The organism is Rhizobium sp. B230/85, assembly GCF_019355735.1.
GTDB classification, from domain to species: Bacteria; Pseudomonadota; Alphaproteobacteria; order Rhizobiales; family Rhizobiaceae; genus Rhizobium; species Rhizobium rhododendri.
This window is the reverse complement of record NZ_CP072157.1, coordinates 980,413-1,037,375: the sequence shown is the minus strand read 5'-3', so window position 1 is coordinate 1,037,375 and position 56,963 is coordinate 980,413. Positions and strand designations below refer to the sequence as shown.

Below are 56,963 nucleotides of genomic sequence, written 5' to 3'. Positions count from 1 at the left end.
GGTCGCCAGCAGGCGACGATAGCCGTTCTCAAGGCCGCTCAGCCCCCGCTCGATGAACGCCGATATTCGCCCCGGTTCCTTCTCGTGTTTCAGGAGCCTGGAGCACATCATCGGCGTCAGCGTCAGGGCGACGAAGCCCGACACGATCACCGCGCTTGCAAGCGTCAGCGAGAATTCGAGGAACAGCTTGCCCGTTCTGCCGGTGGCAAAGGCCACGGGCGCATAGACGGCGGCGAGCGTCAGCGTCATGGCGATCACCGCAAAGCCGATTTCCCGCGTTCCCTTGATGGCCGCCGGTATCGGCGCCATGCCGTCCTCGATGTGGCGGAAAATGTTCTCGAGCACGACGATGGCATCATCGACCACCAGACCGATGGCGAGAACGATGGCGAGCAAGGTCAGGGTGTTCACGCTGAAACCGAGCGCATACATGATCGCGAAGGTGGCGATCAGCGAAATCGGGATGGTAACGATCGGAATGATGGAGGCCCGCCACGAGCGCAGAAAGACGACGATGACGATCAGCACGAGGACGATGGCCTCGACGATTGTCGCGTAGACGGCCCCCAGCGCCCTGTCGATGAATACCGAGTTGTCGTTGCCGACAGCACCCGTCATGCCTTCCGGCAGATTGGCGTTGATGTCTGGTAGGATGGCATTGATGCCGGCGGAGACATCGAGCGGATTGGCGACCGCCTGCTTGATAATGCCGACCACGATGGCGTTTTCGCCGTTGAAGCGACCGGCGCGACGCTCGTCGGCAGCGCCGAGCTCAACCCGGGCAACCTCGCTCAGGCGCACCAGCACGCCATTGCCACGCTTGACGATGATGTTTTCGAACTCGCTGACCGTGCCGATCGCCGACTTGGAAAGGACCGTAAACTCGCGGTCGTTGCTCTCCAGTCGGCCGGCGGGGATCTCGACGTTCTGAGCCCGCAGCGAATCCTCGATTTCCTGCACCGTGAGGTTCAGGGCAGCAAGCCTCTGGCGATCGATCCAGATCCGCATGGCGTATCGCCGCTCGCCGTATATCTGCACGTCGGCAACGCCGGTCACATTCTTGAAGCGGTCGACGACATTGCGATCGACATAATCGGTGAGTTCGAGGGGGCTCATCCGGTCGTTGCGAAAGACAACGAAGACCACCGGCTGGGCATCGGCCTCGACCTTGGAAATAACCGGCTCGGTGATTTCGTCCGGCAGACGCTGACGCACCCGGCTTACCCGGTCGCGCACATCGCTTGCGGCCACGTCCGGCTGGATCTCCAGGCGGAAGCGGACGGTGATGCGGCTCGATTCCGAGCGGCTGGTCGATTCCAGCACGTCGATGCCTTCAATGCCGGCGATCGATCCTTCGAGAATCTGGGTGACCTGGCTTTCAATGATGCTGGCGGAAGCACCCGGATAGGTCGTGACGACGGAAACCACGGGCTCGTCGATACTGGGATACTCGCGCACCGCCAGTCGGTCATAGGAGACGATACCGACCAGCAGCATCAGCAGGCTGAGGACGGTCGCAAACACCGGCCGGCGGATGCACAGTTCCGAAAAACCCATCAGCCTCTCCTCATATCGCCGGCTCGGCTGCCGCGCTTTCAACGATATCGACGACAGATCCGTTTCGCAGGCGATTGTGTCCGGCGGTCACCACCGTCATGTCGCCGGAGATTCCTTCGAGTTCGGCCATGCCGGCCTTGCGCGCTCCAAGGCTCACCTTGGTTTCCTGGGCCTTGCCGTCGACCACGGTCCAAACAAACCGCTCCTGGCCGCGCGCCACGATCGCAGCCTCCGGCACGGTGACAACCTGGCGCTCCTTTAGACCCTTGACGACGACGCGGGCAAAAAGGCCCGGCCGCAACACAAGATCGGCGTTCGGAAGCGTGGCCCGGATACTGATCGCCCGCCCGTTGACGTCGAGCATCGGATCGATCGCATAGATCGTGCCCGTGAATTGCCGGCCGGGGATGGCATCGACGACAACCTCGATATTCTGTCCGACGCGGACCTTCTGCAGGTTTGCCTCAGGGATTTTGAAGTCGACCTTGAGCACGTCGATCTTTTCGAGATTGACCAGCGTCGTACCGGCACCGACATAGCTGCCGGTCGAGATGCGGCGAAGGCCGACCGTACCGGTAAAGGGTGCCAGGATATCGAGCTTGGCAAGCTGGGCGCGCTGGGAATTCAACAACGCCTCGGCCGTGCTCCGCTCGGCAAGCGCGACGTCGAGTTCGCGGCCGGTGCCGCTTCCCGTTCCGGCGAGACGTTTCGCACGATCGTAGCTGGTTGTCGCAAGGTCGAGGCGAACCCTCATTTCCTCTTCGGCTGCTCTGGCCAGTGTATCGTCAAGCCGGACGAGGACCTCGCCAGCCTTGACCGGCCTGCCTTCCTCGAATTTGATTTCGACGATGCGCCCTGCAATTTCGGGGGCAAGCTGGACGGACTCGTCGGATTGCAGCGTGCCAATCGCGTTGATGTCGCTGGTCGACAGGACCTGTTTGGCCTTCGCCACTTCCACGGCTACAGGCCCTGCCGCGCGGGCAACGGGTTTGTTTTCGGATCGTTGGATAAAAGCCAGACCGGGTGGTGCATCAATCCACCGCCAGTTTATCGCCGCCACACCGACTGCGGCGACGGCGACAACCCCCAATGCTGCTGCTGCAAACTTGTTCATGACATGCCCCACCAATCTCTGTCGCGCCAGGAGACCCCGTCTAGCCTTACGTCTCGATCGGTCGAACGGATGTTTTCCAGCCGATGCCGGTTTGGGACGGCGGATAGTCGGCAGAGACCATCGGTCCGTCATGAGACCGGCCTGCAGGGTGCGGTGGGAAAAGAGACATGTCCCTCGGTCCTAGTCCGGCATCGTCTGTCGGGAGGGTCCGACATCACAGACGCGCCGGAAGCGACTGCCAGAGGGGCCCGGACCATGGGTTGATCCTCATATGAGGCAGTGCTCACCAAGCTTCAAGGGCGTGGCATTGCGTTCTTGCACCTCTTTTTACGACCGATGGCGCGCGCGCCCTCGCATGCCGGCGCACACTCAGTCGATCCACCTTGGGGGGACGCCAGCATCAGACTGCCGCGACGTCTCGGTCTCGGCGGTCCCCGTCCCCGGTGCAGGCAGCCTTGGTCAGGGCTCCTCCAGCACAATCAGGAGGTCTCCGGCCTTCACCGTACGCCCCGGAGCGGCCCGGAGTTCACGCACCCGCCCAGCCACGTGGGACGTGACGTTGATCTCCATCTTCATCGACTCGATGATAGCAACGGTATCGCCCGCCGACACATGGGAACCGGGCTCTACCAGCAGTTTCCAGATATTGCCGGGTACACTGCTGGCAACGCCGAAGCAGCCCTCGGGCACATCTCCATCGAAGCTCTCTCTGCCGCCATCGTCTGTCACGAAGCTGTCGAGACCTTCGGCTTTCCAGCGCTGCCTCTCGGTCTCGAATGCCGCCTGCTGCCGGTGCTTGAATGCTTCGATGGACTGGGCGTTCTTGCTCAGTTCGAGCGCGTAGTCGGCATAGGAGAATTCGGTCTCCTCAATGCGGATCGGGTAGCCGCCGTGAGGGAAGGCGGCTCTCGCCTCGGCCAGTTCCTCGTGGCTGACGGGGAAGAAGCGGATCTGGTCGAAGAAGTTCAGAAGCCATGGCTTGCCCGTGTCAAAGACAGGCGTCTGCCGCCAGGTATTCCAGACCTGTATCGTGCGGCCGAAGAGCTGGTAGCCGCCCGGCCCCTCCATGCCGTAGATGCACATGTAGGCGCCGCCGATGCCGACGGCATTTTCCGGCGTCCAGGTGCGCGCCGGATTGTACTTTGTGGTCACGAGGCGGTGCCTTGGATCGACCGGCGTTGCCACCGGCGCGCCGAGATAGACATCGCCCAGCCCCAGTACGAGATAGCTGGCATCGAAGACGATGTCCTTGACCGCCTGCTCGTCCGCCAGCCCATTTATCCGGCGAATGAACTCGATGTTGGAGGGGCACCAGGGCGCATCCGGCCGCACGAGCTCCTGATATTTGCGCATCGCCAGCTCGGCGTCCGGGTCATTCCACGAAAGTGGCAGATGGACGATCCGGCTTGGAACCGTGACCTGTTCGGCCGGAAGAAGCCCGGCTTCGAGATTCGCCAGCAGGCCCAGCAATCGTCGACGCGTCAGCGTCGAGCCGTCATAATGGATCTGCAGGGATCGAATGCCCGGCGTGAGATCGATCAGGCCGGGAAGGCGCGCGTCCCTGACGGCGTTCATCAACAGATGGACGCGCAGGCGAAGCGCGATGTCCAGCTCCATGGGCCCGTATTCGACAAGGAGATTGTCGTCCCCCTGCCGGCGATAGACGACCGTCACCGGCGCTTTGTCGAACGTACCGACGATGGCCGATCCCCTTTCGGTCGCGCCGGCCAGCGCGGCCGGTGCGGTCAGGGGATCGTCAGGACGCACCACCGGATGGAAACGGATGGTGTCGCCCGGCTTGAACTGGCCCATCTTCCATTGTTCGTCGCGCGCGATCACGGCGGGGCATACGAAGCCGCCGAGGCTTGGTCCATCCGGACCAAGGATGATCGGCATGTCGCCGGTAAAGTCTATGGCGCCGATAGCATAGGCGTTGTCATGCAGGTTGGAGGGATGCAACCCTGCCTGTCCGCCATCGGTCCGTGCCCATTTTGGCGTGGGGCCGAGGAGCCGGACCCCCGTTCTGGCGCTGTTGAAATGCACCTCGTAGGGCAGGGAAAAGAGCGCGTCGATATCGCCCGGCTGGAAGAAATCCGGCGCCCCGTGCGGGCCGTAGACCACCCCGACATTCCAGGCGTTCGTCAGCTCCGCCGGCGCCTCCGCACGCTTGGGCGCCTGCGTCTTTTCATGGCGGGCGAGATGCAGGACATGCCCGGTCTTCAGCGCGCCGGTCGCATTGCCACCGAACTGGCCGAGCGTGAAGGTTGCGCGCGAGCCAAGCACTGTGGGCGCCGCAAAGCCTCCGGCGACGGCCAGGTAGGCGCGCTGACCGGGGCCGCTGATGTTGCCGACGGTCAGGACGGCGCCTGCAGGAATGACGACCCGCTCACCATGCGGCAAGGGCGTGCCGTCGCAGCTCATGGCCATTTCTGCACCGGCCAGGGCTATCGACGTCTGCGTAAAAAAGCGCAATGTCGGTCCCGAGACCGTCAACTCCAGCGCGGCCGTGTCGTCATGGTTGCCGACAAGCCGGTTTGCATGCCGGAACGAGCGCTCGTCCATCGGTCCGCTCGGCGGCACCCCGACATGCCAGAGGCCAAGGCGGCCCGGCAATTCTTGAATACTGGACTGGGCGCCGGGCACCAGCACCTCGATGATATCGGGGATGAAGGCGAAGTCACGCAATGCGGTTGTCGCGACATTGCCGCTGGCCAGCAATTCGGAGGCGGCGATTTTTCGCAGATAGTCGAGATTGGTCTCGATGCCCCAAATCGCGGTTTCCGAAAGCGCGGCCTTGAGCTTTTCGATGGCCGTCTCCCTGTCATCGGCGGCAATGATGAGTTTTGCCAGCATTGGGTCGTAGAAGGGGGTGACGTCCGTTCCGGTTTCGATCCAGCTGTCAACGCGCGCATTGGCGGGGAATGCCACCTCGGTCAAAAGGCCGGCGCTCGGGCGGAAATCCGCATGCGGCATTTCGGCGTAGATCCGCACCTCGATGGCCGCCCCCTTCGGGCGCAGATCCATCGCCTTTGACAGAACATCTTCGCCGGCTGCCTGCCGGATCATCCATTCGACGAGGTCGATGCCGAAGACGGCTTCGGTCACGGGATGTTCCACCTGCAGGCGGGTGTTCACCTCGAGAAAATAGAATTCCTGGCGGCGTGGATCGTAGATGAACTCCACGGTGCCGGCGGAAGAATAGGAAATGGAAGCACCGAGGTCGACAGCGGCCTTGTGGAGGCGCGCGCGGACATCTGCGGAAATGCCGGGGGCAGGGGTCTCCTCGACGACCTTCTGGTTTCGCCGCTGCAAAGAGCAATCGCGCTCACCGAGAGCGACGACGTTCCCCTTGCCGTCGCCGAAGATCTGCACCTCGATATGTCGAGCGTTGGCAACGAAGCGTTCGATATAGACGCGGGCATCGCCAAAGCTGGCATTGGCGGTACGACGCACCCCTTCGAAGGCTGCCTTCAGTGCGGCCTCGTCGTGGCAGAGCTGCATGCCGATACCGCCGCCACCCGCCGTGCTTTTCAGCATGACGGGATAGCCGATCTCGGCTGCCTTGGCGCATGCCTCTTGCAGGCTTTCCAGCAATCCGCTGCCGGGCAGCAGCGGGACCCCGCTTGCCTGCGCGAGCGCTCTTGCCGTGTGTTTCAGGCCAAAAGCCGACAGGTGCTCCGGCCTCGGCCCGATAAACGCGATGCCTTCTGCTGCCAAGCGCTCGGCAAAGCCGATATTCTCCGAGAGAAAGCCGTAGCCCGGGTGGACAGCCTCAGCACCGGTCTGCCTGCAGGCCGCAATGACGGCGTCGATGTTGAGGTGGCTGTCCGTGGCCACGGCCGGCCCGAGCCTGACGGCTTCGTCGGCGACACGCGCGGCCAGGGAGAACCTGTCCGCATCGGAATAAACGGCGACGGATGCTATTCCCATTTGCTTGAGTGTCCGGATGATCCGGACGGCGATTTCGCCCCTGTTGGCGATCAGGACTTTCTTGAACATGCGTCAGACCTCGGGATCCCAGACGAGGACACGGATGGGCGTCGGGTCGAAGCCGTTGCAGGGATTGTTGACCTGAGGGCAGTTTGAGATGACGCAAAGGACGTCCATCTCGGCCACTAGCTCGACATAATCCCCTGGCGCCGAAATGCCGTCGACGATGGTCATCTTGCCATCGGGCGATATCGGCACGTTCATGAAGAAGTTGATGTTCGGGACGATGTCGCGCTTGTCCATGCCATGCTTCGTCACCTCCAGAATAAAGTTGTCGCGGCAGGCGTGGAGGTATTTGGTGCCGTGACCGAAGCGGACCGTATTGCTTTCGCAGGAACACGCACCGGCGGACGTATCGTGACGACCACAGCTGTCAGCCGTCATCGTCAGCATCACGTTGCCTTCGCTGGAAACGATCCGGGTTCCGACGCTGACATAGGCGGCACCCTGGGTGCGCATCGTATCCTGGTTGGAATAGCGCTCAGAAAAATCATCGGCACGATAGAACAGGGTGTCGATGGCCTGCTGCCCGTAGCTGTCCTCGATGCGAATTGTCTGTCCCTTGCGCACGATGCCCGACCAGGGTGCCTCGGCGGGGATGCGATGATCGGCGACGGCGTTGTCGATCGTGCGGGCGATGGAGGTCTGGATAAAGTCTGTCATGGTCGCGCTCCCTCAAGCCTGCATCATGGCGTTGTTCTCGAAGCCACGGATGGCCTCGGCAGTTGCCGTTCTTGCCAGATCCTCACCGGTCGGTGCGGGGGCGCGAAACCGGGTGATGGTCACGGGTGTGGGCGCATAGGTGGGGTTTGGGTCGAGCGGATGGGGGCAGTTGGAAAAGCCGACGAGAAGGTCCATTTCCGCCCGCAACTCGGCATAGTCGCCGCTGTTTGGAAGCTTCTTCTGCCAATGGACCCCCCCGTCCTCGTCGAGCCTGACCGGTGCGAACAGGTTCAGCATGCCGGGAATGTCGCGGCGCTGGAGGCCGAGCTTGCCAGCCAGCAGAACGAGGTTGTCTCTGGTGTTGCGTGTCTTGACGCCCGAATATTTCATCGCATTCGAGGCGGCGTTCGAGCCGCCCATCAGGCAATCATGGGTACCGGCGCTATCTTCGGTGATCGAAAACATCACACGGCCCATGTCGGAAAACAGCACGCGGCCTTTGCTAAGCGCCGTCGTCCACTGGATTTTGGCTGTGTCGACAAGGTTCAGGCGCTCGCTGGTGTCGGCAGCATTCCAGGCAACGAGGGCGACTGTCGACGTGCCCTCCTTCTGGTCGATCCTCAGCCCCTCACCACGCTTGAGCAACGTGGACCAGTACCATCCGCCCGGAATGACCTCCTGATGGATGATCGTGTTAGCGGGAATTTCCGGGGCCGGCACCGGGCTTGGCGCCGGCAGGGTCTTTGGCGCAAAGTCGAGGCCGCGGCGCTGGTGCTCTTCGTAGCGCGCCCGGTCTGCTGCTATCTCGTCAGTCGTGCGATGGATGTGCATGGCTATTTCTCCTCTGTCTCACGGATTGCCAGGTCGTCCTGGCGAGGGCCCAGAGAGGGAACCGGGCCGTCCCGGTCAGGGCTGGACGCTATCGATGATCCGGCGCGCCGCGGCGGCCAGATCGAGATGTCGTTGGTGATCGTCGCGCCGTAGCGGATTTTCTCCTCCGGCCGATCGCGCGGCCGCTCGAAGGCAATGACTCGCGTGGCGAGCGTGAAGGCCTCCCGCATGTCGTGGGTCACCATGACGACGGTCATCTGCGTCTCATGCCAGAGGCGCTTCATCAGCGTGTGGATTTCCGCGCGGATGCCGGGATCGAGCGCGCCGAAGGGCTCGTCGAGAAGCAGCACCTTCGGTGTCATGATCAGCGCCTGCGCAAGGGCGAGGCGTTGCTGCATGCCGCCGGACAGCTGGGCTGGATATTTGGTTTCCGATGTGGAAAGCCCGACTTCCGCGATCAGCGCCCGTGCCTCCTCTATCGCCCGCCGGCGCGAGGCGCCCCTGAGCTTTGCCGTGAGCGGCGAGGCGGTCATTTCCTTGCCGAGGAGCACGTTTCCGAGCACGGTTAGATGCGGGAAGACCGAATAGCGCTGGAAGACGACGCCGCGATCGCGTCCGGGTTCAGACGGCAGCGGCGTTCCATCCAGCAAGATGCGTCCGCGCGTCGGCTGCTCCTGTCCGAGCAGCATGCGCAGGAACGTGCTCTTGCCGCAGCCGGACGGGCCGACAAGGGCCACGAAGGCGCGCGGCTCGACCGTCAGCGAGACGTTCTCCAGGACGATCTGATCGCCGTATTCTTTCCAGACGTTTTCGATGACCAGTGCGCTCATCCCTGTTTCTCCAGTGCGGACCAGGGAAAGACGGCGATGCGGATCTGATCGAGCAGGACATTGGCGATGACGGCCAAAAGCGTGATCCACACGACATAGGGAAAGATCACGTCCATCGAGAGATAACGGCGCACCAGAAATATCCGGTAGCCGAGCCCGGCATCGGACGAAATCGCCTCGGCAGCGATGAGGAACAGCCAGGCCGGGCCGAGCTGCAGCCTGATGCTGATGATCAGGCGTGGCAGGATCTGCGGCAGCACGACGCGCAGGGCGATCTGCCAGGACGAGCCCCCGAGCGTCTCCGCCTTGACGATCTGCTCGCGGGGCAGCTCGAGCGCATGGAGGGCGAGGTCACGGATCATCGTCGGCGCGATCCCGATCACGATGAGGGCAATCTTCGACGTTTCGCCAAGCCCCAGCACAATAAATAGGATCGGAAGCAGCGCCAATGGCGGCACCATGGAGATGACGGCGACGAAGGGCGAAAGCAATGCGCGGAGATAAGGCAGCATGCCGATCGCCATGCCGATTGCCAGCGCAATCGCCGTCGCAATCCCCAGGCCGGCCAGAAGACGCTCAAGGCTTGCGGCGGTATCGCCCCAGAAGAGATAGTCGCCGGTGCGCGTATCCGGCAGAAAGGCGATCCGGTTTATCGCATCGGCAAATTGCGTAAGGCCGGGCAAGAGCTTGTCATTGGCATTCTCGGCGAGCCGCGCAACCGACCCTACGGTATAGGCGACCGCAAGCAGGGCGAATGGCAGCAGTGTCAATGCCAGCCGGGCACCCGGGCTGGGCTTGGTGTTGATCCATCGCAAGGCGTTGGCTCCGCGTTTCGAGTGGACGGGAGCGGCACGGGCGCGCCGCTCCTGCATGGCGGTCAGAGCGCGCCGTCGGCCGCGGCCTTCATGTAGGTTTCGGTGAAGCGGAGCTTGACGTTGCCCTTGTCGCCGAGCACCTTGCCGTCCGGCATTTCAATGCCGATAACATCGGCGGATGCCGCACCGCTGCCCAGCAGGCCCTTGGTGAAGAGGAAGTTGCGGACGAGATCCATGGTCTTCGGCAGGGTGGCCGAAGCCGTAAAGGTCACCGCGTCGGAAGGCTTGGAAAAGAGCTTGGTGGCGGAAAGTTGCGATTCGAAGCCCTTGAGATCGGTGCCGGACGCTGTTCCCATCGCGAGACGGGCTGCCTTTCCTTCGTCGCTTTCGGCCGTCATCAAGGCTGCCGTTTCGTACCAGATGCCAGCAAGAGCCTTGCCGAAATTCGGGTTTTCCTTCAGCACGGTGGAGTTGGCGACCATGAGATCCATGATCTCGCCCGGGATCTGCGAGCTGTCGAAAACCTTCTTGGCCGTCGGGTCTTCGAGAATGGTCGAGACCAGTGGGTTCCAGGTGACAACTGCCGAGACGTCGGCTGTCTTGTAGGCGGCAACCATATCGGCGTCGGAGGTGTTGACGACCTTGATGTCCGCTTCCGTCAGGTTGAGGCTCTGCAATGCGCGAGCCAGCAGATATTCGGAGACCGAGTACTGGACGAGATTGACGGGCTGCCCCTTGATGTCGGCGAGCTTGTCCTTGCTTTTGAGGATAACCGCGTCATTGCCGTTGGAGAAGTCGCCGACGATGACAGCCGTAGTGTCCACGCCGCCGGCGGCCGGGATCGACAGGCCGTCCATATTGGTGAGGGTGACCGCATCGAAGGCGCCTGCGGTGTACTGGTTCATCGATTCGACATAGTCGTTGAACTGCGTGACATCGATCTTGATGCGGTATTTGTCGGCCCATTTCTTGACAATGCCGTGATCTGCCGCATAGCCCCACGGCATCCAGCCGACATAGATCGACCAGGCGACCTTGAATTCTGTTTTCGGAGCGGCAGCCGCACCCTGTGCAAGGCCGATGGCCAGAGAGGCAGCCAAGGCCGCGACGGAAAATGCTTTCGAAATGCTCTGCATGACAATTCCCCTTTTGCTGTAACTCAAAAAGGGATTGGCACAGACTCACGCAGCCAATCCCTTGGCTAACGAGGTCTCCCGGGCTTTTCTCCCGCCGTGCACCCGGCGGGATTTCTCTCCCGACCGGTGGTAGCTCTCGGACCAGCACGCCATGATAGCGCCGGAACCCTAGCCACCAACTCTGAAATAAGACAAGCAAACCCCGTGCCAGTTTTTTGGGGTTGAAATCTCAGGGTTATTTGGATCAGCACTCAAAACTGCACACAGTATCGGTGGCAGATGACGATTATATGGGCAGGCGAGACGATCAGGCGTCAGCCGAGGGCATTGAAGGCTTGGAAGGATCGAACGATCAGAGAAGGGTCGATGCCGTCGACGATGAAGACAACGGCCGAATGACGGTCCTGCGAGGGCCAGGCCTGCATATGTGTTGGCGGATGCACGAGATACTGGACGCCGTGGATGGCGACGGGCCGGGGCTCGCCGGCGACATTGAGGATGCCTTTTACCCGGAGGATCCTGTCCCCATGGCGATTGAGCAGCATCGTCAGCCATATGCCGAAGGCGGTCCAATCGACTGCGGTCTCTGCCTTAAGAACGAAGGATTGGATCTTTCCCGTGTGGATCGAACCATCGCCGACCAGCGGCTCGTCGCAGCGGAACAGGCTCATCTCTCCGCTGGCATCATCGACCAGCAGACGTCGTAGATCGAGATCGTCACCAGCGCCGCGCAGGATCGTCGCATCCGGATTGAGCGCGCGGATGGCCGCAACCGCACTGTCTTCCTGTGACAGTGATGAAAGGTCGGTCTTGGTGAGCACGATACGGTCGGCAACCGACACTTGGCGCGCGAATTCCGCACGGCTGCGCTGCACAGTCGCGTTAACGGCATCGACCGTTGCGATGGTGGTCGCTGCCTTGAAGTGATGGCGCAGAACCGGGTCGGCCTTCAGAGTCGACAATACGGGAAAGGGATCGGCAAGGCCGGTGCTTTCGATGACGACGCGGTCGAAGGCGGGCACGAGACCCTCGTCTCGCTTGGCGTGGAGGTCGCGCAGTGCCTCGGCCAGTTCGCCGCGCACGGTGCAGCAGAGACAGCCCGATTGCAGCAGCACCATGGTCTCGTCGATCCGCTCGAGCAGGTGATGATCAAGGCCGATTTCGCCGAATTCGTTGATCAAAACGGCGGTGTTGGCCATGGCCGGATCCCCCAGCATACGGCGAAGCAGTGTGGTCTTGCCCGAGCCCAGAAAGCCGGTCAGGAGATTGACCGGTGTGAAGGCGGGGTAATCATCAGCCATTCGCCTCCGCCTCCAGCCTGTCGAGCAACGGTAGCGCCAGCGGATCGAGCGGCCTGCCCGCCAGCGTCTCGGCTGCCGGCCACAAATGGCCGAGATCCTCGATGATCTCGGTTTTGCCGGTCCGGGTGGACAGCAGAAACGATGTGCCCTGCCAGTCCGAGAGGGAAAGGCCGAAGGCCGCCAGCACGCGGTTGGCGATGCGCACGCGCGCCGCCCTTTCCCGCCGCCGATCGATGCGCTCGGTGTTGCGCGTGTAGACGCCGGGACGGGCAATGGCATCGGCCCAATGCTCGTTGCCCCCGAGAATGCCGCAAAGCGAGCACATCGATCTGTCCGCCTTCTAGGATTTGCGCGGAAAGCGGGCCGCGAAATCGTCGGCGATCTCGTTCATGGTGACGAATTTGACGCCGGGGTGCTTGCTCATATGGGCAAACAGGCGCTCCAGCATCATCAGCACCTGAGGGCGCCCGGCGACATCGGGGTGAATGGTGATCGGAAAGACCGCATAGTCCATCTCGCGGTAGACCCAGTCGAACTGGTCGCGCCACATTTGCTCGATGTCGTGCGGGTTGACGAAGCCGTGGCTGTTGGGCGACTTCTTGATGAACATCATCGGCGGCAGGTCGTCGAGATACCAGGAGGCGGGGATCTCGATGAGGTCGGTTTCCTGGCCGCGCTTCAATGGTACCATCCACTCCGACGGCTTCTTCGAGTAATCGATCTTCGTCCAGCTGTCGCCGACGCGGACGCGATAGGGTGTAAAGTCGTTGTGCATCAGGGAGTGGTCATACTTGATACCGCGCTCCAGCAGCAATTCGTTGGTGACGTTGGAGAATTCCCACCATGGTGCGACATAGCCGGTCGGTCGCTTGCCGGAGAGCTTGGTAACGAGATCGATGCAGTGGTCGAGCACCTCGACCTCCTGCTCGCGCGTCATGGCGATCGGATTTTCATGGGTGTAGCCGTGGATGCCGATCTCGTGGCCGGCATCCGCGACGGCCTTCATCTGCTCTGGAAAGGTTTCGATGGAATGGCCGGGAATGAACCAGGTCGTCTTGATGCCGAACCGGTCGAACAGCTTCACAAGCCGTGGGCTGCCAACTTCACCGGCGAAAAGCCCGCGCGAAATATCGTCCGGCGAATCCTCGCCCCCGTAGGAGCCGAGCCAGCCGGCGACCGCATCGACATCGATGCCGAAGCTGCAGAAAATTTCCTTTGCCATTTTATAACTCCTTGTCTTCAGACTTTTACGGCGCGAGGCCATCGGGAATTGCCAGTCGCTCAGATGTTCACTCCGGCGCGGCTCACAGGGAGGCAAGCCATTCGGAGAGTTCCGTCTCTGCGCGCTCCAGGGCACTGTAGTTCAACAATTTGCGCAACATTGCGACGGTCACCGCCCTGGCCCTCAGATTGAAGCGACCGTCCTCATGATCCTCGGCGGAATTTTGGTAAACCTCAAGCTTTTCGTAGAGTTGCTGCAGCCTGTTCTGGACGCTGCGCAGCGATAGGTTTCGCCGACGGGCGATCGTGCGGTCGGTCAGCCCCAAAGCTATGTCCACCAGGATCTCGTATTCCGTATCGCTGAACCCCTTTGCTTGGCCGAGGCTCTTCTGCTGCATGCCGCGAACCTCGCGGTCGATGACGCATTGCGCCTCGATGAAGATGCTGCGCAACGCCAGCCTCAGACGTTCGTCGGAGGCCGACTTGAGAACGTAGCCATAGGCGGCTCCATCCGGCACGATACGCGATACGCCGCGCACATAGGCCTCGTCGGAATAGTTCGACCAAAAGAGGATGCGCGTGTCCGGCCGCTCGTTCCAGATCGTTCGCGCGGCTTCGATGCCGTTGCGGTTGTTCATTTGCAGATCCATGACGACATGGGCGGATTTGTTTTCCCGCGCCAGCTTCTCGCCCTCCTTGCCGTTCTGCGCCTCCAGGATTGTTTCGCATTCCGGCAGGGAGGCGCCGATTGCCTCGTGGAGATAGGAGCGATGCAGGGGATCGTCCTCGACAATCAGAACTTTCATGCGTGCAGCCTCGATTTGCCGTCACGAGGGGACGGCTGTTCTGCGATGGGCAGGTGGATGGACACGACGGAGCCGCGGGCTTGGCGCCCGTCGCCGACGGAAAATCCAGCGGAAATCAGCTGCGCGCGCGTCTGCATATTGTCGATGCCGGCGCCACGGCGGCGGCCCGGCCTGTCGATACCGATGCCGTCATCGCGTACCTCGATGGAAATGCCGTCCGCCCGGCCCGTCAGCGTTACGGTGATGTGGTCGGCCTGCGCGTGACGCACAGCATTGTTGATGGCTTCCTGCACGATCCTGAACAGCGCTATGCTAACCGTCGGCTCCAGTCTGTCGATTACCCCGCCGGTGTTGTCGACGAGCTTTTGGGCTATTGACAACCCGCTATCCCGGATCGAACGATCCAGCTCGTTTTCGACTGCCTGCGCAAAACCGAACAGCTGCAGCACGGAGGGCTTGGCCTCCTCGATGATCTGGCGAAGGTCCTGCATGCAATGCTGCAGACTGCGGGCCAGCGGCTCCAGCGCCTCGCCGGAGATCTTCTGCTCGTGGGTCAACCTCTCCAGGCGCCGCGACAGTCGGGTCAGGTCCGCCAATGTCTGGTCGTGAAGATCCATGCCGATCCGCTGGCGCTCCAGTTCCAGCGCCTCGGTCAACTTGAGCGCGCCGAGCCGCAGGCCCTCTTCGCGGGCTCGCGCTTCCGCCTCGACGATCGCCCATTGCTGGGCCTGCTCGGCGGCGCGCAAGGCGAAGAAATAGGGCGACAGCAGGTCTGCGATCGACCGTGCATTGGCCACGTCGTCGAGGCCATAAAGTGCAACGGCGTGCGCCGAGCAGCTGAGCGCGCCGATCACGTCACCCTCGACCTTGAGCGGAACATGCAGGCGGCTGCGCAGGGCTTGGTCGAAGATTGGGCGCACGAAGGCACCGTCGAAGTTGAAGCGCGGATCGACGCAGGCATCGTCGGTCAGGAGGTAGCCGACCTCGCCCCAGAGAAGGCTGCGGATGGGGCTTCCCGACACCAGCGCCGGCGGGTTGTTGCCCCATGCGGTTTCAATGCCGGTCTCGTAGGCGGTGTGATACTTGCCGCCATGCATGATGATGCAGACGTCCAGATGATCGTGGGGAATGATATGGGAGATCTCCGCTGCCACCGCGCGAATGGCAGAGCGGAACTCCAGCTGTCCCGCCAGCACGCGGGAAATTCCGAGATAATGGTCGAGAAGCGCCGAGGGCGCCAACTTGAGCATGGTTCCTCCTCCAGCCGTTCCCTCCCAGGTCGCGGCTCAGTCCGTTCTGCCCAGTAAGCGCCAGGTGGTGGCACCCCGTCCTGCAGGATCCCGCAGCAATTACAGGAATTGCCGCAAATGCAATGCCGCATTGTTACTATACAACCCCGCCAATCTATAACATTCTGATGGGGTCGAGAGGAGGAACTCGACGTTTGACACAAACTATCCGCCCGGGAGGGGATTTCGGGTCAACAGGGAGAGAGACAATGAATTTCAGAAATCTGCTTCTGACGTCGGTAACGCTTGCCTGCGTGGCGCTGCCCGCAGCTGCCATGGCCGACACGTCCGCCAAGAAGATTGCGCTGTCCAACAATTACGCCGGAAACTCGTGGCGCCAGGCCATGCTGACCAGCTGGGAAAAGGTCACCGGCGAAGCCGTCAAGTCCGGCGTCGTCGCTGCCGCAGACCCATTCACCACGTCTGAAAACCAGGCGACCGAGCAGGCAGCCCAGATCCAGAACATGATCCTTCAGGGTTACAACGCCATCGTCATCGATGCGGCGTCGCCGACGGCGCTGAATGGCGCCATCAAGGAGGCCTGCGATGCCGGCATCGTCGTCGTCTCGTTCGACGGCATCGTGACCGAACCCTGTGCCTGGCGCATCGCCGTCGACTTCAAGGGCATGGGCGAAAGCCAGGTCGACTACCTCGCCAAGAAGATCCCCGCCGGTGGTAACCTGCTTGAGATCCGCGGCCTTGCCGGCGTCTCCGTCGACGATGAAATCTCCGCCGGTATCCATGCGGGCGTCGCCAAATTTCCGCAGTTCAAGATCGTCGGCTCGGTTCACGGCGACTGGGCGCAGGATGTTGCGCAGAAGGCCGTTGCCGGCATCCTGCCGAGCCTGCCGGAAGTGGCAGCCGTCGTGACACAGGGTGGCGACGGTTATGGCGCGGCCCAGGCCTTCGAGGCGGCAAAACGTCCCATCCCGACCATCGTCATGGGCAATCGCCAGGATGAACTCGTCTGGTGGAAGAAGCAGAAGGACGCCACCAAGTACGAAACCATGTCGGTGTCCATCGCTCCCGGCGTTTCGACGCTGGCCTTCTGGGTCGCGCAACAGATCCTCGACGGAAAGACCGTGAAGAAGGACCTGGTGGTGCCGTTCCTGACAATCAACCAGGACAATCTCGAGGCCAACCTTGCGACCACCCCCTCGGGGGGTGTCGCCAATGTCGAGTACTCGCTGGCCGATACGCAGAAAGTCATCGCCGACAGCAAGTAAAACCCATCCTCCCACCGCCTTGCGCCGCCCGATTGACCTCGGGCGGCCGGTCCTTCAGAGGGAGATCCAGTCATGGACGTGAAAACGCACGGCCCGGCCGTCGTTGAGGTGAGCGACGCCAAGGTGCATTTCGGCGCAGTCAAGGCGCTGGACGGCGTAACCATCCGTATTGCCGCCGGCGAATGCGTCGGCCTCGTCGGTCACAACGGCGCGGGGAAATCGACAATCGTCAACATCATCAACGGCGGGCTGACACTGCATTCCGGTAGCGTCAGTTGCGGTGGCGAGAAGATCGAGCGCTACGGTATCGCTGCCGCGCGAAGCCACGGCGTGCGATGCGTTTTCCAGGAATTGTCGCTTTGTCCCAACCTGACCGTCATCGAGAACACCCGCGTCATGCATCGCGGCTTGACCGGCTGGGGTTGGCGCAGGCGTGCCGCCGCCATCATCAGCCAGTCTCTGGATGCGATTTTCCCAGGCCATGGCATCAAGCCGGAAGCCACCATCGGCGACCTCTCGATTGCCGAACGGCAGATGGTCGAGATCGCCACGGCATTCTCCACTATCTCCACTCCGGTCAAGCTGGTGATCCTCGATGAGCCCACCTCGTCACTGGACGCAAGCCTTGCGGCGCAATTGCTCGCCTATGTGCGTGTCTTCGTGAAAAACGGCGGGTCGATCATCCTGATCTCCCATATCCTCGGTGAAATCCTGTCGGCAACCGACCGGGTCATCGTCATGAAGGACGGCAAGGTCGTCGCCGAGAAACCGTCCGCTGCATTCGATCATCACAGCCTGGTGGCCGTCATGGGCAGTGTCGTCAAGGCACGCGACGCCGCGCCGGCGCGCGCCCGGGCACACCAAGCCCCGCCTCTGCTGTCAGCTCCCCCACGCAAAGGCAAGGGATTGCCGTTCAGCGCGTTCCCGGGCGAACTCGTTGGACTGGCAGGGCTCGGGGGCCATGGACAGACGGATATCCTCCTCGAGCTTTATCTGGCGCGCACCGGCAACTGGATGCGGCGGCGCGATGCCGAGGTGACCTTCGTTGCCGGCGACCGCGCTCTCAACGGTGTCTTTCCGCTATGGAGCATTCTGAAGAACCTCACCATTGCCAATCTCAACGACCTGTCTCCGGGCGGAATGCTGCGAGACGCTAAGGAAGAGACGCTCGGCATGTCGTGGAAGGAAAGGATCGAGATCCGCACCAAGGACATGGACAATCGCATTCTGTCGCTCTCAGGCGGCAACCAGCAGAAGGTGCTTTTCGCCCGCGCGCTGGCAACGACTGCGCCCGTCGTGCTCATGGACGATCCGATGCGCGGTGTCGATGTCGGCACCAAGCAGGAAGTCTACGCCATCATCAGGGCTGAAGCGGCCAAGGGACGGACCTTCGTGTGGTATTCGACGGAGATGGAAGAGGTCAGTCTTTGCGACCGCGTTTTCGTTTTTAACAAAGGCGTCATCGTCCGCGAACTCGTCGGCCCCGAAGTGACCGAGGAAAACATTCTATCAGCCTCCTTCACGGGAGTGGCGGCATGAAGCTTCGCCTGTCTTCGGATACCATCCGCCTCGTCATTCCCGCCCTGTCGCTGACAATCCTGCTCATTTCAGTCTTCTATCTGCAGCCACGTGCGATGAGCTACATCGGCCTGAACCTGCTGTTCAATCTGGCGGTTCCGATTGCACTCGCGACAATCGCCCAGATGCTGGTCATGACCGTCAACGATCTCGATCTCTCCATGGGCTCGTTCGTCAGCTTCATCGCCTGCGTCACGGCGACCTTCCTGCAATCCGATCCGGCACTGGGCATCGCCATTCTGCTGGCCGCCGTCGCTGTCTATGCCGGTCTCGGCGTGCTCATCCACATCCGCGACCTGCCATCCATCGTCGTCACGCTCGGCATGAGCTTCGTCTGGAGCGGACTGGCCATCCTGCTGCTGCCGGCACCGGGAGGGCATGCGCCGGACTGGGCGAGGGCGGTTATGACGTCAAAGCCGCCGCTGGTGCCGATGGCCATCGTCGCCAGCGTCATCATCGCGCTGTTCTCGCATTTCCTCATTATGCGCTCCTCGTTCGGCGTCATCCTGCGCGGCGTCGGCGGCAACGCACGTTCTGTCGAGCGCGCCGGCTGGTCGATCCTAGCGGCAAGGGCAGCGACCTATGCGCTGGCCGCCTTTTTCGCCATTCTGGCCGGAATTGCCCTTGTCGGCCTGACGACGTCGGCCGATGCCAACATTGCGTTGCGCTACACGCTGTTGTCGATTGCCGGTGTCATCCTCGGCGGCGGCGAGTTCGTCGGCGGCCGCGTTTCGCCCATCGGTGCAGTCATCGGCGCGCTGACCTTGACACTTGCGGGCTCGTTCCTGTCGTTCCTGCGCATTTCGTCGGATTGGCAGATCGGCGCGCAGGGGGCGATCCTTATCGTCGTGCTCGGGCTGCGACTGCTGCTCAACCGCATGGAAAAAAGGGAGAAGCGCGCATGACAATCCTCACCTCGCTCATGCGCAAGCCATGGATCTGGTCCTTCGTCGCTGCCTTCGTCGTCTGGTTCGTCACCATCCTGTTTACCGGCGGCGCCAGCACATTGGGTCTCAGCCAGGCAGCGCTGACCTTCGCCGCGTTCTCGATCGTGGTCGGCGTCGGTCAGATGTTCGTCATCACCCTCGGCCCGGGCAATATCGATCTGTGCGTGCCCGCAACGATGACGCTGTCGGGCACAGTCGCGCTGAAATTCATGGCGGGCGAAAACGCGCTGATCGCCATGGGCCTGCTGGTGGCTGTCGCCGTCGGCCTAGCAGTGGGGCTCGGCAATTACGCGCTGATCAAGCTCCTAAGGATCCCGCCAATCATCGCCACCCTGTCAATGAGCTTCATCGTGCAGTCGACCGCCATCTGGACGAACCGCGGCCTGCGGATCAAACCGCCGGAGGCGCTGGCAAGCTTTTCGACAGGAACGACGCTGGGCCTGCCGAACGTCGCGCTCCTCGCGCTCGTTCTATCGCTCCTCGCTTATGTGCTGCTGCAAAGAACCGTTTATGGGCGCTGGGCCGCCGCAATCGGCCAGAGCATCAATGCTGCGCGCATGGCCGGCATACCGGTCGATGGCGTCCGGCTGACAACCTACGTGCTCTGTGCCGTGCTCGCCGCCGTCTGCGGCTATCTGCTGGCGAGCTTCTCCGGCGGTGCCGCGCTCAACATGGGCCAGGAATATCTTTTGATGTCGATTGCCGTCGTCGTCATTGGCGGCACGGCGGTTGCCGGTGGGGACAGCAATGTCGCCGGCATATGGGGCGCGTCGCTGTTCATGTTCCTCGTCGTCTCCATGCTCAACACCTACGGCTTTGGCGCGGGCATCCGCCTCGTCATGACCGGTCTCATCATCATCGGCGTCATCGTCGTCGCCGGTGGACGCAGTCTTCGAAATCACTGAACGCGGAATATCCTCATGACCGACGCATCCCCATTCGAAGTTCACGACCCACGCTTTACGGCGCTGTTTGTCGGCAGTGCCCGGCTGGAAGAGCTCTACAGTGGTTGCCGCTGGGCGGAAGGCCCGGTCTGGTTCGACGATGCGCAACATCTTCTGTGGAGCGATATTCCGAACCAGAAGATGATGCGCTGGGTGCCGGATGGCGGCGTCTCGGTTTTCCGTCACGCTTCGAACTTCAGCAACGGAAATACGCGCGACCGAGAGGGCCGGCTGATCTCCTGCGAGCACGGCACACGCCGCGTCACTCGCACGGAGGTGGATGGCTGCATCACTGTTCTTGCCCACAGCTTCGAAGGCAGACGCCTGAACTCCCCCAACGATGTGATCGTCCGCTCGGACGGGACGATCTGGTTCACCGACCCGACCTACGGGATCCTGTCGGACTACGAGGGCTACAAGTCCGATCCAGAGCAGGGCCAGCGCAACGTCTTTCGGCTGGATCCCGAAACCAGCGATCTCACCGCTGTCGTCAGCGACTTCCTGCAGCCAAATGGGCTCGCCTTTTCGCCGGATGAGACAAAGCTCTACATTGCCGATAGCGGGGCCAGCCACGAGCCGTCAGCGCCACGCCACATCCGGGTCTTCGACGTCGTCGACGGCCGCAGCCTTGCGAACCCGAAGGTGTTCTGCCACATCGATGCAGGCATACCGGATGGCATCCGGTTCGATAACCAGGGCAACCTTTGGTCGAGTGCTGCGGACGGTGTGCATTGCTTCTCGCCAGAGGGTGTCTTGTTCGGCAAGATCAAGGTGCCGCAAACCGTTGCCAACCTCACCTTCGGCGGACCACGCCGCAACCGCCTCTTCATAACAGCGACGACCTCTGTCTACGCCGTCTATCTCACGACAGACGGCGCGCAGCGCCCGTAGGGCGAGCCGCTGGCTGATCACCCAGCGGTCAGCCTGTCCAACCCGTCGACCCACACGGCCGAGACGTTTGCCCGTGAGGCCGTGTAGATGATCTTCTGGAGGATCTGCTCACCGTGGTCGAACTCGTCCCAAAGGCGCACCGTCCCGCCTTCGGCCTCGACATCGATGACGACGGCGTCGAATTTGTAGCCGGGCGTGAACTGGCCGATGGGCAGGTCGAGGGCCACCCCACCCCCTGTGGTCGCGATGTAGAATGCATCGCGAAAATCGATCTGTGCGGGACCGAAGGTCGATCGGACACCCGCAGCCAGTGTCGGATCCACACCGCTCTGCAACATGCGCGAGGCAAGGACGGCGCCTCGGCAATTTTCAAGCATCGACGCGCTCGGACCGCCGGAAATATCGGTGCCCAAGCCAACATGAACGCCTTTTTCGAGCGCTGCCAGGAGTGGGAAGACGGCGTTGGCGAAATAGGCGTTGGACAGAGGGCAATGGGCGATGGCGGCCTTGCGGACGCGGATTGTTTCGATGTCGTCGGCCGTCAGGAAATTGGCATGGGCGAGAACCGTCTTGCGCCCGAGCAGGCCGAACCGGTCGAGCATGTCGGTGTCGGTAGACCCGTAGCGGTCGAGCACGTAGCCATGCGCCCAGTCGCTCTCCGAACAATGGGTCTGGACATGGCAACTGCATTCACTGGCGATGGCACCGAGCCCCTCGAGCGTCGCATCCGTGCAGGACGGAATGAAGCGTGGCGTCACCACCGGCAGAACGCGATCGGCGCCATTGTCCGGATGGCTGCGGATATGGTCCACCAGCGCCCGCGTGCCCTCCAAAGCCGCCTCGGTCGATGCGTCGCGATAATAGTCCGGGCACTCGTCGGCATTGTCCATTGCGACTTTGCCGATCAATGCCCGCTGGCCTTTCTCGAGGCAGAGATCCACCAGCAGGCGCGTCGCCTCCTGGTGGACTGTCGCGAAATAGAGGGCGGTGGTCGTGCCGTTCGCCAGCAGGTCGTCGACCAGCAGTCCGTAGCTACGCCTTGCGAAGGCCAGGTTCTGGTAGCGGGCCTCGAGCGGGAAGGTATAGGTCTGCAACCAGACCTCGAGCGGCACGTCGAGCGCGCTTCCCAGTTGCGGGTATTGCGGCGCATGTACGTGCAGGTCGACGAAGCCCGGCAGGAGGTAGGCGGTGCGGGAAAGGGTGACGAGCCGCCCGTCGGTCTCGCGGACCCGGCGAATTTCGTCATAACTGGGTTCGCCTGGCCGGACTATGGCTTCGATCCGGCCGTCACCGTCGATGTCGATCAAGACGTCCTGCAGGATATCGATGGTGCCGCGTTCCGGCGTGTGAAAGCCGCTGGCGCTCAGTGTCCGGTTGCAAAGATCCATGGGGTATCCGCTACGCTGCCATCGCGGAAGTGCCGTAGGTGATGCCCTTCTCCTTCAGCCAGCGACGATAGGCGATGGAGCTGGCATCGGCCCGCGTCGGGATCTCCGAGCGCGCCTCCATCGGCAACAGCACCGGGCGCTGGTTTTCGAGAATGATGCGGTCCTGCAGGAAGATCAGCTGCTGGAAATGCACCAGCTCGGTGGTCGTCGAGACATTGTCGATTAGGAACATGACGGGATGGGCGCGGCAGCGGCCGGGATCGAGCGGCTGGACAAACAGGCATATGACATCCCATCGGTTGGCCGCGTTCGGGCATGTCTTGTAGAGCAGCGTCGCAAACGGGGTCATGACGCGGTAGATATAGTCGGTCATGATGCCGCCAGTAGCGGATAGGGCGGCCTGCGGCTGGAAGAATTGGCAGTTCGTTGCCCAGACCTCGTCGACATCCCGGCGGATCTCGGCATTGTAGTGCATGACTTCGGTGTGGGGCTCGGCGCCCAGAATGTCGGTGTGCACGAACGGAAAATGCGCCATGTCGAGAAAGTTCTCGACAATCCGTAGCCCGGATGCGCGAACCATCACGGAACCGCAGTTGACGACACGACGGTCTTCCTCGTCAGCCTCCGGCAGCGCAAAGAGGCCGCCGGCCGGTTGCCCCAACGTCGTCCAGACAAGGCCGAAGCGTTTGATGATCTGAAGAGCACCCTCTTCTGCCGTAACCGCGATTGAACCGTCCGTCTCTCTCGTTACCACAAGATCGCTGCCAAGCAGGCGGCTCGACGATGACCCGAAGGGAATCTCCGTCTCCGTATCGAGCGGATACCATTGATCAAGGGCTGCCTGGTCCGAACATCTGCTCATGGAGCGCTCCCGTTTCTCGATCGACTGCCTGCCGCCTCATCTTGATGATCTCCGTGCCATTGGTCCATCGCTAAATCGACAAATACCCGCGTGGCGCATGCCTCCTGCATCAGCGCACATCCCTGTAATAGGGCACGCCGATAGCCGCCGGTGCCGCCATGATCCGGCGCATCCGCTGCCAGGTGAGCACCGGCACGATGATGAAGGCCATGGTGCCGAGATAGGGCAGCATCGACAGAAAGGCCGGCGCAATCGGCCAGCCACGCGCCTGGCCGACGAAGCCGAGTGCCGTGATGAAGCCGAACAGGAGCCCGGACAGGACGGCTGGGATCGGCCGGTAGCCGGCAAAGATTACCAGTGCGACGGCAATCCAGCCGCGACCGGCGACGACGCCATCTGACCACGAGGGCACGAAGGTCAGCGTCAGATAGGCACCGGAACCGGCCGCCAGTGCAGAGCCGGCCGTCACGTAGACGAAGCGGATGAGATTGACGGAAATGCCCGCAGCATCTGCCGCAGCCGGATTTTCGCCGACAGCCCGCATGTTGAGGCCGTGGCGGGTCCGGAACATAAGGTAGCTGAGCCCGACCGGCAGGATGATATAGATGAGATAGACGAGGATGTTCTGCGAAAAGAAGGCCTTCCCGAAGATCGGGATGCTACTGAGAAGCGGTACCTCGATACCGGCAAACACCGCACGGGCGGGCATGCCGGAATAGGCGCGGCCGATCGTGGAGGCGAGACCATTGCCCATCAGTGTCAAGGCAAGGCCGCAGAGCACCTGATTTGCCCTGAGGATCACAGTGGCAAACGCGAACATCATGCCGAAGACAGCGCCGACGCCGAGCGCCGCGAGAAAACCGACCGTTGGCGACGGGAATGACGCGACGGTGGCAATTGCCGTCAGCGCCCCCATGGCCATCAGGCCTTCGACACCGAGATTGACGACGCCGACGCGTTCCGCCAGCACCTCGCCGAGGGCGGCTAGCGCCAGCACGCCGCCGGCAAGAAACGCCGTGGTGAAAAGCCCGGTCAGAAGGTCCATGCTCTGTCTCCTCAAGCCTTGTCGCGGGCGATGCGGTGATGGGCGAGTTCGTCGCCGATCGCGGTCAGAAACAGGATCAATCCGGTGATTGCCAGCACGGTCGACGTCGTCAGCCCCTGCGTCTGCAGGATGATTCCGGAATTGAGGATGAAGGCCATCAGCGCTGCGGAAAAAATGACGCCGATGGCCGAACTGCGGGCGAGAACCGCGACCATGATACCGAGATAGCCGTAATTGTTGGAGATGCCGCCTTGCAGGCGATGAACCGTGCCAGCGATCTCCAACATGCCGGCGAGACCGGCGATGGCACCGGAGAGCAGCATGACGGTAATCAGGTGCCTGCGGACCGGCATGCCCGCATAGCGCGCCGCCGATGGGTTCGAGCCGACGAGGCGCACTTCATAGCCCCAGCGCGAGAACGCCAGCAAGGCCGCGACGGCCAGCGCGACGATCACGGCAATCGGCAGGCCCCAGTGGACTGAGCCCCAGAAGTCCGGGATTTCAGCGGAAAGTCGTTTGGTGGCGGAATTCGCCATCTTGTCGCGCCAGGCGTTCGTCGAGACATAGTAGACGAGCAGGATCGCGACGAAATTGAGCAGTAGCGTCGTGATCAGCTCGTTGACACCGGCATAGGCGCGCGCAAGCGTCGGCACGAGGATCCAGGCGGCGCCGCCGACAAGTCCGGCGACGAACATCATCGGCAGGATGATGACCGGCGGTCCTGGCACGAAGAGACCGACAGCGGCGGCACCGAAGGCCCCCGCGTAGAACTGGCCTTCCGCCCCGATATTCCAGGCGCCGATCTGCTGAGCGACAGCGACCGACAGCCCGGTGAGGATCAGGGGAATGAGCAGCAGCGCCAGATCCTCCAATCCAAAACTCGATCCGAAGCTGGCGCTCAGCACCTGCAGGCCGAGATTGAGAGGATCGGCCCCGGTGAGCGACAGGACGATACCGGCAAAGACGAGGGCAATGACAATGGCTGCGGCGCGCGCCGCAAAGGCTATGACGGGCGACGCGGACGGCAGACGCTGAAGGCGAAGTGATGCAGCCATCTCAGGCGGCCTCGTGGGTTGGTGCGCGGCCGCCCATGAGCAGGCCGATCTCGTCGAGGTCGGCGTTGTCGGTATCGACGATGCCCATGATCCGGCCTTCATAGAGAACGGCGATCCGGTCTGAGACGTTCAACAGTTCCTCAAGTTCTTCGGAAATGAGGATGATACCGGCGCCGGCGTCGCGCAGCTCGACGATATAGCGCAGCATCGTGTTGATGGCGCCGACGTCAAGGCCGCGGCTGGGATAGGCGGCCACTAGCACGCGGTGGGCGATCCGCATTTCGCGACGCGCCACCAGCCGCTGCTGGTTGCCGCCCGACAGGTTGCGGACCGGCATGGCGAAATCCGGAATGGCCACCTCGGCAGCGGCGGCAATTTCCTTGGCCAGTGCCGCTGCCGAGGCCGGGCGGTAGATGCCTCCTGCCGAGATCCGCGGTGTCTTGTATTCGCGCATGACGGCATTGACGGTGATGCTCAGCGCCGGCGCCAGGCCGCTGTGCAGTCGGTCTTCCGGAATGTGGCCGATGCCGCTATCTGCAAAAAATGCCGCATTGCCATTCTCCACCGTGCTGCCATCGATCAGGATGCGGCCTGCGCTGAGCGGGCGAATGCCTGTCAGCACCTGGCTAAACTCGCGCTGCCCATTGCCAGCGACGCCCGCAATGCCGACGATCTCGCCGGCCCGGACGTCGAGCGAGACATCGAACAATGCCTGATTGCCGTTGTCGCCCGAAGCCGAGACGTGCTCAAGGCTGAGCGCCGGTGTCGCCGACATGGCAGCCGCGGTCGGCGAGCGCTGGCGCATGTCGGCAAGCACGATATCGCGACCGACCATGAGCTTTGCAAGCATGCGCGGATTGCACTCGGCCGCCTCGACCGTCGCCATCTTGCGGCCGCCGCGCAGGATGCTGATGCGATCGGAGATTTCCAGCACCTCGTCGAGCTTATGGCTGATGAAGATGACGGCATTGCCGCTGGCGACGAAGTTGCGCAAGGCCTTGAAGAGCTCGCGGGCTTCGGCAGGAGTCAGCACGGCCGTCGGCTCGTCGAGGATCAGCACGCGCGCCTGGCGGGCAAGCACGCGCAGGATTTCGACGCGCTGCTGCTCACCCGTCGACAGGTCGCTCACCCGCGCGCCCGGTCGGGTCTGGAGATTGAATTTTTCGGCAAGCGCCTCAGTCCGGGCTTCCAGAACAGGCGCCGAGGCACGGCGGGGTGTCTCAGACCAGCCGAGATGGATGTTTTCGGCAACAGTGAACGCCTGCACGAGCTTGAAATGCTGATGCACCATGCCGATGCCCGCAGCGATGGCCTGCAGCGGGGTGGCGAACTGCTTGGCGTAGCCGTCGATAATAATTTCGCCCGCGTCTGGCTGGTAGATACCGGTCAGGATGTTCATCAGGGTCGACTTGCCGGCGCCGTTTTCGCCCAAGAGGGCGTGGATCTCACCGGGCATGACATCGAGGTCGACATTCTCGTTGGCGACGACGCCTGGAAAATACTTGGCGATACCCTTCAGCTGGACCAAAGGCGGCGCACCGGCAGGAGCTTTGAAACGGATCGCGTTTTCAGTCATCAATTATGCACCGGAAGGGAAGCAGCGAACCCGGCCGCAAGGCCGGGTCCCGGATTGGCGGTCGTCGACCGGGATCAGCCGGAAAGGCCCGAGACGCCCTCGACCGACCAGTCCCAGTTGTAGAGTTCCAGGTCGGTCATCGTCTGGCCGGCAGCAACCCGTACCTTTCCGCTTGCATCCTTGATCTCTCCGGTAAACGGCGACCAGCCGCCAACCATCTTCTGGCGGACTGCGTCGGCCGCCGCCGCGACGTCGGTCGGAACCTTTTCGCCCCATTTGTCGCGATCGACGCCAGCACCCATAGCAAACAGCTGCTCGGTCGGCGTCCAGGTGCCGGCGAGACGCTTGCCGACCTGGTCGACATAGAATTTGGTGAAGTCGATCAGCACGGACGAGACATAGGAGTTCGGGCCGTAGCGGCGGATGTCGGTGTTCCACATCGCCGCCCAGACGCCACGCTTTTCCGCGACCTGGAGATATCCGGCTTCGTCCATGATGCCGAAGAGGAAGTCGCAGCCGTTGTCGATCAATGCCGTGCCGGCCTGCGTCGCTGCCTGCGGGTCGAACCACGAGTTGATGACGATGGTCTGCAACACGGCGTTCGGGTTGACGCTGCGAGCGCCCATCAGGAACGCGTTGGTCGATGCATAGACGGAAGCGACCGGGAAAGAGGCGATGTAGCCGAGCTTGCCGGTTTTAGACAGATGGCCGGCGGCCACACCGATCACATAAGTCGGATACCAGTGAGCGAGGTAATACCAGCCGAGATTGTCCATCGTCACGCGGCCGTCGCATTCCATGAAGGCGACGTCGGTGGCGCGCTTGACCACCTCATGCAGGAAATCGCCGTTGGACGACGTATCGAAGATGATGTTGGCGCCCTCGCTGACGAACTGGCGATAGGTGCGTGTGGCGTCGGCCGAGTAGGGAATGTTCTCGACCTCGAGAACCTTCTTGAGTTTGGGATAGGCCTTCTTGACGGCCAGCAGACCCTGATGGTGGGACCAGGTCCATCCCTCGTCGGAGATCGGGCCGACATGGCCGAAACCGACGACAGCGTCTTCTTCCTTGATCGGGGGAAATGCCGAGGCGGCCAATGCCTGGCGGGCAAAGCCTGTCGGCAGCATCACCGAGGCGGCGCCAGCGGCACTCATGTTCAAAAATCCGCGCCTTGAAAGCGTACGCAAGTCCAGCATGGTATCCCCCTTTATAGCCGGCTTCGGCCAGCGTTGATTTATGCGACGCAACAACTGTGCCAGATGACGAGGACCAATTTCCCGGTCGAAAACGGCTCTGGAGCGGCGTAGATCTGCGCGGTTTCGTCCATCTCAAGCTTGCAAGAAGCTATCGGCAATCACAGTGTCAGACGGCATTTGTTCGGAATAGTGCCAATTTTTCGAAGGCACTCAGGCGCAAAAGGCAACAACTCCGTCACCAAACTGGCTTGAACTCTCCGGCAAAAACCGGATAGGATGCACAAAACTAAGGCGCGATTAAAATTTATGCAAAACGGGTCATTTTCATGCAGGTCAAGGCTACTGGGAGACCGCAGAACGGCACTTGCCCGAGCGAGGTTGAGCGATGATCGAAGCGGCTAGCTTTACCTTTCGCGGTCAGATGATCTGCGACAGCTTCACGGAGTTTGCCACGCATCGCGCCCGCAAGCTGGATCTGCAAATCGACTTCGGCGCCTGCGACAGTGCAGCTGCCAGCCTTTCGGTGCGCGGTCATGGCGATCTCGTCGATGCGTTCGAGATGGCCTGCAGCCTGGGCCCTTACGATTGTATCATCCTGGATATCGAGCGGCGTGCTGCGGCATGAAGAGGAGCGGATCATGAGACTGGAAGCAGGGTGGGTGCCGGTCGGGCTTTCGTCCTCGATCGAGCCCGGAACCTCGGCGGGTGCCGTCGTCGACGAGCAGGAGATCGTCGTCTGGCGCGACAGCAGCGGCATCGTCCATGTCTGGGAGGATCGCTGTCCGCATCGCGGCATGCGGATGAGCTTCGGCTTCGTGCGCGGCGACCATATTGCCTGCCTCTACCACGGCTGGCAGTATGATGCTGCCGGTCAGTGCCGCTACATCCCGGCCCATCCTGCGCTGGACGTGCCTTCGACGATCAAGGTGCCGACATATCTTGCGCGGGAGGACTACGGGATCATCTGGGCGACGGCATCCAGCGAGGCCGTTTTGCCAGATGCCGTGGGTGCCGCAGAATTCGCGCCCGTCCGCAGCCTCTATGTCGATTGTCCGATCAGCGATGTGCTCGCGGCGCTCGATCAGGCAGGAATGAAACATCTGGATGCCAACACCGGACTGCTGGCGGCGGATGGCGACCGGCTGCTCATGGCCGTCCAGCAAGTCTCCCCCGACAAGACCGCCATTCACGGTGTCATTCTCGGCCCTCATTCCCCGCAGGCAAGCGGCAGGCAGGCGCACCACGCCCGCCTGATGGAAAAGATGCGGTTCGAACTCGAGCAAACGGCGGAGATGGCCTGATGCCGGAAATCACCCTCTACGGCTACGAACTCGACGAAAACAGCTACCGCGCTCGCCTTTTGCTATCCATGCTCGGGCTGGATTGGCAGACCGTGGCCATCGACATGTTTCCGGGGCAGGAGCACGGGAAGCCGGCCATGCTGGCTCTCAATCCGCTCGGGACGCTTCCCGTCGTCAAGGATGGCGATCTCGTCGTTTACGGCATGGCGCCCGTTCTTCTTTATCTTGCCCGGGCGCACGACGCGGCGCAACAGTGGCTGCCGCACGACCCGAAGGCCTTCGCCGACGTCGTCCGATGGGTCGGCTTTGGCGACACTGCCCTTGGCCCGGCGGTGGCGGCCCGGCTGCAGGCGCTGTTCGATACGCCCGGTGACGAAACAACGCTTCGCGCCTCGGCCCGCAAAGCCTTCCGGATCATGGACGACCACATGACAATCCGCCATTTCGATGGGCTGGAGTGGTTTTGCGGCAGCGGTCCGACGCTTGGCGACCTCATGCTTTTCCCATCCTTCGCCCTCAGCCGCGATTTCGGCATCGATCACGCGGAGTTCCCGGCGCTGCGACGCTGGATCCGGCATTTCCGCTCGCTCAAGGGCTTCCTGACCATGCCCGGCATTCCCGATTATCACTGAGAGCGGAAAGGCGCGGCTTATGGGCATGTTGGCATGATGGATCCGTTTCGGCTCGGGCTTGTGGCCACCCGTCTCCACTACTTTCAGCTCGTGGCGCGTCTTGGCTCCATTCGCCAGGCAGCCCAGGCCCTGAACGTCGCACCGTCCTCGATCAGCCCTATCCTGAAGCAGCTCGAGGAAGAGCTCGGCACGCCTCTCTTCGAGCGTGTCCGCCAGCGGCTGAAGCTCACCAGCGCCGGTGAACTGATGCTCTATCACGCCCGTCTCAGCCTGTCGGAACTGAAGCGCGCCTGCACCGAGATCAACGATCTCAACGGACTGCATCGCGGTACCGTCTCCGTCGCCATCATCGAAAGCGTCTCGCGGGGATTGATGCCGGACGCCCTGCAGGAATTCTGGAAGCGGCACCCGGAGATCTCCGTCGATGTCAGGGTGATGGGATCGCAGCAGGCCGCCGATGCCGTGGCCGCTGGCGAATGCGATCTTGCTGTCGTGTTCGACGTCAAAGTGGCGCGCAATGTGCGGCGCATTTCGACTGTGCTGTTGCCGCTCGGCGTACTGGCGCTCCCGGATAGCCGTCATGCGCAGAAGAAGGAACTGAAGCTGTTCGACCTTGCCGGCGAACGGGTCATCCTGTCTGACGCCAGCCTGACGCTCGGCGCCTGGGTCGAGGATGCCTTCAGCCGATCTTTCGTCGACCTCACGCCCCGCGCGCGCACCAACTCCATCGGGCTCATGATCGATCTTGCCAAGCGCGACCTCGGCACGGTGCTGCAGACCCGTGTCGGCATCGAACAGGAGATTGCCGATGGGACGCTGACGTTCGTCCCCTTGCACGACGCCAAGGTCAATCCGCGCAAGCTGATGCTTCTCTCGCGCTCGGAGAAGGAAATGTCGGACGCCGCCTCGGCGATGGGCAGGCTTCTGGCGCAGTCGCTTGATGGATCGGAAGATCGAACATGATGACATGTTGCTTTTGGCGCATTGCATGGATCGAAAATAAGACCCTATTCGGAACATCCGGCATTTGTCACCCTGACCGGGAAGAGAGGATGCCCGATGAAAAAATCTGCTGTTGACGCTGTCATCCGTGGCCTGAAAAAGGCCGGCGTGAGCGTCGTTTGCTACCTGCCGGACTCGCTGTTCAAGGAGCTCTACCCAGCGCTTGATGCCGATCCCGATATCCGCACGATCCGCGTCACGAACGAGGGAGAGGGCGCCGCGATCTGTGGCGGGGTTTTTTTGTCCGGCAAACGGGCAGCATTGGTGATGGAAAATTCCGGGCTCAGGGCGTCTGTCGAACCCCTGGCGCGCATGGGCCTTGGTGCCGGCATCCCGGTCGTCATGCTGATGAGCTATCGCGGCGAGCTCGGCGAGAACAACTGGTGGGCGATCCCCCATGGCATAACCATGGAGCCGGTGCTCGACGCGCTGCGCATTCCGTACCGGATCGTGCGCGAGGAAGAGGCGATCGAGCGGGCCATCACCGACGCCTTCAAGTGGTCCTATGCGGCCTATTACCATTCGGCAATCGCGCTTGGCGGGGAGATCGTCCGATGAAACGCTTCGATTGCATGAAAGCCCTTTCGGCCCGGCTGAAGGATGAGCTCGTCATCCTCTCCCTCGGTGGCAGCGTCGACGAATGGTACAACGCGGCGCCGCATATGCGGGAAGCGAGCCTTTTCCAGCAGCAACTCGGCTGCGTCACCCCCCAGGCCTTCGGACTCGCCGCCGGCCTGCCACACAGGCGCATCGTCTCGCTGGATACGGACGGCGGCATGATGTTCAACCTCGGCATTCTCGCGACGCTCGGCAACGAGCAACCGAAGAACCTCCTTGTCGTCGTCTGGGACAACGAGATCTACCAGTCGATCGGCGGCCCGCCGACGCATACGGCCTTCGGACGTGTCGATATCGCTGCCATCGCGCGCGGCTGCGGCATCGAAAATGCCTTCACGGCACGCAACGTGGAAGAGTTCGACGCCCATTGCGCCGCAGGGATTGCAGCCGACGTCCCCTATGTCATCGTCGCCAAGGTTGCCGGCACGGTGCAGCCGGACATCAAACGCAAGCACAGCGATGGCCGGGAAGACAAATACATCTTCGTCCGCCATGTCGAGGCGAGCGAAGGCATCGTCATCATGGGCCCCAGCGAGCACAACTGAACAGGAACTATCGTTCGATGTCCGCCGTCGCCATTCCCCAGAAGCCGCTTTCCAGGGCCTACGACTATATCGTCGTCGGATCGGGGTCGGGCGGCTGCGCGGTGGCACGGCGTCTGATCGACGGCAGCAACGCGAGCGTGCTCTTGATCGAAGCCGGAAGCTCGGGCTTCGGCATTCCCGAAATCGAAGACCCGGCGGCCTGGGTGCCGCTCGGCCGCAGCCGCTACGACTGGGGCTACGACTATGCGCCGACGCCTGCCGTCAACAATCGCGTCATCGGCATTCCGCGCGGCAAGGTGCTCGGCGGCTCCAGCAGCATCAATGCGATGATGTGGTATCGCGGCCATCCGATGGACTACGATGCCTGGGAAGCTGCCGGCGCAAAGGGCTGGTCTTTCAAGGACATGCTCCCGTTCTTCAAGCGTTCGGAAGACTGGGAGGACGGTGCATCGGACCTGCGCGGTGCAGGCGGCCCGTTGCGCATCGAGCGATGTGCGACACTGCACCCGACAGCCGCGGCGATGCTCGACGGCGCCCGGGCGCTCGGCATTCCCGTCATCGACGATCCCAACGGCCCCGACAACGAGGGTGCTGCCGTTTCCAATTTCAACATATCCGGTGGCAAGCGTTGGAGTTCGGCGAAAGGCTATCTCGAGCCGGTGCTCGACAACGAGCGGCTGACGGTGGCGACAAATTCGTTCGCGATCCGCCTCGGGATCGCAAACGGCCGGTGCGTTTCCGTTACCCATCTGGTCGACGGCCGTCCGCACGAGACCGAAGCAACGACCGGCATCGTTCTCGCCCTTGGAGCGATCGACACGCCGCGCCTGCTGATGATGTCCGGCATCGGCGATCCCGCCGAGTTGAGGCGGCTTGGGATAGACGTCCGTGCCGCACTTGCAGGCGTCGGCCGCAATCTCCAGGATCATCCGCTGGTGCAGGCCTGCGTCTTTCGCGCCAGGCAGCCGCTTGGGCCGACGATCGGCAATGGCGGCGGCACGATGATGAACTGGAAGTCGAGCACTCATCTGCCGCAAGCCGACCTGCATGCCTTTCCCGTCCAGGGCAACAGCGCCGAGCCGCGCATTCGTGAACTCTATGATCTTCCCAGTGACGTCTTTTCGATCGGCTGCGGGCTGATGCGCTCGAAGAGCGTCGGCTATTTGAGGCTGCTGAGCCCGGAGCCGGGCGGCGCGCTGGAAATCCAGCCCAATTACCTTGCTGAACCGAGCGATCTCGACGCCCTCGTCACCTCGGTGGAAATGATAATGGCGCTCGCGGCAACGCCCGCCTATGCGGACTGGTTCGGCGGATACGCAGCCCCGCCGGCGATGCTCGGCCGAAAGGACATCATCGCCTACATCCGCAACGCCTGCTCGACCTTTTTCCATGTCTGCGGAACCTGCGCGATGGGCAGCGGGGAAATGGCTGTGGTCGACAGCAGGCTGAGGGTCACGGGCGTCGCCGGGCTGACGATTGCCGACGCCTCCGTGATCCCGATCATTCCGACATGCAATACCCACGCGCCGGTAACGATGATCGGCGAGCGGGCGGCCGACTTCCTGCTCACCGCAACCGGGACCTGAGCCCTCGGCGCGGGACCGGATAAACGAAATTGGAACCCATCATGGCAAGTGCAAGACAGATCATCGCCGGCGACCATCTCCTGACCATGGATCCGGCAAATCGCGTCGTGACGGGTGGTGCCGTACTGATCGACGGCGGACGCATCGAGGCGGTGGTGCCGCTTGCCGAACTCGTGGCCGAACATCCGGAGGTGTCCGTCAGAAAGATCGAGAATTCCGTCCTGATGCCCGGGCTCATCAATGCCCACGCCCATTCCGGTTTCCTGCGCGGCACAGCGGAGCACCTGCCCGTCTGGGACTGGCTGACCCTGCATATCAACCCGATGCACCGCATGCTGCAGCCGCACGAGGCGGAGGCGGCGTCTTGGCTCTGTTACGCGGAATCTGTCCTCGGCGGCACGACGACTGTCGTCGACATGTGGCGATACATGGACGGCAGCGCAAAGGCTGCGGCCGCCATCGGCAACCGGCTGGTGGCCGTGCCCTATGTTGGCGAGCACCCGGAATATAATTATTTCGACACGCTCGACATGAACGAGGCGATGATCGAGACCTGGCATCGCAAGGCGGATGGCCGCATCAACGTCTGGGTCGGGCTTGAACACCTCTTTTATGCCGACGAGGCAGGCCAGCAACGCGCCATCGCCCTTGCCAAAAAATATGACACCGGCTTTCACACCCATTGCAGCGAAGCAGAGATCGAGCTGGCGGAGTTCGGCAAGCGCTATGGCAAGCGGCCGATGTTTGCGCTCGAAGAGCTCGGTTTCTTCGAAGCACCGCGCACCATGATCGCCCACGGGGTCTGGCTCGATTCGGCAGAGATCGAGCTCATCTCGAGGTACAATGTCTCCATCGCCCATAACCCGGTGAGCAACATGAAGCTTGCAAGCGGCATCGCCCTCGTTGGCGAGATGCTGGCAGCCGGCGTACCGGTGGGGATCGGCACGGATGGCGAGAAGGAAAACAACAACTTCGACATGTTCGAGGAAATGAAGGTCGCCTCCCTGCTCGGCAAGCTGAAGGATCTCGATGCGGCCGCGATGGATAGCTGGGACGTCCTGCGCATGGCGACGATATCAGGTGCAAGCGCCATCGGGCTCGATCACGAGATCGGCTCGCTGGAAGCGGGCAAGCGGGCGGATCTGATCGCCGTGCGCACCGATACGCCGCGCATGACGCCGGTTTTCGGCGAGGGCCCCTATTTCAACCTCCAGCACAACCTCGTCCACGCCGTTCGCGGCGGCGATGTCAGCATGACGATGGTCGACGGGAAGATCCTAGTCGAGGACGGCATGCTGAAGACCGGCGACATGAAGGCAATCATCGCCGAGATCCACCGCATCGCACCGCCGCATTTTGCTCGCCGTGCGGAATGGCTGGCAGAGAACGCCGGCGGCACGGCGCAGTGGACGAAGGCTGAATAGGAGCCTCCATGGCAAAGACATCCGACAGGGCTGCACTGGACGAATGGTACGCTGTCGAGACCGCAGCGGACGTCACCGGAGTGCCCGTGCGGACACGGTTGCTCGGACAGGACATCGAGATCGTGCGCCAGCAAGGCGGGCGGATTGTCATTTGCGAAGTGCATTCCGGCGTGGCGTCTGGCGCACCCTTGCCTGCGCAGGAGAAATACGGTTGCGTCTGGACGACGCTCGGCCATCCGAACAGGGACATCTTCAACATCTCGCAAGCCTCGGAGACCGATCGCCGGTTTGTACCCTGCGGCTGGGTGAGGATGCGGGCATCAGGCCTTCGCGTCGTCGAAAATTTCCTCGACATGGCACATTTCCCGTTCGTTCACACGGACATCCTCGGCTCGGAGCCGCACACCGAAGTGCCGGGCTATCTGAGTGAGGTCCGCCGCGATGTCGACGAGGTCTGGGCGACCAACTGTACCTTCTTCCAGCCGCGCATTGCTGCCACCGAGAGCGAAGGCGCCTTCGTACAACTGACCTACCGCGTGCCCACGCCTTTCTGCGTCATGCTCTATCGCGTCTGCCCGACAGCGCCGGATCGGCTCGACGCCATTGCGCTGTTCATCCAGCCGATAGAAGAGGGTCTCTGTCGGGCACAGCCCGTCATGTATCTGGTCGACAACGCCTCGACGCATACCTCGCTGCTACACTTCGAGCAGATCATTTTCCTGCAGGACCGCATCGTCGTCGAGAACCAGCGGCCGCTTCTGTTGCCACTGGAACCGCGCCAGGAAATCCCGACCCGCGCAGACAGCTCCTCCGTAGCCTACCGCCGCTGGCTAAAGGAAAAGGGTATCCGTTTCGGCACAACGATGGAGGCCGGCTGACGATGACCCGCGCCGCCTTCACCGTGCTCCATCCGTCGTCCGTCGGGAATGCCCTCGGCATGATGCGGGATATCGAGGATGCGCGTCTCGTCGCCGGCGGAACGGCCCTGCAACTCGAGTGGGCAAAAGGTGCGGCGAAACCGGTAAGACTGATCGATCTCGGGGGCATAGGCGAGATGACCGGTATCTCGCTCGACGACAAGATCATCCGCATCGGAGCCCTTACGCCGCTGTCGGCGCTCTTGAGGGATCCGCTGGTTGCCGAGCGATTGGCGATGCTCGCGGTATCGGCAGCATCGGTGGCGGGCCCCGCAGTGCGCAATATCGGCACAATCGGTGGCAATATCGCCGGCCGCAGTGGCTGCCTGCTGCCGGCCCTGCTGGCGCTTGATGCTTGCCTGGAAATCGCCCGCACAGGCGGCACCGGGCGCGAAAGCCTCCGCCATTGGCTATCGCAGCCCGCCACTCCGCATGAAGTAATCAAGGCTGTCATCCTTCCCAAGACGTTCCCTGTCTTTCGCTGGACCACGCGAAAAATCGGATTGCGCGCCGCCTTCACTCCGAGTGTCATCGGCATTTCCGGCCTCATCGGACTAACGGATGGCAGGATCGAAACCGTGCGGCTTGCTGTCGGCGGTGGCATCGTGGCAGCGACACGCCTGGTTGCAACAGAGGCGAGCCTCGGGGGTCTCGCTTGGGCCGATGTCGACTGGGACGCGCTGCACGCCCGGTTGATAGACGAAATATCTGCTCCCGATGATATGTTTCGATCTGGCCGCTACCGCCGCCACGTCGCTGCCAATGCCTTGGTCCATGGCCTAGCCGGGCTGCCCGAATTGCCCGCACGATCCCGCAGGTGCCGGCTGGAAGCGCCGCCGCTCGCAGCAGAAATTCGGCTGAGCCGGAGGGACCAGCCGCAGCGCTGGCACACGCGCCCGGACGTGGAGGCCAAGATCGCTGGCCAGCTGGCCTACCTTACCGACCGAAGAATGTCCGGCATGCTGGTCGGGCGGATCTTGCGCGCTGGCGTCGGCCACGCCCGGATCGTCTCGATCGACACGCGCGATGCGCAGGCTCTGCCGGGGGTTGCTGCCGTCGTCACCCATCGCGACATCAATGGTGTCAACGCCTTCGGTATCGTCGTGCAGGATCAACCGGCACTATGTTTCGACAAGGTGCGGTACAAGGGCGATGCGGTCGCGGCTGTCGCCGCCGTCGACGAAAGGACGGCACAGGCAGCGCTCGATCTCATCAAGGTCGAATATGCCGCACTTCCACTCGTCACCGATCCGCTGCAGGCTCTAGCCGATGATGCGGCCGCCGTGCACGAGGGCGGCAATCTCCAGCGAAGCTTGCATTTTTCACGCGGCAACGTGGTGCAAGGCTTTGCCACTGCGGCCCACATCGTCGAGCGCGTCTATACGACGCCACGGCAGATGCATGGATTCATGGAAACAGAAGGCGGCTATGCGCAGGTGGAGGCGGGCGGCGTTCTGTCGATCTTCGCCGGCGGCCAGCACGGTGCCCGCGACCGGCAGCAACTTGCGCGAATTCTGGGGCGGCCGGAGGAGACGATCCGCGTCGTCACCAGCCCGACGGGCGGCGCGTTCGGTGGCAAGGACGAACTGACGGTGCAGCCGGCACTGGCGCTTCTTGCCGAGAAAACAGGGAAGCCGGTTCGCATCCAGCTGTCGCGCGCAGAATCGGTCGTTGCCGGCATCAAGCGCAATCCGATGACGATCCGCATGCGCACCGCCTGTGATGCCGATGGCCGGCTGCTCGCCCAGGAGGTCGATGTCCTCTCCGACGCCGGTGCCTACGCATCGCTCGGTCCCGGCGTTCTTGAGACCGCGCTCGAACATGTGGCCGGACCCTACATCTTAGAGAACGTCGAGACCCGGGGTCGCCTTGCCTATACGAACAATGGTGTTTGCGGCGCATTCCGAGGTTTTGGCGCCAACCAGATGACCTATGCGATCGAGTGTCAGATGGATCTGCTAGCAGACCTCTGCGGCCTGACGCCGGTCGAGATTCGTCGCCGCAATCTGCGCCAGCCCGGCGCGCCCGGCTATCTCGGGCAGATTGTGTCTACCTCAGAGCGGTTGTCCGAGATGCTGGATGCCGCTGCCGCAAGTTCTCTGTGGCAGGAGGCGGACGGGACAGGGCCCGAGGAGATCGTTGGGGTCGGCATGGCGTTGAACTATCAGGGCAATGGTCTCGGCTCGCTGGTTCCCGACCCGGCCGGCGGCAGGCTTGCTCTCTCCAAAGACGGCTTTATCGAAGCGGCCTATGGCCTCGATGAAATGGGGCAGGGCCTGCTGACATCGATCAAGGCAGCCGTTGCCGACCGGCTTGGCTGCGGGCGTGACGATGTCCTGCCGGTGACGGGGGATACCCACCTTGCGCCCGATTCCGGCTCGACCACGGCATCGCGCGGCGGCTATGTCGTCTGGCAGGTGGCCAAGTCCGCCGGCGCGCTGCTGGCGCCACAGTTGCTCGAGGCCGCCGGACTAAAAATCGGACGTCCGGCAATGAGTTTGCGGCTTGCACCCGGTGGCTTTGCCGACGCCGGCAGCAACAGCGGGGACCTTCTCCTCACCTACCGCGAGCTGGCCCGCTCGCTGGGGCCGGACGCGCTGCCCAGCGCGACGGTCGCCTTCGACTTTCCGAAGACGGACTATGAGGCAGGCAACGCCCGCTACATCTTCGCCTTCGGGGCATGTCTGGTGCGGGTTGCCGTCAACCGCGTGACCGGCAGCGTGCGCGTCATGGACATCAGGCAGCACACGGCGGCAGGCCCGGTCATCGACGTCGCCGCCTATCTCGGTCAGATGGAGGGTGGCGCCATCCAGGGGCTCGGGTTTACGCTGACGGAAGACGCCATGATGCACGACGCCACCAACATGAACGGCAATTTTGACAGCTACATGATGCCCGGCATCAGGGACAGTGCTTCAGCAATGTCGGTCTATGCCCTGGAAGATCTGGACGCGGGCGACGAGCTTGGGCCGCGCGGGGCCGGCGAACTCGGCATCGGCGCCATCGCGCCGGCGATTGCCAATGCCGTTGCCGGTGCCATCGGCCACCGGCCGCTCAGCCTGCCGCTTTCCCCGGAGGCAATCCTCGATGCGATGGCGGGGCGGGCATGAGCACCGTGGCGACGACGCACGTCAACTTCCGCCTCAACGGCGAAACGGTCGCCCTTGAAGTGCCGCCGGATATGCGGCTGGCCGAACTGTTGCGCGACGAACTCGGTCTCACCGCCACCAAGATCGCCTGCGGCATCGGCCGATGTGGCGCCTGCACCGTTTTGATGAACGGCCTTGCCGTCAATGGTTGCTTGGTCATGGCATGGCAGTTGCCGGATGCAGACATCGTCACGCCGGAGGGGATCGATGCCTTCGAGATCGCGCGGGTCGTGAAGGCAGCGCTGGCCGAAGAAAACGCCTTCCAGTGCGGCTACTGCGCGCCCGGCTTCCTGATGGCCCTGACGGCGCTGTTCATCGACCTGCCGGCCGCTGGCGAAGCGGAGATTCTTTCTGCGCTCGAAGGCAATATTTGCCGCTGCACCGGCTATCATTCGATCATTCGCGGTGCGCTCAACGCATCGGCGCGGCTTGAAGCTGCTCAATTGGCCTGCGGGCCGGGAGATCCACACCCATGACCATCCCAATCCGCATCTTCGAGCCCGCCAGCGAAGGCGCGCGACGCTTTCTGGCACAAACAGACAAGAAACTGCTGATCGATGGCGCGTGGGTCGCGGCCGCCTCCGGCGCCACGTTCACGACGTTCGACCCAGCCACCGGCAAGTCTCTCGCCGAACTGGCGGCGGCAGGAGCAGCGGATATCGATGCCGCCGTCTCGTCGGCACGGCAAGCATTCGAGGGAGATGCCTGGCGCGGCATGACGCCTTCGGCGCGGGGCAAATTGCTGTGGCGCATCGCCGATCTCATCGATGCCCATGTCGATGAACTTGCCGAACTCGAGACTCTCGACCAGGGAAAATCTCTCAAGACCGGACGCTTCGGCGAGATCCCCGCCTCGGCCGAGCAGTTTCGCTATTACGCCGGCTTTACCACCAAGATCCTCGGCACGACGATCCCGACCTCCATCGGCTACCAGCCGCCGGGCAAGAAGATATTCGCCTACACGACGCGCGAGCCGATCGGGGTCGTCGCTGCCATCACGCCGTGGAACTCGCCGATGCTAATGGCAGCCATGAAGCTGGCGCCGGCGCTGGCGGCTGGCTGCACGGTCGTGTTGAAGCCAGCCGAGGAGACGTCGCTGACGACACTGCGGCTTGCAGAACTGATGCTCGAGGCCGGGCTTCCGCGCGGTGTCGTCAATATCGTCACCGGGATGGGCGAGACCGTCGGTGCGGCCTTGACCGCCCATCCCGGGGTCGACAAGGTCGCCTTTACGGGCTCGACCGAGGTGGGCAAGCTGATCGTCGGCGCTGCACGCGGCAACCTCAAGAAGCTGACGCTGGAGCTCGGCGGCAAGTCGCCGGCCATTGTCATGCCGGATGCCGACATGATGCTTGCCATCCCCGGCATCGCGCGCGGCATCTTTGCCAATGGCGGCCAGGTCTGCGTCGCCGGGTCGCGTGTCTATGCCCATCGGTCGATCTATCAGCGGCTGGTCGAAGGACTGGCGCAAGAGGCGGCCAAGCTGCGGCTCGGCCATGGGCTCGATCCGGATGTGGACCTCGGCCCCCTCGTCGATCGCCGGCAGGCCGATCATGTCGCGCGCTACGTGGCAGAGGGCGCCAAAGAAGGCGCCGAGATCGTCACAGGTGGCGCGCAGGACGGGGAGCTAAAGACCTTCTATCGGCCAACAGTCATGACCGGCGTCCGTCAGGACATGCGAATGATGCGGGAGGAGATCTTCGGCCCCGTGGTGGCTGTCACACCGTTCGATGATGCCGACGAGGCCATTTTGTTTGCCAATGATTCGCCCTATGGGCTTGCGGCCAGCGTCTGGACACAGGACCTTAGTTCTGCCCATCGGCTTTCCGCCCGTATTCGTTCAGGCACCGTCTGGATCAACTGCCATTCGTATTTCTCACCCGAATTGCCGAAGGGCGGCCACAAGCAATCCGGCTGGGGATATGAAAACGGAGCGCCGGGCCTCGAGAACTATCTCGAAACCAAGACGGTCTGCGCCGTGGTCTGAGCGCGCGTCAGCGGGAGTGTCGGGCGTCTCTCCGGCCGGCGACGCGGTGCTCACTTCTTCGGAAGATAATCGTTGGTGACGAAGGTCGAAAAGTCCGGCGCCGAGGTCAGGACCTTGCCGTCGCCATCGACGAGGATCTTGGCCTTCACCAGATATTGGCCAAAAGCATCGATCTTGACGAGATCCATATTGCCGATGACACCATCGGCGCTGCGCAGGTAATGGCCGGACACCAGTGCCTTCATCGACTGCGCCACAAGGGCGTGGTTGGTGAGCGTGTCCGGATTGGCGGCGATCAGGATGTCCCCGGCTTCCTCGGGATGATCTGCGGCAAAGGCGTATCCTTTCTGAACGGCGGCAAGAAACCCCTTGGCGGTGTCGCCATTGGCCTTCAGGTAGCCGTCGCTGGAGACGATGAACGTGGTGTACTCGTCAGGCACGCCATAATCGCTGTAGGTGAATTCCTTGAGCTTGGCACCGCGCAGTTCGGCCTCGACGCCTTCCCAGGTGGCCACTTCCAGGGTGAAGTCGACGGAACCGTTGGCGAGCGCCTCATAGGCCGATGTGCCCAGCGTCACCGTCTTGATATCGCCCTTGCCACCATCATGCTTGATGATGTCGGTGATCAGCGCATTTTCCCAGGCACTGCCGAAACCGCCATAGGTGAGGCCGTCGAGATTTTTCGGCGACTGGATGTCGGTGCGCTTGGCATCGACGATCAGCCGACCGGTTTCCTTCTGGACGACAGCATAGACCCCCTTGAGGTCGGCTCCGGCGGCCCTCTGCGAATAGAAGCCGATGCCCGCAATGCCGAAATCCGCAACGTGGTTGCTGACCAGCGTGCCAGCCGCCGTATCGGTGTAGGGCAGGATCTTGACGTCGAGCCCGGCATCCCGGAAGTAGCCTTTTTGCTCGGCCACGAACAACCCGACATGGTTGGTGTTCGGCGTCCAGTCCAGCGCGATATTGACGGTTTTCAGATCCGCCGCCGCAACGGGGCCAATCGAGGCGAGGGCGGTGAAAACGGACAGCGCAAGCCCGAAGGCGCTGCGGCGAGGGAACGAGGGCATGGGAACTCCTGCTGTGATATTAAGAGATGGATTTGGGTGGCAAAAAGGGCGCATTTTCCGGACCGATCAGCGCCTCCAGCAGCGCTGCCTCGATACGGGAGGCAACGGGGGAGGCGAGGTCCGCCAAGGTCCTCGGACGCGGCAGCGGCACCTCGATTTCGGCAAGCACCCGGGCGGGTCGGGCCGAGAGGACGTAGATCCGGTCAGAGAGGAAAATCGCCTCCCTGATGTCATGGGTGATCAGCAGCGCGGTCCACCGGTTCTGGTCCCACATCTGCTCGAGCCAACGCTGCATGGAAATCCGCGTGAGCGCGTCGAGCGCGCCGAAGGGTTCGTCGAGCAGTAGCATCTTTCGTTGCTGGACGACGGTGCGAAGCAGCGCCACGCGCTGTCGCATGCCGCCGGATAACTGGTTGGGGTAATGCCGCTCGAATCCCGCAAGCCCGAAGGTTTCCAGCAGAGGCTCGACCTGCGCACGGGCCATCCTTTTCGATAGTCCCTGCACCTCCAGTCCGAGCGTCGCGTTGTCGATGATCCGGCGCCACGGCATCAGGGCATCGCGCTGCGGCATGAAGGCGAACGTGTCGCTCGCCTGGTCCAACGGCGCGCCGTCGAAGACGATTTGGCCGGCATCGGCGACAATGGCCCCGGTCAGCACCTGGAACAGCGTGGATTTGCCGGCGCCGGAGGGCCCGAGCATCGACACGAATTCGCCGAGCCCGACATGCAGCGTCACGTCTGCGAGCACGTCGAGCGGACCGAAAGATTTGCGGATGCCGGCAAGCGACAGGCGGGCCGGTTGGCTCATGGCTGGCGATCCTTGCGATCCGTATTCCAGGGTGTGGCGAGACGCTCTGCGCCAACCGCCAATGCGAAAAGCAATAGTGTCAGGCAGGAACTGACAGTCACCGCCGCCAGCACCAGGTCCGGCCGAAAATTGTTCTTCGCCGATAGCATGTAGATGCCGAGCCCTTTTGCCGCGCCGGCATATTCCGCAAAGATGGCGCCGACGACGGCATAGGTGATGGAAATTCGTAACCCGGTAAAGAAGTAGGGAATGGCCGACGGCAGGCGCGCCAAAACGAAGACCCGCCATCGGGAGGCACCCATGGACGACAGCAGCCATTCCATTTCGCGGTCGGTGGACTCATACCCCTGAACGAGGGCCACCATCATCGGGAAAAACGTCACGAGCGCCACCAGCAGTATTTTCGGCAGCAGCCCGAAACCGAACCACAGCACCACCAGCGGCGCAATGGCGACCAGCGGCAACGTCTGGCTGACGATGAAGACCGGGACCAGCGCGCGGCGCGCCGGCTGGAAGAAATCGACCACGACAGACATCAGGAATGCCACGGTCAGCGAGAAGCCAAAGCCGGTAAACGTGGCCGCAACGGTCGGGATGGCATTTTCGAGAAGCACCTGCCAGTTGACGACGATCTGCTCGAACACCCGCGACGGCGCAGGCAGGGTCGTCGCCCGGATGCCGGAATAGCGGGCGTAGAGTTCCCAGGCGACGAGCAGACCCGTCATTAACGCCAAGGCCGGCCAGCTTCTTGTGAAGGCGCGAATGACCGGCAGCAGCGCAGGCAGGTTGTTCATCGATCTTATCTACGGGTGACACACTAGATTGAAATCGGGTCGAGGCTTGCAGCCCCGCCTTGGATCTTGATAGCGCCTTTGCATGACACGCTTAAAGCATTAGATCGCAAACATATGAACGTAAACAGGAATTTCGAAGTGTCGCGGACGGTTTTGAAGACAACGATGCGCCTTGCCGGAAATGCCAACGGGCTGCAGGGCGTCGCCCCCAATGATGCGCCCGGAAACACCCACGCTCTTGGCCCCTGGAGGGTGATGCGGGCTCTTGGAGACAGATCATCACTGAATGACGCGGAATTGAGAAAATTATTTGCAATTGCTCATTTCCTTCGCAGTTTCCTGTGCATATTTGAGAGACAGTTTCTGCGATCTTTCGCACTCGAACATCAACACCGGGATCGGTACCGACATGACACTGCTGAAATCCATCGCCGCCATCGCACTCGTTCAGGCCGCATTGCTGTTGCCGGCCCATGCTGGCGAAAACCTCGCTGCCATCAAATCCGCCGGTGTCTTCAAGGTCGGGACCGAAGGCACCTACGCGCCTTTCACCTTTCATGATGCCAGCGGCAAGCTCGCCGGCTTCGATGTCGAGATTGCCGAGGCGATCGCCGCCAAGCTGGGTGTCAAAGCCGAATTCGTCGAAGGCAAGTGGGATGGGCTGATCGCCGGCCTCGATGCCAAGCGCTATGACAGCGTCATCAACGAAGTCGGCATCACCGATGCTCGCAAGCAGAAATATGATTTCTCGGACCCATACATCGCATCGAAAGCCGCACTCATCGTCCGTGACAACGACGACAGCATCAAGGGCTTTGCCGATCTGAAGGGAAAGAAGGCAGCGCAGTCTTTGACGAGCAATTATGGCAAGCTGGCCGAGCAATCCGGTGCCGAGCTCGTTGGCACGGATGGCTTCGACCAGTCTATCCAGCTGGTCCTCACCCGCCGCGCCGATGCGACGATCAATGACAGCCTGTCCTTCCTCGATTTCAAGAAGCACAAGCCGGACGCGCCTGTGAAGGTCGTCGCAGAGGAGGCCGACGCCAACTATTCGGGCGTCATCATCCGCAAGCAGGAGCCCGAGTTGCTGGCTGCCATCAACAAGGCGTTGGCCGAGATCAAGGCCGACGGTACCTACAAGACGATCTCCGAAAAATATTTTGGCCAGGACGTCTCCAAGTAACGGAAGGCGAAAGCCGTTTCCAAATCCTGAAAACCACGATAGTGAACGAACGGGCGCTCAGTGATCTTTCGCTGGGCGCATCGCTTTTTAAGGGAGATACCCTTGCCGCACTGGCTTCAATTGATGGCGGATTCGCTCGCGCCTCTGCTCTGGGCAGGGCTAATCTTTACGATACCGCTGACCCTGATGTCCTTTGCCTTTGGGCTTATTCTCGGACTTGTCACGGCAATAGCGCGCCTGTTCGGCCCGGCTCCTGTGGCAGCGATCGCCCGCTTCTACGTCTGGATCATCCGTGGGACGCCACTATTGGTGCAGCTCTTCGTGATCTTCTACGGCCTGCCGAGCGTCGGGATCCTGCTCGATGCGTTTCCGGCAGCCCTGATCGGCTTCACGCTGAACATCGGCGCTTACAGCTCCGAGATCATCCGTGCCGTCATTTCATCGGTTCCGAAGGGACAGTGGGAGGCGGCCTATTCGATCGGCATGAGCTGGCGCCAGGCGATGATCCGGACGATCCTGCCCCAGGCTGCCCGCGTCGCGGTCCCGCCCTTGTCGAATACCTTCATCTCGTTGGTGAAAGACACGTCGCTCGCCGCAGCGATCACGGTGCCGGAACTGTTCCAGGCCGCACAGCGTGTCGTCGCCACCACCTACGAGCCGCTCATTCTCTATATCGAGGCTGCCCTGATCTACCTTGCACTGAGCTCGGTCTTGTCGACGCTGCAAGTGCGACTGGAGCGACGCTTCGCCCGGTATGGTGGCATGATGGAGGCCAACGCATGATCGAGCTTACAAACATCGAAAAGCGTTTCGGCGACATAGTCGTCCTCAAGGATATCAACATCACCATCCCGGAAGGCAGCGTGACTGCGCTTGTCGGCCCTTCCGGGGGCGGCAAGAGCACGCTGCTGCGGTGCATCAACCTGCTGGAAATCCCGACCTCCGGCGCGATCCGCCTCGGCGGGGAGACGCTGACCTTCGCACCGGGCAAAAAAACCAGCTGGCAGGCGATCCAGAAAATCCGCCGGCAGACCGGCATGGTCTTCCAGAATTTCCAGCTCTTTCCGCATCAGACCGCCATTGAAAACGTCATGGAAAGCCTGGTCACCGTGCTGAAATGGCCGCGTGACAAAGCGCGTGCCAGCGCTATGGATCTTCTGAAGAAGGTCGGTATGGAGCACAAGGCAGATGCGTGGCCCGCGACCCTGTCCGGCGGCCAGCAGCAGCGGATAGCAATCGCCCGTGCGCTCGCTCCGTCGCCCCGCGTCCTGCTTTGCGACGAACCGACATCGGCGCTCGATCCTGAACTTGCCGCCGAGGTTGTCGATGTCTTAAGCAAGCTTGCGTCTGAGGGGACGACCATGGTGATGGCGACGCACGACCTCCGGCTGGCGTCGAAGATCGCCAACAACGTGGTGTTTCTGGAGGCAGGCAGCGTCGTCGAGACCGGCGATGCAAGGCTCCTGTTCACTGCGCCACAGCGCGAGCGCACCAGGCAGTTCATCTCGACCATCAACGCCGCCAACACCTACGATATTTGAGGCGCGGCCGTCTGGCGGTCTACCAGAGGACATTTTCGACTGGTCGGATCGGCTTCGTGGCATTGCCTCCGCCGACCAGTTGCTCGAGGTCGATCTGTATTGTCCGGCAAAGCGAGGTCAGGGGCACGTCGTGGGCACGATTTTCGAACGGATCCTGCAGATCGGAGCCGATGCGATCCATGGCCAGCAGCATGAAACCGACGATGGTCGATGCAAGCGGTGTATAGATCGTTAGGCTATCGACAAGACCGATTGGCAGCAGAATGCAGAAAATGTGAACGAACAGCGTCGGGTAGTAGCCATATTCACGCGGCAGAGGCGTATTCTTGATCCGCTCCATTCCGCCCTGGGCATTGCTCATGTCGACAAGGACGCTTTCGATCTGGATACTGCGCATCGAATCGATCCAGCCTTGCTGGCGTGCGTCGGCCAGTAGCGCGGCAGTCTCGTTGAGGATTGCGTTCGGCACATTTGTCACCCCCTTCAACGACTCGAGTTCGTTGTCGCAGAGGAAGGCTCGGATCTCGTCCTCGTTCGGCTGCCGACGCAGATGACAGCGCAGGGCGTTCACGTAGGCGATCTGGCGTCGAACGAGGTCGTGGCGCAGATCGAAGCTTTCGCCGTTTTTGTCGATCAGGTGGAACACCTCTCGCCCATAGGAGCGCGACGCGTTCACCATCGCCCCCCAAAGCGTCCGCGCCTCCCACCAACGATTATAGGCGTTGTTGTTCCGGAAACCCAGAAACAGGGCCAGTGCCGATCCGAGCAGGCTCATCGGCAGCGCTGGCAGATCCAGCCAAGGGTGGGGAAGATAGACATAGGCCAGAGTGATGGCGATATCCCAGAGGAAGAGCAGGGCAAGAGGCCAGCCGATATAGCCGAGCATCCGGTGTAGACGAGCTGACTGGGGCAAAACCATGCAGCGGTTCCCGTTGTGAAAATCGAAGCGACGTCAAATCAGATAGTGTGCGTTGCAGCATTTTGCGAATGACACACGGCTGCTTTTTGACTGCAGCCAGCGCGCGATTTGCCGCCGAGCTGCTCGCGCGCGTGTCATAGGCGCGCAGAGGCGTCAGGGAATTGTCTGGAGATCGGTTTGACGAAACTCGTCATGCGTCGCGAGCATCGGCACTTGGTAATATTTGGCGCATGCATAATGGAGGCAATCGCCAAGGTTTAGTCTGTTGCGACCGCTACCGTATTTGTCGGCCGCCATCAGTGATAGGGTCGTGGCGCTCTTGCCGGGCGGCAGGTCGTATAATTCGATGCCGCGCGCCTCCAGGAATTCCATCAAGAATGGCTCGATGTCAGCAATCGACCGGTCGAACTTATCGGGCCTTGCCAAGGCCATTGCTGCTTCGAGGACAGCGACGGCGGATGTGATCCGCGTCTTTGCGGACAAAAGGGCATCTGCAACACGCTTGGCTTCAGGTTCGTCAGATGCAAGAGCAATGATGGCGCACGCGTCAACGTACATTATTTCCCGTCCCACATCTCGTCAAAAACCGACCTGGGAAGAGGCTCCTTGCCCCGGGCGGACAAAACGAGGCCGTGCTTGGCGCGCAGCCGCGCAGCCGTTTCCGTTGCGCTCTCCAGATTAAGACGTCGCTCCAGCGCCTCCTTCATGGCGATGACGATAGCATCGGTTATGCTCACACCGGCGACGCTTGCAAACTTGCGGGTCAGAGCATCGGCCTGCGGGTTGTTGACGTTGATGGCCATCGGTATCTCCTTGTAGATCCTCACACCAGAAGATATACATCTTTATACATCTTTCTATCTACATACAATGAGGCCACCTCGCCTCACGACCGCTGATAGGGCCATCACCCTCCCATCCGGGTCCTTTCCGATCTGGCGAAATTTGTATTCGTGCGGACTGCTCCTATCTATCAATCATCATCAAGGAGGCAGTTGACTATGTTCGATGCGAAGAAACTTCTCGACCAGTTCCTGACGTCGCAGGTTCCCGGGCTCGGAGGGACAGTGCGGGACCGGGCGGGAGATGCGATCGGCAAAGCCCGGGAAAACCCGTTGGCAACAAGCGCGATCCTCGGCGTGTTGCTTGGCACCAAGACCGGGCGCAGCATCGCTGGAAATACGCTTGCCGTCGGCGGCCTTGCCGCCATCGCAGGGCTTGGCTACCAGGCCTACAAGAATTACCAGTCGGGCTCCGCGCCGGTGACATCGCCGCAGGTTTCTTCGCAGGGACAACAGCCTGTGCTGCCGCCGCCGGATAATTCCCCCTTCGCACCGTCTTCGCCTGCCAACAGCAACGAGTTCGTGCTGGTGCTTATCCGCGCCATGATTGCCGCTGCCAAGGCCGACGGCCATGTCGACGATGCCGAACGGGCGCTGATCATGGACAAGATTGCAGCGGCCGACGTGACGGGTGAGGCTGCGAATTTCATTCAGCGAGAATTGACCGTGCCAACGGACCTCGACGCCCTGATCGCAGCGGCCGTCAGTGAGGAACAGAAGGTCGAACTCTACACAGCCTCGAGGCTGACGATCGAGCCGGATACTCGCTCAGAGCGAGGCTATCTGGATCTTCTCGCAGGACGCCTCGGCCTTGCCGATGGTCTCGTCGATCATATCGAGGCAATGGTGGTGCAGACGAAGAACGCTGCCCCACAATAACAATCGCGCAAAATTGGCATTCACGCTTTGGTGACGGCGGCAGCCACTGGCTGCCGCTTTCATGCCGGAATTCCCGTTATAAATTCGCTGAAATGCGCACAAGGCCGCGCTCGAGTGGCATCTTTAGCCGAATTCCAGGCCCGCCTTCAGAAGATAGGGGTAACGACGTTTGAGAAACGCCATACGCTTTGCTCATCCCCTTGGTTGCCAAAAGTCTAAAATTGTTCCACCAACGCTAAGCATCGAGACTCGGCATTACGAATTGGATCAAAGCTGAATGCGTAGACTTTCTGGTTTCCTCGGCATCTTTCTGGCGCTTTCATCTTCGGCTTATGCTCTGGAAATGGGACCGCTGCCCGTATTGGCGCCGCTGCCGCAACAGGGACAGGCTGCACATCTCAGCGCCCAGTTTCTCACCCGCTTCAGCTACAAGCCGGTTCCGCTCGACGATGCGTTGTCGGTGAAGATAATGGACAGGTTCATCAAGTCGCTGGATCCGGACAGGATGCTGTTCCTGCAGGCCGATATCGACAAGTTCAAGGCTCAGGACACCAAGCTGGACGATGCCGTCAACAAGGAAGACCTGCAGATTCCGTTCTCGATGTTCAATCTCTATGAGCAGCGTGTCGTCGACCGTATGAATTATGCGCGCGACTTGCTGAAGACGAGTTTCGATTTCAGCAAGGACGAGAGCTATTCCTTCCTGCGCGAAGATGCGCCTTGGCCGAAGTCGGAAGCCGAGATCGACGATCTCTGGCGCAAGCGCGTCAAAGGTGACTGGCTCCGCCTCAAACTTGCAGGCAAGGACGACGCAGCCATTCGCGATACGCTCGACAAGCGCTATGAAAATTCGCTGGAGCGGGCCTACAAATACAAGAGCGAAGACGTGTTCCAATCGTTCATGGATGCCTACACCACATCCATAGACCCGCACACGGACTATTTCGGCGCCACCGCTTCGGCTGAATTCGATATCTCGATGAAGCTGTCGCTGGTCGGCATCGGCGCAGTGCTGCAAGAACGCGACGATTACACCACGATCCGCGAGCTTGTTCCCGGCGGCCCGGCGCAGGTGTCGGGCAAGCTTGCCGTCGGCGATCGTATTATCGGCGTTGGCCAGGGCGCCGATGGTCCGGTGAAGGAAGTGGTCGGCACTCGCCTCGACGAGATCGTCCAGATGATCCGCGGCGCCAAGGACTCCATTGTTCGCCTCGATATCTTGCCAGCGGAAGCAGGTGCCGATGGCGCCCATCACATCGTCAGCCTGACGCGCGACAAGATCAGCCTCGAAAAGCAGGCCGCCAAGAAAACGCTGCTCTCCATCAAGGACGGCGATGCGACGCGCAAGATTGGCGTGATTACCCTGCCGGCCTTCTACGAAGACTTCGACGCTCGCCGCAAGGGCGACAAGGATTACCGTAGCGCCAGCCGTGATGTGGCCAAGCTCATCGACGAATTGAAACAGGACAAGGCAGACGGCGTTCTTATCGACCTGCGCAACAATGGCGGCGGGTCGCTGGCCGAAGCGATTGATCTCACCGGTCTGTTTACGGGCAAGGGTCCCGTCGTCCAGCAGCGCGATGCTGGCGGCAAGGTTGCCATTGAGGGCGACGACCGCTCGCCTGCTGCCTGGACAGGTCCGGTCGGCGTGCTCATTAACCGCGGTTCCGCATCCGCCTCGGAGATTTTCGCGGCCGCAATCCAGGACTACAGCCGCGGCGTGATCATCGGTGAACCCAGCTTCGGCAAGGGTACCGTGCAGACAGTGGTCAATCTCGATCAGGTCGCGCACAACGCCAAACCGAAATTCGGCGAACTGAAAATGACGATAGCGCAGTTCTTCCGCATCAATGGGGGCACTACCCAGTTGCGCGGCGTGACGCCGGACATCGGGCTGCCGAGCCTGTCGGACCCGAAGACCTTCGGCGAGGCCAGCTACGACAATGCTCTTCCATGGACGCAGATCAAGCCGGCCAACTACAAGCCGGAAGGCGATGTGGCGGCAAAGATACCGCAGCTGCAGAGCCGCCACGACGCACGCGTTGCCAACGATCCGGATTTCAAGCGTCTGGTCGAAGACATCGCAGAGTTGAAGGCGCAGCGCGAGAAGGGCATCGTTTCTCTCAACGAGGCAGAGCGTCGCAAGGAACTGGCAGCTCAGGCGACCCGTGACAAATCACGCGAGAAGATAAACGATGGCGTCGACCCCGGGGAAGACGATGGCCTGCAGGCAAACGAACGCAGCCTGAGTGCCGATATCGCCATCGAAACCGCCCGCAAGAACGCCAAGGATGTCCTCTTGAACGAGGCGGCATCCATCATGGCCGACGACGCCGGCATAAAGGCGGCGAACTCGAAGTAAAACGAAAAGGCCGCCGGCAAACGACACTGCCGGTGGCCCCAAAACTGTCAGAGACGACAGGACGGCAAAATCCCAAACCGATCAGCGCTGGTCTGTATTCGACCGCAGTGGAAACATGTCTTCGCCGTAGCGATGAAGACGCGTGTGATGTCTGCGGCAAAGCCAGCGAACCCTCAGGGGTTCGTCATACTCGTCGTGATGGGCGTCGACGGCATCGTGACCACAGACTTCACAGCCGAGCTTTTCGAGATCGCCGGCGACGATGGCACGCTGCACCGCGAGATGAGCATTGTACTTCATCGGGTTGGCGCGGCGCCAATCTGCCTGCCTGGTTTGACTTTCGATCATTCTCGCGTTCCGATTGACGTCGTTGACTGCATTGAACTGATGCCCCCACGTTTGCCATAAAACGACATCGTTAGCCAGCCACGATCAAAATCGGCAACTGCTATGCCCGCAACGAGGACCGCTATTCCGGTTTCGGATAAATCGAGCCGTTAGAATCCTCGATGTAGGTTTCCGAGATGCCCGCAACACTGTCGAAGCGGACCTTGAGCGCGCCGTCGGTAAAGTCGAGTATCGTGATACCGAGGTTTGCCGCGCCCGGCTGTGACGGCATCGACGCATCGCGCGACAGGAAGCTCGTCGCCGCTGCCCAGATCTGGCGGGGACCATCGGCGCCTGGAAGATCGAGGGTCCGGTGGATATGGGCGCTGACGATGGCAGCCGTTCCGGTGCTCTCCACCAGCATCCGCAACCGTTGCCGCGCCGCAGTCGGGATGGCCCAGTAGGGTCGATCGGCTTCGTCCCAGTTCTCTAGAAACAGCGGCATGTGGGTGAGCAGGACAGGGGCGCGCTCGCCCCGTCCGCCAAACGCCTCGTCAAGCCAATGCCACTGCTCGGCTTCTTCAGCCAATCCGGTCGCAAGAACCTGGCTGTCGATGCCGATCAGCCGCCATCCCGGAATATCGTCGCAAATCCAGCGGTCCGCGCCGAGATGCCGGTTCCAGCGCTCCAGTCTTTCGCGGCTTGCCGGCTGACGGCTGGCGCGCGAGATATCGCCCACGTCGTGGTTGCCGGGCAGCACGAGAACCGGCCGGCGGAGTGTGTCGAGAGATTGCCGCGCGAAAGCAAGATCCGCTTCCAGATTGGCGCCATCGAGCGTCAGGTCTCCGAGCACAATCGTGAATGCCACATCGAGATCGTTGACGTGCGCCACCGCCGCATTCCAGTTGGCAACGAAATCATCGGTCTTCGCGCCGATATGGGGATCTGCGATGATCGCAATCTGCATGATGGCCTCTCTGGTTCTGTCCGGTGGCGCGGTTTGTCGGCCCTCCGACGCAAGGGCCGCATTCCCGTAACGGATCGACGCGACAGTCCGGTGACAGCTGCCCGCCATAAGACGCACGCAGAAAGCGAAAATATTTCAATCGGATACCGAGGCGCGATATCGCCCGTCACGCTTTTGAAACTTCTTAAATCTGTCAATTGCCTGTCACTGACGATGCCTATTGGCAAATCGCCACAAGCTTTCGACGGCTCTCCCAAACGGCCATCAGGCGATACGCAACCCGAAGGATTTTTCGATGAATTCGTTTCACATCAATCGCAGGACTTTATTGCAGGCGGGCTCGGCGGCGCTCGGCGCATCGCTGCTCAACCTCGGCCCGCTGCGTGCCGAAGCTGCGACCATGCCGGACGGCCTCGTTGCTGCCGCCAAGAAAGAAGGCGCGCTGAACGTCGTAGCCCTGTCGCCGAACTGGGTCTTCGGCAAGATGATGACCGACTTCTCAAAGCTCTACGGGATCGAGGTGAATGCCGCCAACCCGGAGGGTTCGTCGGCCGAGGAACTGCAGGCCGTTCGCAGCCTGAAAGGCCAGGATCGCGGGCCGGACACGCTCGATCTGGCGCCGTCCTTCGCGTTGCAAGCCGTCACCGACAATCTGCTGCAGCCCTACAAGGTCGCCACCTGGAACGATATTCCCTCGGAGGTTAAAAACCCCGATGGCCTCTGGCAGGGCTGCTACTACGGCATCATCTCCTTTGCCGTGAACAAGAGCGTCGTCAAGACCGTGCCGCGTAGCTGGGCTGACCTCCTGAAGCCGGAATACAAGGGCATGGTGTCCATGGGCGGCAGCCCCGTCCGGGCTGGCGATTCCTTCGCGGCCGTGATGGCGGCGGCTCTTGCCAACGGTGGCAGCTTCGACGATATCGCGCCCGGCGTGGAGTTTTTTGGCAAGCTTGCCGCTGCCGGCAACTACAATCCGATACAGAGCGACAAGGGCACCATGATGAGCGGCCAGACGCCGATCGCGCTGCGCTGGGACTACCTCAACCTGACGATTCGCGACGACGAAGCCGGCAAGGTCGATTTCGAAGTCGTCGTTCCCAATGATGGCGCGCCGTTCGGCAACTATTATTGCGAGGCGATCAGCGCCTATGCGCCGCACCCGAACGCCGCCAAACTGTGGCAGGAATATCTGTACAGCGATGAAGGCCAACTGGGCTTTCTTGCGGGCCACGCCCATCCGATCCGCTTTGCCAAGATGCTCGACGCCGGAGTGCTGCCCGCCGCGCTGCTGGCCAAGCTGCCATCTCCGGAAGCCTACAAGAGCGTGCGTTTTGCGAGCCAGGCGCAGATCGATGCCGCAAAGAAGGTTGTCGCCGACATGTGGCCCAAGACCGTGAAGACCAATTAAGCCAGGCATGGTGCAGCCCTCCGACCCCGCCAAGAGACGGTCACGCTCCGGGCACGGCGTCGGTGCGATGCTCAGGCAGTGGGGCCTACCGGTCCTGCTGGTGGCACCATTCCTGCTGTTCTCACTGGCATTCATGGTGGCGCCCACGCTCATGCTTGTCGTCCAGTCAGTCAGCACCCGCACCGGCTTCACGCTGGAATACATCGTTGCTTTGGGTGGCGAGACATTTCGTCTCGCCACCTATAATTCGATCGTGCTCTCCGTTGCGTCAGCAGCGGTTGGCGTCACTTGTGGCGGCGCCATTGCGGCGACCGTCATTCATCGCGATGCCCACCCGGCGCTCGGTGCCATCGCCTCGAGTTTCAGCGCAGTTGCGGCAAACTTCGCCGGCGTCCCGCTCGCCTTCGCATTCATTTCCAGCCTTGGCATGTTCGGCCTTCTCACCCGGGCGCTGAAGGTCTTAGGCATCGATATCTATGCCGCCGGCTTTAGCCTGTTCTCGTTGACCGGATTGACGATCGTCTATGCCTATTTCCAGATCCCTCTTATGATCATCATCATCATGCCGGCCTTGCAAGCCCTTCGCCGCGAATGGGCGGAGGCGGCAGAAAGCCTTGGCGCAACGCCTTGGCAATATGGGCGCCTGGTCGTCCTGCCAATCCTCGCCCCGTCGCTGATATCGGCATTTATCCTGCTGTTTGGATCAGCCTTCTCCGGCTATGCCACCGCCTATGCTCTGACCTCCGGCAATCTCGTGCTGCTGACCACGGAAATCGGTAATGTGCTGTCCGGCGATGTCATGAATTCGCCCCAGACCGGAGCGGCGCTCTCCGTCGCCATGATCGTGACGATGGCGGTCGTCGTTGCGACGAGTAACCTGCTGATGCGCCGCGCCCGGCGCCGGGGAATGTGAGATGAACGCCGGTAAGATGCTGCGTCGGCTTATCCTCGTTCTCGCGGCGACATATTTCGTGCTGCCGTTGGCGATGACTGCGATCTTCAGCCTTTGGGAAGGCGGCACCGCCTATGGTGTATCCGCCTATGCCGCCGTCTTCAGCCACAAGGCCCTGCTGCAACCGTTGATCCTGTCGCTGGAACTGGGGGTGGCAACGATAGCAGCGATCTACATCATCCTTGCACCCGCAGTCATCGCCGCACATCTCTACATGCCGCGCATGCGCGGGGTTATAGAGTTCGTGGCGATCCTACCCTTCGTGGTGCCGGCCATTGCTCTTGTCGGCGGTCTTTCGATGCTGGTTACGGGGCCGATGTGGCTAATCGGCTCGCCGTTCTATCTTGTCATTCCCTACTTCTTCCTGGCGTTGCCTTTCGCATTCCGTGCGCTCGATGTCGGCCTTGCGGCGCTCGATATCCGGACCTTGAAGGAAGCTGCGGAAAGCCTTGGGGCCGGCGGGCTGACGACGATCCGGCTGGTCGTGGTTCCCGGCATAGGCGCGGCAATCGTCAACTGTGCGCTGCTGACATTCACTGTCGTCATCGGAGAATTCACGGTCGCCAACATACTGCTGTTTCCAACCTTTCCGGTGGCGATCAATGAGGTCGGCAAAAGCTCGCCGACCCAGGCCGCCGCCCTTTCGATGATCAGCTTCGTGCTCACATGGCTGGCAATGCTGGTCATGATGGCATTTGGCCGGAAGACCTGAGCTGCGGGCCGGCGCCGACAGTCCGGCGCATTGAAAACACAGAGACAAGCACCATCCGAAGCCACGCCCGGGCGGAACAGATAAGCGCTCGAGGGGTTATTAGAGCAGCTGATATCAGTCGGCCAAACCGGCGAAATGCCACTTTGTGAATGGAAATCAGATATGCAAATTCCTCAGCACACCGTCATTGCCGTCGCCGACGGCGAAAAGCTCAACCTCTTCCAGAATGAAGGCGACGCGGCCAACGTCAAGCTGAAGGCAATTCCTGACGAGGCCGTCGACAGCTCTAAGATAGGCTCCGGCAGCCGCCACTCGAGCAGTTCTGCCAACCCCGACGACAGCCAGCAGGACGAAGACGGTTTTGGAGCCGGTGTCGCCGATCTTCTCAACAGAAAGGTGCTGGCGGGCAAGATCAAGAACCTCGTCGTGATTGCAGCGCCTCGTACGCTCGGCGAACTGCGCAAGGGCTACCACAAGACGGTATCCGACGTGCTGATCGGCGAACTCGCCAAGGACCTTACGGGTCATTCGATGCAGGACATCGAAAAGGCCTTGGCTGCAGCTTAACTGGAGCAAAACGAATGTTTGAGTTGCACCGGCCCGTCGCGGCCGGTGTATTTTTTTGGGCGTACCGCACTGAGACTGGGCTCTATGTGAAGTCTACCCACCCGTTAGCGTGCGTGACACCGCATCGCGCCAGCCGGCGATCTTTGCCTGGCGATTGCTTTCGCTCATCGATGGCTCGAAACGCCGGTCGCAATTCCAGCGTTCGGCGAA

54 protein-coding genes and 1 riboswitch (2 of these 55 only partly in view) are annotated in these 56,963 nt (G+C 61.8%); of the genes, 26 read left to right on the top strand and 28 right to left on the bottom strand.

Annotated elements, in window-relative coordinates:
* The 13 genes from J5289_RS22840 to J5289_RS22780 all read right to left on the bottom strand — a co-directional run.
* Positions 1-1,557: the 5' portion of an efflux RND transporter permease subunit gene (locus J5289_RS22840; RefSeq protein WP_209207191.1), read on the bottom strand. 1,521 nt of this gene lie to the left of the window's left edge; only the first 1,557 of its 3,078 coding nucleotides appear in the window; its start codon is at positions 1,555-1,557; its stop codon lies beyond the left edge, outside the window.
* Positions 1,558-1,567: 10 nt separating this feature from the next.
* Positions 1,568-2,671, bottom strand: a complete 1,104-nt coding sequence (locus J5289_RS22835; RefSeq protein ID WP_209188009.1) for an efflux RND transporter periplasmic adaptor subunit — start codon at positions 2,669-2,671, stop codon at positions 1,568-1,570.
* Positions 2,672-3,130: 459 nt separating this feature from the next.
* Positions 3,131-6,670 carry an urea carboxylase gene (uca, locus tag J5289_RS22830; protein ID WP_209207192.1) on the bottom strand — a complete coding sequence of 1,180 codons (3,540 nt, stop codon included), beginning with the start codon at positions 6,668-6,670 and terminating at the stop codon, positions 3,131-3,133.
* A 3-nt stretch (positions 6,671-6,673) separates the two neighbouring features.
* On the bottom strand, positions 6,674-7,324 hold the full coding sequence (locus J5289_RS22825; RefSeq protein WP_142831363.1) for an urea amidolyase associated protein UAAP2: 651 nt from the start codon (positions 7,322-7,324) through the stop codon (positions 6,674-6,676).
* 12 nt (positions 7,325-7,336) lie between these two features.
* Entirely contained in the window at positions 7,337-8,155 is an 819-nt protein-coding gene (locus tag J5289_RS22820) for an urea amidolyase associated protein UAAP1 (RefSeq protein WP_209207193.1), read from the bottom strand.
* Positions 8,156-8,157: 2 nt separating this feature from the next.
* Positions 8,158-8,985, bottom strand: a complete 828-nt coding sequence (locus J5289_RS22815; RefSeq protein WP_142831365.1) for an ABC transporter ATP-binding protein — start codon at positions 8,983-8,985, stop codon at positions 8,158-8,160.
* Complete coding sequence (locus tag J5289_RS22810; RefSeq protein ID WP_209207194.1) at positions 8,982-9,800, bottom strand: ABC transporter permease; 819 nt, start codon at positions 9,798-9,800, stop codon at positions 8,982-8,984. Before J5289_RS22810 ends, J5289_RS22815 begins: the two co-directional genes overlap by 4 nt.
* A 62-nt stretch (positions 9,801-9,862) precedes the next feature.
* The gene (locus J5289_RS22805) at positions 9,863-10,936 is read right to left on the bottom strand and encodes a putative urea ABC transporter substrate-binding protein (protein WP_209188004.1); all 1,074 of its coding nucleotides are present in this window, start codon (positions 10,934-10,936) and stop codon (positions 9,863-9,865) included.
* A gap of 73 nt (positions 10,937-11,009) precedes the next feature.
* A riboswitch (guanidine-I (ykkC/yxkD leader) is annotated at positions 11,010-11,119 on the bottom strand.
* A gap of 131 nt (positions 11,120-11,250) precedes the next feature.
* A complete protein-coding gene (locus J5289_RS22800) occupies positions 11,251-12,237 on the bottom strand; it encodes a GTP-binding protein (protein ID WP_209188003.1) in 987 nt (328 codons plus the stop codon).
* The gene (locus J5289_RS22795) at positions 12,230-12,562 is read right to left on the bottom strand and encodes a hypothetical protein (protein ID WP_142831369.1); all 333 of its coding nucleotides are present in this window, start codon (positions 12,560-12,562) and stop codon (positions 12,230-12,232) included. The genes J5289_RS22800 and J5289_RS22795 overlap by 8 nt, the downstream gene beginning before the upstream one ends.
* A 15-nt stretch (positions 12,563-12,577) precedes the next feature.
* Positions 12,578-13,459, bottom strand: coding sequence for a polysaccharide deacetylase (locus tag J5289_RS22790; RefSeq protein WP_142831370.1), 882 nt, complete (start codon positions 13,457-13,459; stop codon positions 12,578-12,580).
* Between the two features lie 82 nt (positions 13,460-13,541).
* Entirely contained in the window at positions 13,542-14,264 is a 723-nt protein-coding gene (locus J5289_RS22785) for a response regulator transcription factor (RefSeq protein ID WP_111221423.1), read from the bottom strand.
* Complete coding sequence (locus J5289_RS22780) at positions 14,261-15,514, bottom strand: sensor histidine kinase (RefSeq protein ID WP_142831371.1); 1,254 nt, start codon at positions 15,512-15,514, stop codon at positions 14,261-14,263. The genes J5289_RS22785 and J5289_RS22780 overlap by 4 nt, the downstream gene beginning before the upstream one ends.
* A gap of 248 nt (positions 15,515-15,762) precedes the next feature.
* On the opposite strand from J5289_RS22780, the gene J5289_RS22775 reads away from it, so the two are divergent.
* The 5 genes from J5289_RS22775 (at position 15,763) to J5289_RS22755 (ending at position 21,139) form a co-directional block, all read left to right on the top strand.
* Entirely contained in the window at positions 15,763-16,779 is a 1,017-nt protein-coding gene (locus J5289_RS22775) for an ABC transporter substrate-binding protein (protein ID WP_143123288.1), read from the top strand.
* Between the two features lie 72 nt (positions 16,780-16,851).
* Positions 16,852-18,318: an ATP-binding cassette domain-containing protein gene (locus J5289_RS22770; RefSeq protein ID WP_209207195.1), complete on the top strand. Its 1,467-nt coding sequence runs from the start codon at positions 16,852-16,854 to the stop codon at positions 18,316-18,318.
* Entirely contained in the window at positions 18,315-19,262 is a 948-nt protein-coding gene (locus J5289_RS22765; RefSeq protein WP_142831374.1) for an ABC transporter permease, read from the top strand. Before J5289_RS22770 ends, J5289_RS22765 begins: the two co-directional genes overlap by 4 nt.
* Complete coding sequence (locus J5289_RS22760) at positions 19,259-20,209, top strand: ABC transporter permease (protein ID WP_142831375.1); 951 nt, start codon at positions 19,259-19,261, stop codon at positions 20,207-20,209. The genes J5289_RS22765 and J5289_RS22760 overlap by 4 nt, the downstream gene beginning before the upstream one ends.
* Positions 20,210-20,224: 15 nt before the next feature.
* A complete protein-coding gene (locus J5289_RS22755; RefSeq protein WP_209207196.1) occupies positions 20,225-21,139 on the top strand; it encodes an SMP-30/gluconolactonase/LRE family protein in 915 nt (304 codons plus the stop codon).
* 17 nt (positions 21,140-21,156) lie between these two features.
* On the opposite strand, the gene guaD is transcribed toward J5289_RS22755, so the two are convergent.
* The 6 genes from guaD to J5289_RS22725 form a co-directional block, all read right to left on the bottom strand.
* Positions 21,157-22,527, bottom strand: a complete 1,371-nt coding sequence (gene guaD, locus J5289_RS22750) for a guanine deaminase (protein ID WP_209207197.1) — start codon at positions 22,525-22,527, stop codon at positions 21,157-21,159.
* Positions 22,528-22,537: 10 nt separating this feature from the next.
* Entirely contained in the window at positions 22,538-23,389 is an 852-nt protein-coding gene (locus tag J5289_RS22745) for an aromatic ring-hydroxylating dioxygenase subunit alpha (RefSeq protein ID WP_209207198.1), read from the bottom strand.
* A 109-nt stretch (positions 23,390-23,498) separates the two neighbouring features.
* Complete coding sequence (locus tag J5289_RS22740) at positions 23,499-24,434, bottom strand: ABC transporter permease (protein WP_142831379.1); 936 nt, start codon at positions 24,432-24,434, stop codon at positions 23,499-23,501.
* An 11-nt stretch (positions 24,435-24,445) separates the two neighbouring features.
* Positions 24,446-25,489 (bottom strand): ABC transporter permease, encoded by a 1,044-nt coding sequence (locus J5289_RS22735; RefSeq protein WP_209207199.1) that lies wholly within the window; start codon positions 25,487-25,489, stop codon positions 24,446-24,448.
* Position 25,490: 1 nt separating this feature from the next.
* Positions 25,491-27,065, bottom strand: coding sequence for an ABC transporter ATP-binding protein (locus tag J5289_RS22730; protein WP_209207200.1), 1,575 nt, complete (start codon positions 27,063-27,065; stop codon positions 25,491-25,493).
* Positions 27,066-27,139: 74 nt separating this feature from the next.
* Positions 27,140-28,261 (bottom strand): BMP family ABC transporter substrate-binding protein, encoded by a 1,122-nt coding sequence (locus tag J5289_RS22725; RefSeq protein ID WP_209187998.1) that lies wholly within the window; start codon positions 28,259-28,261, stop codon positions 27,140-27,142.
* A 385-nt stretch (positions 28,262-28,646) separates the two neighbouring features.
* Between J5289_RS22725 and J5289_RS22720 the strand changes: the two genes are divergently transcribed.
* From J5289_RS22720 to J5289_RS22665, 12 genes are all read left to right on the top strand, one after another.
* Positions 28,647-28,886 (top strand): hypothetical protein, encoded by a 240-nt coding sequence (locus tag J5289_RS22720; protein ID WP_224128722.1) that lies wholly within the window; start codon positions 28,647-28,649, stop codon positions 28,884-28,886.
* 13 nt (positions 28,887-28,899) lie between these two features.
* Positions 28,900-29,562, top strand: coding sequence for a Rieske (2Fe-2S) protein (locus J5289_RS22715; RefSeq protein ID WP_142831383.1), 663 nt, complete (start codon positions 28,900-28,902; stop codon positions 29,560-29,562).
* The gene (locus J5289_RS22710; RefSeq protein ID WP_142831384.1) at positions 29,562-30,194 is read left to right on the top strand and encodes a glutathione S-transferase family protein; all 633 of its coding nucleotides are present in this window, start codon (positions 29,562-29,564) and stop codon (positions 30,192-30,194) included. The genes J5289_RS22715 and J5289_RS22710 overlap by 1 nt, the downstream gene beginning before the upstream one ends.
* 33 nt (positions 30,195-30,227) lie before the next feature.
* The gene (locus J5289_RS22705) at positions 30,228-31,157 is read left to right on the top strand and encodes a LysR family transcriptional regulator (RefSeq protein WP_247750717.1); all 930 of its coding nucleotides are present in this window, start codon (positions 30,228-30,230) and stop codon (positions 31,155-31,157) included.
* 96 nt (positions 31,158-31,253) lie between these two features.
* Positions 31,254-31,754 (top strand): thiamine pyrophosphate-binding protein, encoded by a 501-nt coding sequence (locus tag J5289_RS22700; protein WP_111222304.1) that lies wholly within the window; start codon positions 31,254-31,256, stop codon positions 31,752-31,754.
* Positions 31,751-32,359: a thiamine pyrophosphate-dependent enzyme gene (locus J5289_RS22695; protein ID WP_209207201.1), complete on the top strand. Its 609-nt coding sequence runs from the start codon at positions 31,751-31,753 to the stop codon at positions 32,357-32,359. Before J5289_RS22700 ends, J5289_RS22695 begins: the two co-directional genes overlap by 4 nt.
* Positions 32,360-32,376: 17 nt before the next feature.
* Complete coding sequence (locus J5289_RS22690) at positions 32,377-33,945, top strand: GMC family oxidoreductase (RefSeq protein ID WP_209207202.1); 1,569 nt, start codon at positions 32,377-32,379, stop codon at positions 33,943-33,945.
* 41 nt (positions 33,946-33,986) lie between these two features.
* A complete protein-coding gene (locus J5289_RS22685; RefSeq protein ID WP_209207203.1) occupies positions 33,987-35,369 on the top strand; it encodes an amidohydrolase family protein in 1,383 nt (460 codons plus the stop codon).
* An 8-nt stretch (positions 35,370-35,377) separates the two neighbouring features.
* Complete coding sequence (locus J5289_RS22680) at positions 35,378-36,247, top strand: aromatic ring-hydroxylating dioxygenase subunit alpha (RefSeq protein WP_143123284.1); 870 nt, start codon at positions 35,378-35,380, stop codon at positions 36,245-36,247.
* 2 nt (positions 36,248-36,249) lie between these two features.
* Positions 36,250-39,396, top strand: coding sequence for a molybdopterin cofactor-binding domain-containing protein (locus J5289_RS22675; protein ID WP_209207204.1), 3,147 nt, complete (start codon positions 36,250-36,252; stop codon positions 39,394-39,396).
* Complete coding sequence (locus tag J5289_RS22670; RefSeq protein WP_209207205.1) at positions 39,393-39,911, top strand: (2Fe-2S)-binding protein; 519 nt, start codon at positions 39,393-39,395, stop codon at positions 39,909-39,911. Before J5289_RS22675 ends, J5289_RS22670 begins: the two co-directional genes overlap by 4 nt.
* Positions 39,908-41,422: an aldehyde dehydrogenase gene (locus tag J5289_RS22665; protein WP_209207206.1), complete on the top strand. Its 1,515-nt coding sequence runs from the start codon at positions 39,908-39,910 to the stop codon at positions 41,420-41,422. The genes J5289_RS22670 and J5289_RS22665 overlap by 4 nt, the downstream gene beginning before the upstream one ends.
* 50 nt (positions 41,423-41,472) lie before the next feature.
* Here J5289_RS22665 and J5289_RS22660 read toward each other — a convergent pair whose 3' ends face one another.
* Genes J5289_RS22660 through J5289_RS22650 form a run of 3 tightly spaced genes read right to left on the bottom strand, consistent with a single transcriptional unit; the run spans position 41,473 to position 44,094 of the window.
* Positions 41,473-42,492, bottom strand: a complete 1,020-nt coding sequence (locus J5289_RS22660; protein ID WP_209207207.1) for an ABC transporter substrate-binding protein — start codon at positions 42,490-42,492, stop codon at positions 41,473-41,475.
* A 19-nt stretch (positions 42,493-42,511) separates the two neighbouring features.
* Positions 42,512-43,300, bottom strand: a complete 789-nt coding sequence (locus J5289_RS22655) for an ABC transporter ATP-binding protein (protein WP_209207208.1) — start codon at positions 43,298-43,300, stop codon at positions 42,512-42,514.
* Positions 43,297-44,094, bottom strand: a complete 798-nt coding sequence (locus J5289_RS22650) for an ABC transporter permease (RefSeq protein ID WP_143123279.1) — start codon at positions 44,092-44,094, stop codon at positions 43,297-43,299. Before J5289_RS22650 ends, J5289_RS22655 begins: the two co-directional genes overlap by 4 nt.
* Before the next feature lie 409 nt (positions 44,095-44,503).
* On the opposite strand from J5289_RS22650, the gene J5289_RS22645 reads away from it, so the two are divergent.
* The 3 genes from J5289_RS22645 to J5289_RS22635 all read left to right on the top strand — a co-directional run bounded on the left by J5289_RS22645 (position 44,504) and on the right by J5289_RS22635 (position 46,818).
* A complete protein-coding gene (locus J5289_RS22645; protein ID WP_142831395.1) occupies positions 44,504-45,277 on the top strand; it encodes an amino acid ABC transporter substrate-binding protein in 774 nt (257 codons plus the stop codon).
* 102 nt (positions 45,278-45,379) lie between these two features.
* A complete protein-coding gene (locus tag J5289_RS22640) occupies positions 45,380-46,060 on the top strand; it encodes an amino acid ABC transporter permease (RefSeq protein WP_111221433.1) in 681 nt (226 codons plus the stop codon).
* Positions 46,057-46,818: an amino acid ABC transporter ATP-binding protein gene (locus tag J5289_RS22635; RefSeq protein ID WP_142831396.1), complete on the top strand. Its 762-nt coding sequence runs from the start codon at positions 46,057-46,059 to the stop codon at positions 46,816-46,818. Before J5289_RS22640 ends, J5289_RS22635 begins: the two co-directional genes overlap by 4 nt.
* Positions 46,819-46,837: 19 nt before the next feature.
* Here J5289_RS22635 and J5289_RS22630 read toward each other — a convergent pair whose 3' ends face one another.
* The 3 genes from J5289_RS22630 to J5289_RS22620 all read right to left on the bottom strand — a co-directional run bounded on the left by J5289_RS22630 (position 46,838) and on the right by J5289_RS22620 (position 48,540).
* Positions 46,838-47,737: a bestrophin family protein gene (locus tag J5289_RS22630; RefSeq protein ID WP_142831397.1), complete on the bottom strand. Its 900-nt coding sequence runs from the start codon at positions 47,735-47,737 to the stop codon at positions 46,838-46,840.
* Between the two features lie 153 nt (positions 47,738-47,890).
* Complete coding sequence (locus J5289_RS22625) at positions 47,891-48,295, bottom strand: type II toxin-antitoxin system VapC family toxin (RefSeq protein ID WP_142831398.1); 405 nt, start codon at positions 48,293-48,295, stop codon at positions 47,891-47,893.
* A complete protein-coding gene (locus J5289_RS22620; RefSeq protein ID WP_142831399.1) occupies positions 48,295-48,540 on the bottom strand; it encodes a type II toxin-antitoxin system VapB family antitoxin in 246 nt (81 codons plus the stop codon). Before J5289_RS22620 ends, J5289_RS22625 begins: the two co-directional genes overlap by 1 nt.
* Positions 48,541-48,738: 198 nt before the next feature.
* Here J5289_RS22620 and J5289_RS22615 point away from each other — a divergent pair, with 198 nt between their 5' ends.
* Together J5289_RS22615 and J5289_RS22610 are read left to right on the top strand one after the other, a co-directional pair.
* On the top strand, positions 48,739-49,458 hold the full coding sequence (locus J5289_RS22615; RefSeq protein WP_209207209.1) for a tellurite resistance TerB family protein: 720 nt from the start codon (positions 48,739-48,741) through the stop codon (positions 49,456-49,458).
* Between the two features lie 277 nt (positions 49,459-49,735).
* The gene (locus J5289_RS22610) at positions 49,736-51,820 is read left to right on the top strand and encodes a carboxy terminal-processing peptidase (RefSeq protein WP_142831401.1); all 2,085 of its coding nucleotides are present in this window, start codon (positions 49,736-49,738) and stop codon (positions 51,818-51,820) included.
* A gap of 81 nt (positions 51,821-51,901) precedes the next feature.
* Here J5289_RS22610 and J5289_RS22605 read toward each other — a convergent pair whose 3' ends face one another.
* A complete protein-coding gene (locus J5289_RS22605) occupies positions 51,902-52,168 on the bottom strand; it encodes a hypothetical protein (RefSeq protein ID WP_142831402.1) in 267 nt (88 codons plus the stop codon).
* Positions 52,169-52,289: 121 nt separating this feature from the next.
* On the bottom strand, positions 52,290-53,114 hold the full coding sequence (locus J5289_RS22600) for a metallophosphoesterase (protein WP_142831403.1): 825 nt from the start codon (positions 53,112-53,114) through the stop codon (positions 52,290-52,292).
* 295 nt (positions 53,115-53,409) lie between these two features.
* On the opposite strand from J5289_RS22600, the gene J5289_RS22595 reads away from it, so the two are divergent.
* The 4 genes from J5289_RS22595 (at position 53,410) to J5289_RS22580 (ending at position 56,753) form a co-directional block, all read left to right on the top strand.
* Positions 53,410-54,522 (top strand): ABC transporter substrate-binding protein, encoded by a 1,113-nt coding sequence (locus J5289_RS22595; protein WP_209207210.1) that lies wholly within the window; start codon positions 53,410-53,412, stop codon positions 54,520-54,522.
* A gap of 7 nt (positions 54,523-54,529) precedes the next feature.
* Positions 54,530-55,435: an ABC transporter permease subunit gene (locus J5289_RS22590; protein ID WP_247750718.1), complete on the top strand. Its 906-nt coding sequence runs from the start codon at positions 54,530-54,532 to the stop codon at positions 55,433-55,435.
* Position 55,436: 1 nt separating this feature from the next.
* Positions 55,437-56,186: an ABC transporter permease gene (locus J5289_RS22585; protein ID WP_209207211.1), complete on the top strand. Its 750-nt coding sequence runs from the start codon at positions 55,437-55,439 to the stop codon at positions 56,184-56,186.
* A 162-nt stretch (positions 56,187-56,348) separates the two neighbouring features.
* A complete protein-coding gene (locus tag J5289_RS22580) occupies positions 56,349-56,753 on the top strand; it encodes a host attachment protein (protein WP_209207212.1) in 405 nt (134 codons plus the stop codon).
* A 93-nt stretch (positions 56,754-56,846) separates the two neighbouring features.
* Here J5289_RS22580 and glpK read toward each other — a convergent pair whose 3' ends face one another.
* Positions 56,847-56,963 carry the 3' portion of a glycerol kinase GlpK gene (glpK, locus tag J5289_RS22575; protein ID WP_209207213.1) on the bottom strand. The gene runs 1,377 nt beyond the window's last position, so 117 of the gene's 1,494 nt are visible here — the last part of the coding sequence; the start codon falls outside the window, past its right edge; its stop codon occupies positions 56,847-56,849.

Bases quoted from the DNA above. Each gene is read 5' to 3' on its own strand.
- J5289_RS22835 (WP_209188009.1), bottom strand. From the start codon at position 2,671: ATGAACAAGTTTGCAGCAGCAGCATTGGGGGTTGTCGCCGTCGCCGCA.
- uca (WP_209207192.1), bottom strand. From the start codon at position 6,670: ATGTTCAAGAAAGTCCTGATCGCCAACAGGGGCGAAATCGCCGTCCGG.
- J5289_RS22825 (WP_142831363.1), bottom strand. From the start codon at position 7,324: ATGACAGACTTTATCCAGACCTCCATCGCCCGCACGATCGACAACGCC.
- J5289_RS22820 (WP_209207193.1), bottom strand. From the start codon at position 8,155: ATGCACATCCATCGCACGACTGACGAGATAGCAGCAGACCGGGCGCGC.
- J5289_RS22815 (WP_142831365.1), bottom strand. From the start codon at position 8,985: ATGAGCGCACTGGTCATCGAAAACGTCTGGAAAGAATACGGCGATCAG.
- J5289_RS22805 (WP_209188004.1), bottom strand. From the start codon at position 10,936: ATGCAGAGCATTTCGAAAGCATTTTCCGTCGCGGCCTTGGCTGCCTCT.
- J5289_RS22800 (WP_209188003.1), bottom strand. From the start codon at position 12,237: ATGGCTGATGATTACCCCGCCTTCACACCGGTCAATCTCCTGACCGGC.
- J5289_RS22795 (WP_142831369.1), bottom strand. From the start codon at position 12,562: ATGTGCTCGCTTTGCGGCATTCTCGGGGGCAACGAGCATTGGGCCGAT.
- J5289_RS22790 (WP_142831370.1), bottom strand. From the start codon at position 13,459: ATGGCAAAGGAAATTTTCTGCAGCTTCGGCATCGATGTCGATGCGGTC.
- J5289_RS22785 (WP_111221423.1), bottom strand. From the start codon at position 14,264: ATGAAAGTTCTGATTGTCGAGGACGATCCCCTGCATCGCTCCTATCTC.
- J5289_RS22780 (WP_142831371.1), bottom strand. From the start codon at position 15,514: ATGCTCAAGTTGGCGCCCTCGGCGCTTCTCGACCATTATCTCGGAATT.
- J5289_RS22775 (WP_143123288.1), top strand. From the start codon at position 15,763: ATGAATTTCAGAAATCTGCTTCTGACGTCGGTAACGCTTGCCTGCGTG.
- J5289_RS22770 (WP_209207195.1), top strand. From the start codon at position 16,852: ATGGACGTGAAAACGCACGGCCCGGCCGTCGTTGAGGTGAGCGACGCC.
- J5289_RS22765 (WP_142831374.1), top strand. From the start codon at position 18,315: ATGAAGCTTCGCCTGTCTTCGGATACCATCCGCCTCGTCATTCCCGCC.
- J5289_RS22760 (WP_142831375.1), top strand. From the start codon at position 19,259: ATGACAATCCTCACCTCGCTCATGCGCAAGCCATGGATCTGGTCCTTC.
- J5289_RS22755 (WP_209207196.1), top strand. From the start codon at position 20,225: ATGACCGACGCATCCCCATTCGAAGTTCACGACCCACGCTTTACGGCG.
- guaD (WP_209207197.1), bottom strand. From the start codon at position 22,527: ATGGATCTTTGCAACCGGACACTGAGCGCCAGCGGCTTTCACACGCCG.
- J5289_RS22745 (WP_209207198.1), bottom strand. From the start codon at position 23,389: ATGAGCAGATGTTCGGACCAGGCAGCCCTTGATCAATGGTATCCGCTC.
- J5289_RS22740 (WP_142831379.1), bottom strand. From the start codon at position 24,434: ATGGACCTTCTGACCGGGCTTTTCACCACGGCGTTTCTTGCCGGCGGC.
- J5289_RS22735 (WP_209207199.1), bottom strand. From the start codon at position 25,489: ATGGCTGCATCACTTCGCCTTCAGCGTCTGCCGTCCGCGTCGCCCGTC.
- J5289_RS22730 (WP_209207200.1), bottom strand. From the start codon at position 27,065: ATGACTGAAAACGCGATCCGTTTCAAAGCTCCTGCCGGTGCGCCGCCT.
- J5289_RS22725 (WP_209187998.1), bottom strand. From the start codon at position 28,261: ATGCTGGACTTGCGTACGCTTTCAAGGCGCGGATTTTTGAACATGAGT.
- J5289_RS22720 (WP_224128722.1), top strand. From the start codon at position 28,647: ATGATCGAAGCGGCTAGCTTTACCTTTCGCGGTCAGATGATCTGCGAC.
- J5289_RS22715 (WP_142831383.1), top strand. From the start codon at position 28,900: ATGAGACTGGAAGCAGGGTGGGTGCCGGTCGGGCTTTCGTCCTCGATC.
- J5289_RS22710 (WP_142831384.1), top strand. From the start codon at position 29,562: ATGCCGGAAATCACCCTCTACGGCTACGAACTCGACGAAAACAGCTAC.
- J5289_RS22705 (WP_247750717.1), top strand. From the start codon at position 30,228: ATGATGGATCCGTTTCGGCTCGGGCTTGTGGCCACCCGTCTCCACTAC.
- J5289_RS22700 (WP_111222304.1), top strand. From the start codon at position 31,254: ATGAAAAAATCTGCTGTTGACGCTGTCATCCGTGGCCTGAAAAAGGCC.
- J5289_RS22695 (WP_209207201.1), top strand. From the start codon at position 31,751: ATGAAACGCTTCGATTGCATGAAAGCCCTTTCGGCCCGGCTGAAGGAT.
- J5289_RS22690 (WP_209207202.1), top strand. From the start codon at position 32,377: ATGTCCGCCGTCGCCATTCCCCAGAAGCCGCTTTCCAGGGCCTACGAC.
- J5289_RS22685 (WP_209207203.1), top strand. From the start codon at position 33,987: ATGGCAAGTGCAAGACAGATCATCGCCGGCGACCATCTCCTGACCATG.
- J5289_RS22680 (WP_143123284.1), top strand. From the start codon at position 35,378: ATGGCAAAGACATCCGACAGGGCTGCACTGGACGAATGGTACGCTGTC.
- J5289_RS22675 (WP_209207204.1), top strand. From the start codon at position 36,250: ATGACCCGCGCCGCCTTCACCGTGCTCCATCCGTCGTCCGTCGGGAAT.
- J5289_RS22670 (WP_209207205.1), top strand. From the start codon at position 39,393: ATGAGCACCGTGGCGACGACGCACGTCAACTTCCGCCTCAACGGCGAA.
- J5289_RS22665 (WP_209207206.1), top strand. From the start codon at position 39,908: ATGACCATCCCAATCCGCATCTTCGAGCCCGCCAGCGAAGGCGCGCGA.
- J5289_RS22660 (WP_209207207.1), bottom strand. From the start codon at position 42,492: ATGCCCTCGTTCCCTCGCCGCAGCGCCTTCGGGCTTGCGCTGTCCGTT.
- J5289_RS22655 (WP_209207208.1), bottom strand. From the start codon at position 43,300: ATGAGCCAACCGGCCCGCCTGTCGCTTGCCGGCATCCGCAAATCTTTC.
- J5289_RS22650 (WP_143123279.1), bottom strand. From the start codon at position 44,094: ATGAACAACCTGCCTGCGCTGCTGCCGGTCATTCGCGCCTTCACAAGA.
- J5289_RS22645 (WP_142831395.1), top strand. From the start codon at position 44,504: ATGACACTGCTGAAATCCATCGCCGCCATCGCACTCGTTCAGGCCGCA.
- J5289_RS22635 (WP_142831396.1), top strand. From the start codon at position 46,057: ATGATCGAGCTTACAAACATCGAAAAGCGTTTCGGCGACATAGTCGTC.
- J5289_RS22630 (WP_142831397.1), bottom strand. From the start codon at position 47,737: ATGGTTTTGCCCCAGTCAGCTCGTCTACACCGGATGCTCGGCTATATC.
- J5289_RS22625 (WP_142831398.1), bottom strand. From the start codon at position 48,295: ATGTACGTTGACGCGTGCGCCATCATTGCTCTTGCATCTGACGAACCT.
- J5289_RS22620 (WP_142831399.1), bottom strand. From the start codon at position 48,540: ATGGCCATCAACGTCAACAACCCGCAGGCCGATGCTCTGACCCGCAAG.
- J5289_RS22615 (WP_209207209.1), top strand. From the start codon at position 48,739: ATGTTCGATGCGAAGAAACTTCTCGACCAGTTCCTGACGTCGCAGGTT.
- J5289_RS22610 (WP_142831401.1), top strand. From the start codon at position 49,736: ATGCGTAGACTTTCTGGTTTCCTCGGCATCTTTCTGGCGCTTTCATCT.
- J5289_RS22605 (WP_142831402.1), bottom strand. From the start codon at position 52,168: ATGATCGAAAGTCAAACCAGGCAGGCAGATTGGCGCCGCGCCAACCCG.
- J5289_RS22600 (WP_142831403.1), bottom strand. From the start codon at position 53,114: ATGCAGATTGCGATCATCGCAGATCCCCATATCGGCGCGAAGACCGAT.
- J5289_RS22595 (WP_209207210.1), top strand. From the start codon at position 53,410: ATGAATTCGTTTCACATCAATCGCAGGACTTTATTGCAGGCGGGCTCG.
- J5289_RS22590 (WP_247750718.1), top strand. From the start codon at position 54,530: ATGGTGCAGCCCTCCGACCCCGCCAAGAGACGGTCACGCTCCGGGCAC.
- J5289_RS22585 (WP_209207211.1), top strand. From the start codon at position 55,437: ATGAACGCCGGTAAGATGCTGCGTCGGCTTATCCTCGTTCTCGCGGCG.
- J5289_RS22580 (WP_209207212.1), top strand. From the start codon at position 56,349: ATGCAAATTCCTCAGCACACCGTCATTGCCGTCGCCGACGGCGAAAAG.